The organism is Paenibacillus oryziterrae, from assembly GCF_042610485.1.
Classification (GTDB): domain Bacteria; phylum Bacillota; class Bacilli; order Paenibacillales; family Paenibacillaceae; genus Paenibacillus_AQ.
Window position 1 is genome coordinate 1 of the sequence record NZ_JBGJZO010000007.1, and the last position, 57,671, is coordinate 57,671.

Genomic DNA, 57,671 nt, shown 5'->3' on the forward strand with positions numbered 1-57,671 from the left:
TAAACAAGCTGACTCCTGTTGAGTACAGGAATCAGCTTGTATCCTAGGTTTTTTTTCAATGTCTACTAAATGGGGTCTTGACCACGTTTGGAGGACACCTTTTTCTATGTGGAACGGAGAAGCTTCACTTATGGGAATTAAAGTGTACAGGGTGCCTCAGAGAATGATGGTGTTTTGTGCTTTTTTCAGCTAAAATATAAGAAGAATCCTGTCACACTAAACGTTGAATTTGAAGGGATGGGTGAGAGATGTCTTCCAAAAACGATATGAAGCTCGGTTTATTCATCGCAGCCGCCGGTATCGTGATTTTATTCGGTAAGCTCGGTGTATTCGGCTTCCTGGGCCGCAACCTCTGGCCGCTAGTGCTTCTGCTTCCGGGCCTGTTCCTGCATGTACTCTTCTTCAGCCGCAGGATTTCTGCTGCTGCGCTCATCCCTGCCGGCATTTTGACGGTTTATGGCCTGTTATTTGGACTGTGCAATACTTGGGGCTGGGGTCTGATGAAATATATGTGGCCGGTATTGCTTCTGGGAGTGGCAGTAGGGCTGTTCGAATATTCGCTTTATGCTTCGCCTCGGACGTCGGGTTTCTCAGGTGCTGCGATCGTGTTAGGGCTGCTGAGTCTGGTTTTATTGTTCTTCAGTTTGCTGGGAACGGGCGCACTTTATGTGCTGGGAGCCGTTCTTGTTGCAGCAGGTATCTTGCTCATTACCGGAGTAGGGCGTTCAAAAAACCGGAATAAATGGAACAAGGGCTGGTAATTCCGTCAGCACGAAAATTGGAAACTGTTTTTTCATAAAAAGACTTGCTTTTCATAGTGCTTTCACTATAGTATTAAGGATATGTTGAAGCGTCGGCTTTCTGCCAGGCGCTTCTTTTGTGAGACTGCCGCTACATGCTATAAATTTTAACATTTTTAATTTGATAAATGAGAGGATTTGGATACAAATCATGCATTCAAGAAAAGATATTCGCAACATTGCGATCATTGCCCACGTTGACCACGGCAAAACGACACTAGTCGATCAGCTTCTGCAGCAATCGGGAATTTTCCGCGAGCACGAAACAATGCAGGAACGTGCAATGGACTCCAATGATCTGGAGCGGGAACGCGGAATTACCATCCTGGCTAAGAACACAGCCATTACCTATAAAGAATTCTTGATTAATATCGTGGATACCCCGGGACATGCCGACTTTGGCGGCGAGGTTGAGCGGATCATGAAAATGGTTGACGGCGTATTGCTCGTTGTTGACGCTTATGAAGGCTGTATGCCACAGACGAAATTCGTACTGCGTAAAGCGCTGGAACAGAACTTGACTCCAATCGTTGTCGTGAACAAAATTGACCGCCCTGCAGCCCGTCCGAAAGAAGTTATCGACGAGGTTCTGGATCTCTTTATCGAGCTTGAAGCGAATGACGAGCAATTGGAATTCCCTGTTGTCTATGCTTCTGCGATCAACGGTACATCAAGCTTGGATCCTGAGAAACAGGACGATACCATGCTTGCGCTTTATGAAACTATTATTGAGCAGATCCCGGCTCCGACGGAAGATGTTGAGCAACCTCTGCAGTTCCTCGTGACGCTAATGGATTACAATGAATATCTGGGCCGTATCGCCATCGGTCGTGTGAACCGCGGTATTATCCGTCAAGGTCAATCCGTAACGGTTATTATGCGTGACGGTAAGAGCAAGACAGCGCGGATCGAGAAACTGTTTGGTTTCCAAGGTCTGAAGCGTGTTGAAGTTGAAGAAGCTGGCGCAGGTGACATCGTAGCCATTGCCGGCATTAAAGATATCAACATCGGTGAGACGATTGCTGATCCGCAGTTCCCTGAGGCGCTGCCGGTTCTGAAGATCGATGAGCCAACCATGCAGATGACGTTCCTCGTGAACAACAGTCCATTTGCCGGTAAAGAAGGTAAATGGGTAACTTCCCGTAAACTGCGTGAGCGTCTGTTCAAAGAACTTGAGACAGATGTCAGCTTGCGTGTAGATGAAACCGAAAGCCCGGATGCTTTTATCGTTTCTGGACGCGGTGAGCTTCACCTTGGTATCCTGATTGAGAACATGCGCCGTGAAGGGTATGAGCTTCAGGTTTCTAAACCGGAAGTTATCGTTAAAGAAATCGACGGTGCCAAAATGGAGCCGCTTGAGCGTTTGATGATCGACGTTCCTGAAGAGAGCATGGGCTCTGTAATGGAAAGTCTCGGAACACGCAAAGCAGAAATGGTTAACATGATCAATCATGGTACTGGCCAAGTCCGTCTGGAGTTCCTGATTCCTGCACGCGGCCTGATCGGATATAACACACACTTCTTGACCCTTACACGTGGTTATGGCGTCATGAACCATGCGTTTGACAGCTATGCTCCACTGATCGGCGGTCAAGTTGGCGGACGTCACCAAGGCGTGCTTGTTTCCAGTGAAACAGGAACCTCAACGTTCTACGGCATGATGGGTGTCGAGGACCGCGGTATTCTTTTCCTGGAGCCGGGTGCTGATATTTATGAAGGCATGATCGTCGGTGAACATACACGTGAGAACGATATTATCGTTAACATCTGTAAGGAGAAAGCTCTGACTAACGTTCGTTCGGCAACCAAAGACGAAACCGTTAAGATGAAAACTCCGCGTCTATTCTCTCTGGAGCAAGCTCTGGAATATCTGAATGATGATGAGTACTGTGAAATCACTCCTAAATCCGTTCGTCTTCGCAAAAAGATCTTGAACAAGAGTGAGCGCGAACGTGCGGAGAAACACCGCAAAATGGCACAAGCTAACCTGTAATTAAACCATGTAAATCAATTATATTCAGCCGCCGGAAGATTCCGGTGGCTGTATTCTGTTATAATGTAAGTATTCAAGCAATACATAAAGGAGTGACTGAGCTATGCAGGTCTGGTTCGCCGAGCATCCCGTGATCGCCTATATCGTCATATTTGTTTTGCTTAGTTATGTATATAACAGGGTATTCCGCGTTAATCAAAAGCTGTCCACTCTCAAGGAAATCGTTCTCTATCTCATGATGGCTGTCGGCTCCGGTATGCTTCTTATTTTCCAGCACGACAAGTTGCCAATTATCCAATGCCTGCTTGTAGCCGTCGGGCTCATGCTCCTCGTGCGCGTACGTTATATCGTTGAAGCTAGGCAAAAGCGTAAAGAAGCTAAAGCTCACAAACCATCCTGAATAATCGGCGATTTTCTTTAATCAGTAATTAACTGTAATTGCTATGGCAGCGAAGGGTCGGAGGGATTCTGTAGAAACGAAGTGGTCGCCTTTAAAGTCCGATTTTCTCCTATTCTAACTATTCAATAAAAATCGGGCTTTAACAGCGATCGAAAGAACCCTCCGAACCGTAGCGCCAGATACGACAATGGATGATTAACTAAATTTTCAGCCGAATATTCACCCAATACATCAAACGAACAGTAAAGGACTTATTCCACAATGAGCATAAGTAACAACGGTTTGCCACCAAGATCGAGTGGACAACAGGCCAATAAAAGAAATCAGGTACAGAAATCAACCTCCAACCCGAAGAACAAGAAGAAAAAAGGCTTTTTCGCCAGACTGGTAAAAACGGTGTTAACCCTTCTGCTTATCGGTGTGCTTTTGACAGTAGGGTACCTGGCATATCTATATGTAAAGCTTGATCAAGGGGTGCTTGATACTGGAGTGGATAAACCGGTAGCACCTGAACAGTCGGCCAAGGTTAAGCCACTGACCATGCTGCTTCTCGGAACGGATAACAGACCGAAACATCCATCCAACCTTACCGATGTTATTATGGTTGTTTCTCTGAATCCTGACACCAAATCAGCGACCATTGTCTCTCTCCCTCGTGATACGTATGTGGAGCTGGACGGCTATAAGAAAGACAAGATCAATGCTTCTTACTCACGGTTTAAGAAAAAGGAAAAAACAACTGGCATATTAGCTGAAGATGAAATGAAGAGCATGATGGGAAAATACTTGGATGTCAAAGTGGATTATGTGACTATTCTTGATTTTCAAGCCTTTCGGGAGATTGTAGATGCACTGAAGGGAGTTAACGTCAATATCAGTAATGATATGTGTTATACCGACAGCGTTGACGGTACTAATATCGATCTGAAGGCGGGTCCTGCGAAGCTTCATGGCGATGAGGCGCTGGATTATGTCCGTTACCGCAAGTCCAACTGCAGTCCGAAGACTAAGGGTTCTGATGACTTTGACCGCAATAAGCGTCAAAGTGAGGTGCTGCATTCTATGATCGACAAGATGCATTCGCTTGGCGGAGTGACCAAAATCGGTGGCATTCTGGACGCAGTGGACAGCAATATGCAGACAGATATTGAGCGTGATCAGCTGAAGGCTATGATCGCCCAGTATTTCAAGATCTCCAAGGATGACGTGGAGTTCAAACCGGTCACAGGAACGTGGCGCAGTCCTTATGTGTATATAAATGAGGAAGAGCTCTCCGCTGCCAAACAAAGCCTCAAGGACCGACTTGCCGGAATCTCTCCCGTAGTCACGCCGAGTCCATAAGGTTCAGGCAGATATCTTAAAATTGAATGCAAGTTTGGACCTGTGTTATAATACATTATATAACGTAATCCAATTACAACTGAATGAATTCATGTCGCCTAGGGGGTCTGCACTATGTCCGAAGCCGTTGCTCAACTGAATGAATCCCTGCTAACGATGCTGCAATCGGAAACCTTTGTCCTGTTAAATACGGTTGATGCGGAGACCGGCGGACCAACCTCCACAGCCATTTCGTGGATTTATGCCGTAAGTCCTTCCGTAGTTAGACTTGCCGTTGATCACCGTTCAAGACTTGTGAAGAATATGAAGGTAAATCCCCTGGTTACTGTGACTGTTTTTGGTGAAGGATCGGTGCATGCCATCAATGGACGTGCCGAGGTCAGACAGGACCCGCTCCAGGATGTTCCATTTACCATGTGTTGTTTTGATGTTGAAATTGAAGCGGTTCGTAATGCGCTTTTTTATGGGGCGCAACTTGACTCTGCTCCACGATATGCCAAAGTGTACGACCAACGTGCTGCTGATAAGCTGGACGCCCAAGTGTTCGCTGCCATGAAAAAAGCCTAGTGAGAGATCACTGGGCTTTTTCTGTATTTATTGACCGTCTGCTGGTTTGGTATCCTTGGGAAGCTGAGGAATGATCCGGCCTATAATATCAGCTAGTTCTGCTGCAAAACCGGAAACAGGATGACCTTGACTGATGTGGCGGCTCATCTCATTCAGTCTGCTGGATAAGTCCATATCGGAAGTGACCAGTGCATTCACGCCCCTGGGATCCTTACGGAGTGCTTCAGCAACAGAGTATTTAATAGTTCCAACTCTCGAACGTGGCAAGTTTCCTTCAACATCGATGCCTACGATGGCTGTCTTTCCCATTACAACACAATGTGCACCGTTGACGCCGGGTACACGCTCAGCCAGCTTCTCTAAATGATCTTTCAGAGCTACTTCATTGTTATCATTTACTGCAAGTGGCTGGACCTCCCGTGAACCGGTATCAGTGTTTTCCGTTCTCACGGATTGTTGACTCTGAGGAGAGGGTGATGACTCTTTATTAACGATACCGCAGCTTGTCAGCAGCAGCACCAGCAATAAACACATGGCTTTTCTCATATGGGGTTTGCTCCTTTCTGCCATTACCAGATATAGATTTATCATTACCTGCGGCGGAAAGAGTTATGTATGATCCATCAAACCAGGCGCTGTGGAGGGGATACCATGACAAAGATATTTGTACTAGACACCAACGTGCTTTTGCACGACCCCAATTCGATATTTTCTTTCAAGGAGCATGAGGTCATTATTCCTGCGATTGTTCTGGAGGAAATCGACTCCAAGAAACGCAACGCCGATGAAATTGGCCGTAACGCCCGTACTGTCTCTCGTCTGCTTGACGGACTCCGTGAACTGGGCCACCTGCATAGTGGTGTGGAACTGGAGCATGGAGGGAAGCTGAAGGTTGAACTAAATCACCGCAGCTTTTTGAGGGTTCAGGAGATGTTTGGAGAGGTATCGAACGACAACCGCATTTTGGCAGTGGCTCTGAATTACCTGAATGAGGAGAAAGAAAAAGCGGATCCGCGGCCAGTGGTGCTGGTGAGTAAGGATGTGCTCGTCCGTATTAAAGCGGATGTACTGGGCATTACTCCTGAGGATTATCTCTCGGACCGGACCGGAGATCTGAACGAGCTATATGCCGGATATCAGTCGCTGATGGTGCATCCATCCTTAATTGATGAATACTACAGCAACCGGTATTTGTCCGTGAAGCAGCTGGGTCTTTCATATCCGCTCTATCCTCATGAATTTATAATACTGAAGGATGAGATAGGAAGCGGTAAATCCGCCCTGCTTAAGGTAAATAATGATGCCTCGCGTTTAGAACCGTTATACCTTGGAAATGACGCGGTTTGGGGAATCAGTGCCCGTAACGCACAGCAGCGGATGGCACTCGAGCTTTTGCTGAATGATGATATTCCTCTTGTGACCATTACAGGTAAAGCCGGAACAGGTAAGACATTGCTTGCGCTGGCGGCCGGTTTGTTCAAAGTAGAGGATGAGCATAAATATAAAAAACTGTTGATTGCCCGTCCAGTTGTTCCAATGGGCAAGGACATCGGTTATCTTCCAGGGGAGAAGGATGAGAAACTCCGGCCATGGATGCAACCGATCTACGACAATCTGGAATTCCTGTTTGACACCAAAAAAGCAGGCGATATCGATAAAATATTGATGGGTCTGGGCAGTATTCAGGTGGAGGCGCTGACTTATATCCGCGGACGATCCATCCCCGGACAGTTCATCATCATTGATGAGGCACAGAATCTTTCGCGGCATGAGGTCAAAACAATAGTATCGAGAGCCGGTGAAGGCAGTAAAGTGATACTGATGGGTGACCCGGAACAGATTGACCATCCTTATCTGGATGCCGCCAGCAATGGACTCAGCTATATTGTTGAAAAATTTAAACAACAAGGTATAAGTGGACATATTACCTTGGAGAAGGGTGAACGCTCCCGCCTGGCACAACTCGCCGCAGATCTGCTGTAAACATGCCAAGCCGCAAGTCTCACATAACTGAGGCTTGCGGCTTTTGATATGTACTACATATATAATAGAAAGAGAGCGTTTTCAGAGGGTGCAGACAAACGGGTAAAAGGTTGGTAAAATAGGGAGCGAAGTTCCAAATGAAGGGGAGAGAAGATGCTGAAACGTAAAAATTATTGGCTGCTGTTCGCGCTTTTACTGCTCTCGCTCACGAGCCTCTCACCCAGTCTTGATTTAAGCACCGGAAACGGCACTTCCTCGCAAAGTAACCCCGAAGATCCAATGCTTCCGCCTTTATCTGGTGATAAAGGAGAACGAGGCGTACTGCGAGTGGCCGTTTCACTAAATAATCTGGAATTTAAAGAGCTTAAGGAGATTAGCAGCCAATATTCCTTGTTTAATGGGATAACGGTAGATCTTGTAAATATGAGCAGTGATGATGCAAAGAATAATTTGACCAGGGATCTGACTATAGGCGATAGCCCGGATATTATTATGACAGATGGAAGGGATGTCCTGGGGTTGGCTCAACAGGGATATCTTTTGCCAGTAGATGTATACCAGAGTGAGCCGGGAAGCACACCGCTTACCGGATTAATTTCTCAACTGCAGTGGAATGGTTATGACTGGGGAGTTCCGCTGGACGTTGATCCCTATGTATTTGTGTATTCGCCTCAGAAGTTGACGGAACTGGGGTTCTCGAAGCTGCCGCGGACGGTAACGGAATGGAGTCTTCTTTTGCAGCATATCCGTGAAACCAAAGGAATATCTTTGCTGGCTATGGATACACGTGAACCTTATGGTTACTCCGCAGTGCTCGAGAGTATGGGCAGCAGCCTGAGTGCCAGTGATATGTCTCCGTTGCAATGGACGGAAATTGCCCGAAGTTATTTCTTTTTGACAAGCAGGTATAACAGGGAGTTGTGGGACATGCTTCAGGATGGAACCCTTGCCGTAGCGGTTCTGCCATTCTCGGAATGGCAGGCGCATGGAAACTCTACGCTGACTGCTGAAGCACCCATACTAACCAATAACGGTAAAGTTTTGGAGGCTATCTCCAGTCGCTGTTTTGCTCTTTCATCGCAATCGCTTATGCCTGAGGAAGCTGTAGACTGGTTATCCTTTGTCACGTCTAGCACTTCCCAGTTGTCTTGGCTGGAGAGTACCGGCAGACTGCCGGCACTGGATGAGGTATACCGCTCGGGGTTCACGAATCGTATTCAGCTTCCATTTGATCCTGATATATTGCTGACTGACGATACTATTCAGAATTCAGGAGCCGAAATGAATTGGAGCAAGGTCTCTGAGGCTGTAGCTTCATTTCTGACTGGGGGACTTGATGCTGCCGGATATACCAAGGCACTTCAGAATGGTGTGGATACCGGCTCTGAATCAGGTGCACAGAAGGAGCCTGATCCAGGACCGGCTAGTGAATCGGACTCACAGTGAAATCGAAAGTTTGACATAAAGTACACCGTCTGTACTCTGGACTTCGGTGGCGTGCAGAAAGGAGACGATTTTTTCCGGGTAAAAGCCAAGGTCGAACTCTTCTTCCAGCGCCTTGCATGTTGTATCCGGGAGCTCCAGACTGTTAAAAACAATGCTGTCGACATGGAACATGAGACCGCTGACCGGTTCTTTCTGAATGGTATAGTGACCCTTCAGCGTTAGTGATAGATTTCCGCTTTTGCCGCCGGCGATTACAGCATTATCATCAAACTGAAAGGCGAAATTCTGGAATAAATCATTTTGACTGCGGAGGAATTCATTTAAGATTTCCTCTTTGAGCTTCAACTGGTAGGTTAATCCATGACGCTCAAGTACACCGTCCTTGTTTTGAATAAAGTCCGGCAAATTTTTCATTGCTTTAGACAAAGCCCTGAAATAGGTTTTAACCTCGTGAAGCCCAACATTTTCCCAATATGCTGTAAATTCCTCAAGAAGCGCACTCATTTCGTCCGGGTTTGAGCTTGAGTTAATCCCGCTCTCGATATCCTGGTTTAATGCCGCAACACGTATTTTCTGTTCTTCCAGTCTCATCTTCAAATCAGCTAGCTCCTGGGTGCTGCGTTCAACAGATTGTATGGTAGCCTGCAGCTCCTTGTACTCTTCTTCATATTGGGACAATATTTCATGATCCCGTCCAACCGTGATCTCGTAATAATCGATAAGAGCAAATAGTTTACTCAGACTCTTGGCAGAGAGGAAAGCCGCCAGCAGTCCATCCCTTTCTCCCATATAATAAGCCCGTACGACGGCCCCTGCATGTTCTTGCTTCTCCGCAATTCCACTTTCTTTTTCCGCAGACTCTTGCTTAAGAAGCTCTATCTTTTTCTCCAAAATAGTCTGATTTGCACTAATCCGGCTGATTTCCTGATCGATTTCCACTACGGACAATGTTTTTTGCAGCAAGTCCTTTGTCTCCTGATCGTCAGGAAGCTCTAGGGTAGGAGAAAAAGCAGGGAACGGCTCAGCAGCAGGTTCGGCGGATAGTATCGGTAATTGCAGAGCGAGGAGCATTGTGCAGCATAAAGTAATGATCGCTGCTGCTGTTCTGTGCTTATTAAAACGGTGGAGAAACACCCAACCACCACCTTGTCTTTATTTAAATGTATGTACTAATAGTATGTTAGTCCCCGTTAAAATATCATACCTCCTTTTCTTCCGCTTACCTACAATAAAATGCACAAAAAAACGGAGGCCTCCCAACGCTGCGGGCAGACGACCGTTTAAGGTAATGGAACATATTATAGTGGAAGGCCCATCTGAAAGATCGTCCAGTAGCTGAACCCCGTGAAAGTGACGATCATATAGCCCCAGAACAACAGGATATAAATTCTTTCCGTAAACTTCAAATACCCCAGAATCACAAAGAATGCCGTCTGTAAAAAGAACAACAGTGCCATTTCGGTCAGACCTCCGGCAAATGCCATCAGGCCGATAGCCAGCGTGAAAAAACCCAATACCCGAAACATGCGGTCCACGTTGAGTCCCCCCTTCGGTATGTATCTTCCTAAGCTTAAGTATACGCGCTCGAGAAAAAACTGTAAACGAATTCAAGCAAAAAAGGCGGGAATAATCGAAAATATGTGATTTTTCACCTTGACGAACTGCTGTGCGAGAATTGCGAGGGGAATTATTACTTCTTGCGTATGATCAGTACATAAAATGGAAATACAATTTAGTATCAAATAGATTCTATGAACTCTATTAGAGGCATAGGAATGGAGTAAGCAGCTTTTATCCCTATTCACTATCCGGCAGTGCTACCGGTTATGAAGATGGTTATTTCAAGATGTTGTTAGGAGGTTAAGCTTAGATGACAGCCGTTAGACAGGATGCTTGGAGCGCGGAAGATGATCTGATATTGGCGGAAGTTACTCTGCGTCATATCCGGGATGGTAGTACACAGCTTGCCGCTTTTGAAGAGGTGGGCGAAAAGATCGGCAGAACTTCAGCCGCATGCGGATTCCGCTGGAACAGCTGTGTCCGCAAAAGTTATGAGGATGCGATTGGCATTGCGAAAGGACAGCGTCAAAAACGGAGTTATTTGAAAAAACAGCCAGGCTCCAGAGGAGCTCAAGTTGCTTCCTTGGTAATGGGGGATATTGAGGAGGGATATGGGCAGAGTGAAGGACTGGGTGAAAATGCTCTCTCCATTGACGCCGTGATCCGTTTCCTAAGGCAATGGAAAGGTACGTTTCATGAAGCCGGAAGACAGCTCAAAATGCTGGAAAGAGATTTACGTGATAAAGAAGAGGAGCTTGCAGAGTTGCGCTTGGAGAATGAACGTCTTTCCAAGGAGATTAATCTGGCTCAAACGGATTACCGGGTCGTCAATGATGATTACAAAGCATTAATTCAAATTATGGACCGTGCCCGTAGGTTGGCCTTCTTGAATGAAGAAGAAGAGGAACTCAAGACACGCTTCAAAATGGACGCTAACGGAAATTTGGAACGGATTGAGTAATTCGATAGTGCATACAAATCCCGTAAGTGGCAGAACCGCTGCTACAGCGGGATTTTTATTTTGCTTTTGACTCTGTGGAAGGGATATACTGTAAGCAAATTGTTCCTTCATGACAGGTGGTACTTATGATAATTGATATAATCGGCGCAGGTTCTATGGGCCTTTTACTTGGAGGAAAGCTTGCGCTGGCCGGGAATGAAATCAGGTTTTGGTGCCATGGGGCGGAGCAGTGCAGTGCATTGAACCAGAACGGTCTTACCATAATTTATGAGGATGAACGGGAACCTCTCGAGGTGCCAGCAGATATGCTGAAAGCTTCTATAATAGAAGATTTTCCGGGAGATGATTCCCTCAAATCTGCAGATTTCACAATCCTTACAGTAAAACAGAAAGTGCTGCACCGTGAGCTGCCGGAAGTGCTTAAGCGAATCGGCGGACAACATGCAAATGTGGTGTGCTATCAGAATGGAAGCGGCCACATGGAATTGCTGGCTAAGCTTCTGCCGGTTGCCCGGTTGTTTGCCGCTGTGACTACTGAAGCAGCCAAAATTAAGTCTTCGTGTGAAGTCGTTCACGCTGGAAGTGGACAAACCTGGATCGGCGCATGGGACAAGACAGGGATTACTGATAGAGGACCTGATGAAAGAAAGGTTAAGGAATTGATCGGTAATCTGGGGGCGGCAGGATTTACAGCCCATTTGTCGAATGAAGTGGAAACCATGATTTACCGGAAACTAATGATCAATTCTGTAATTAATCCGCTTACAGCCATATGGCGCGTCCCAAACGGTGAATTACTCCAGTCCTCGATACGGCAGGAGTCCATGAGAGAGCTTTTTGATGAGGCAGCAGCTGTCTACAGAGCTTGTGGAATTACTATAGATACAAGTCTATGGGAAGATATTATTGAAGTCTGCCGGGCGACATCCGGAAATATCTCTTCCATGCTCGCGGATGTTTTGGCTGTAAGAGAGACTGAAATCCGCTGGATCAATGGAAGCATTGTACAAATGGGAGAGCGCTCTGGTATTGAAGTGCCGACCCATCGCTTGGTTTGCAAGTTGGTTGAAGGCATGATCGCGGAGGAGAGGTGAGGCTTTTGGAATTTCTGCGCAATTCTTTTACCCTATTAAGTGTAATTCCTGTTATTCCCTTTTTTATTGTTTATATCATAAGTTTGGTGCTTGGTAAGGACAGGAAAGAATCATTATTGGTCGCCATGGATGTAACCACAATCTTTTTATTATTGTCAGTGTCGGCTCTCTTTAACCTTATGTTCGATTCAAATTTCGGTTTTTACATGTTTTTACTAATAGTACTGATTGCAGCAGGTTTGATTGGCGGCGCACAGAACCGTTTGAAAGGTAAAGTTGACGGTAAACGCTTATTCCGCGCGGTATGGCGCCTTAGTTTTATGTTCATGAGCATTGGTTATATCCTCTTTATTGTGGCTGGATTAATCAAGTACATATCACAGGCGATGTAATGTTCCATTGCTTCGGTGAAGCGTCAATGTCACAAAACTTTAAAGTTTTAAAAAAAATTCGTTTTCAGAAAACATTCCTCTAGATTTTTTTGACCACTGGTTGTATAATCATAAACCATATACCACATTCTATTTAGGGGGAACTGCTAGATGAAGAAGAGTAAAAGTCTATTGCTGGTGTTCGCACTAGTTCTCGTTATCGGCACAGTGCTTGCTGGCTGCGGCGGAAACAATGCTAACAACGGCAACACAGCTACGAATGGCAACACAACCAACACTGGCAACGCCACTAACACTGCTGGTGAAGAGAAATTGGCTTCCGATCAAACACTTAAGATCAATCTAAGTGCTGAGCCGCCAACATTCGACCCTGCTCAAGCGCAGGATAGCCAAACCAACACTGTTCTGAAAACAATGTATGAAGGCTTGACCCGCATGAATGACGAGACTGGTAAAGAAGAGCCAGGCATTGCTGAGACATGGGATGTTTCCGCTGACGGTCTGGTATATACTTTCCACTTGCGTGACGCTCAATGGAGCAACGGAGATGCTGTAACTTCCGAAGATTTCGTACGCGCTTGGAAAAAGGTTCTGGATCCTAACACTGATCCAACCGCTCCTTATGCTTACCAATTGTTCTACCTGAAAAATGCTGAAGAATATTACACTAAAAAAGTAACTGATTTCAGCCAAGTAGGCGTAAAAGCAGTTGATGAGAAAACACTTGAAGTTACACTGAAAGCACCAACTCCATATTTCCTTGGATTGCTTTCCTTCTATACTTATTACCCAGTTCATAAATCAACTGAAGGTAATGACAAATGGGCTACAAGCAAAGACACTATGATCGTTAACGGTCCTTTCACTCTGACAGAGTGGACTACAGGTCAATCCCTGCAAGTAACTAAGAACGATAAGTACTGGAACAAAGATGCCATCAAATTGGCTAAAATCGACTTCTCCCTTGTAAACAGCGGTGCAACTGAATTGCTGAGTTACAAAAATGGTGAGTTGGATCGCGCTGGCGGACCTTCTGGTGAAATCCCGCAAGAGCAAATTCCAATCGTAAGCAAAGAGCTTCCTAACGAGTTTAACCGTAAAGGTATTGCAGCAGTTTACTACTACGAATTTAACGTAACTGAAAAACCTTTCAGCAACGCTAAAATCCGTAAAGCCCTTGCAATGTCTATCAACCGTCAAGCTCTGATTGACAATGTAACTCTGGGTGGCCAATTGCCTGCATTCGGCTTCGTACCTCCGGGTATCGCTGGTGCAGACGGTGAATACCGTACTGCAGTGAAAGATAGCTACTTCACAGAAGATCTGGATGCAGCTAAAAAATTGCTTGCTGAAGGTCTGGCTGAAGAAGGTCTGACTGAACTGCCTGCATTTGAACTGTCCTATAATACAAGTGAAGGCCACAAGAAAATTGCTTTGGCTATCGCTGATATGTGGAAACAAAACCTTGGTGTTACTGTAAACACAGTTAACCAAGAGTGGGCTGTATTTATTGACAACCGTCAACACCTGAACTATCAAGTAGCTCGTGCAGGTTGGACAGCTGACTACAATGATCCAATGACATTCCTTGATATGTGGGTAACTAAAGGCGGTAACAATGATACCGGCTACGCTAACCCTGAGTATGACAAGTTGATCAATGATGCTAAAACAAATGCAGACCCTGTTAAACGCCAAGAGGCTTTTGCAGCGGCTGAGAAACTGATCATTGAGCAAGATATGATCCTTATGCCAATCTACTACTACACTAACAACTCCCTGACTAAAGAGTACCTCAAAGGTGTTACTCTGGACTTCAGTGGTGCAATTGACTTGACTCGCGGCTACCTGCTCGAGCACTAAGATTTACTTCAGAAGGACTAACTAAATAGCTAGGAATCTGAAGTTGTAATGTTTACTTCGGGATATATATGTGGAATTCCATATATATCCCTTTTTTTTGCATTTACGGGGTTTTGTCAGTGCTTGTTCGCGATTACAAATTAAGTAAATGGACAAAGTCCCGGATTTTTCATAAAATCAAAATATGCTGTAAAAAATTTGTCGAGGGAGGTGTTGACGGGCATGGTGCGTTATGTTGCCAATAAATTTTTCTACATGTTAGTTTCTTTGTTTGTGTTGATTTCCGCTACGTTCTTTCTGATGAAAGCCATTCCGGGGGATCCGTTTACGGCGGAGAAGAAAATTCCACCGGAAATTTTGCAACGTCTATATCAACAATACGGTTTGGACAAGCCCGTCTCCGTGCAGTATGTAAAATATTTAGGTGAGATTGTCCAAGGTGATCTTGGCGTATCGATGAAGCGCCTGAATCAGGATGTAACTCATTTGATCGGTCAAACGTTCTCAGCTTCACTTAAGCTGGGTATTGTTGCGATCATCGTATCTGTCATTGTGGGGGTATTGCTCGGAATGCTGGCTGCCCTTTATCACCGCAAATTTATTGATAGCGCTGCTATGGTTATTGCGGTACTGGGGATCGCGGTCCCAAGCTTCGTGGTCGCGTCTTTGCTACAGTACGTATTCTCGTATAAGCTGGGAATATTCCACGTAATGGGCTTTAAGGGTCCTTTGGACTATGTGCTGCCTGTGATGGCACTGTCAGCTCAGCCTATAGCCTTTATTGCGCGTTTGACCCGCTCCAGCATGCTAGAAGTGCTTCATGCGGATTACATCAAGACAGCTAAGGCTAAAGGCCTAAACTGGTTCGCTATTCTATTCCGTCACGTACTTCGCAACGGAATTCTGCCTGTCGTAACCTACATGGGTCCAATGACAGCAAATATCGTGACAGGTTCTGTAGTTATCGAGCAGATCTTTGGTATCGGCGGGATTGGCAAGCAGTTTGTCGAAGCGATCGGCGTACGGGATTACACAGTTATTATGGGTATCACGATTTTCTATGGTGTTCTCCTAATGGTTGCCCGTTTTGTTACCGATATCGCTTATGTATTCGTAGATCCGCGTATCAAACTATCCGGAAGAAAGGAGGGCTAAATTTTGGCTTCTGAACAAATGAATCCTTCAGGTTTAAACCTGAAACCAGAAGATTTCCGCAAAATTGGTGTGGATGAGAAAGAAGCGGAAGTAATCCAACGTGAAAGCCTCTCGGCATGGCGTGATTCCTGGCAGCGTCTGCGCAAGAACAAAATGGCGATGACTGCGCTCGGAATTCTTGGTCTTATCGTATTGGCCGCTATTGTTGGCCCGCATTTGTCGAAATTCAATTATTACTCCAATGATTTGCTTAATACCAATAAGCCCCCTTCATCCGAGCATTGGTTTGGTACTGATGATCTGGGTCGCGATATGTTTGTTCGTACCTGGTACGGAGCACGTATCTCGCTTATCGTTGGTTTTGCGGCAGCTTTAATCGACCTCTTAATCGGAGTGATCTATGGCGGTATCATGGGTTATTTTGGTGGACGCGTCGACAATATTATGAATAAATTTTCCGAAGTTCTATACTCCATTCCTTATCTTCTGGTTGTAATTTTGCTTCTCGTTGTTATGGAACCGAGTCTTGGAACTATTATCGTGGCACTGACGATTACCGGCTGGATTAACATGTCATGGATCGTCCGCGGCGAAATTATGCAGCTTAAGAACCGTGAATTTGTTTTGGCTTCCCGTTCCATGGGTGCCGGTTCCGGACGTCTTTTGTTCCGTCACCTGCTTCCAAATGCGGTTGGACCGATTATCGTAACGATTACCCTGTCGGTTCCGAATGCAATTTTTGCCGAAGCGTTCCTTAGCTTCCTTGGACTAGGCGTTCAAGCTCCTATAGCATCCTTGGGTTCAATGATTAATGATGCATTGACAGGCTGGCTGTACTATCCGTGGCGCTTCCTGTTCCCTGCGATCCTGATCAGTTTGACGATGCTTTCCTTTAATATTTTCGGCGACGGTCTTCGTGACGCGCTTGATCCTAAATTGAAGAAGTAGGAGGTGAGAAATTGATGGAGCCAATTTTACAGGTTAAAGATTTGCACGTTTCGTTCTTTGTAAAAGGCGGAGAGGTACAAGCTGTCCGCGGTATGAATTTTGAAATAGGCAAGGGTGAAACCGTAGCTATCGTCGGCGAGTCCGGCAGTGGTAAGAGTGTTACCGCACAATCGATTATGCGGCTTATTCCTTCTCCTCCTTCCAAGGTGAAGAAGGGAGAAATTATTTTTCAAGGTGAAGATCTGCTGAAGAAAAACATGAAGCAGATGGAAGCAATTCGCGGAAAAGATATTGGCATGATATTTCAGGACCCGATGACATCTCTCAATCCTACAATTAAAGTAGGCAAGCAAATTACAGAAGTGTTAATCAAACATCAGAAAATGTCAGCGGCCGAAGCGAAAAAGCAAGGTATCGAAATGCTGCAACTTGTAGGCATTAAAAATGCGGAGGCTCGCTTTAACCAATATCCCCACGAGTTTTCAGGCGGTATGAGACAGCGCGTTATGATCGCGATTGCTCTTGCCTGCCGTCCGTCGCTGCTTATTGCAGATGAGCCGACAACGGCACTGGATGTGACCATCCAGGCTCAGATTATGGAAGTAATGAAAGACATGCAGCAGCGTCTGGGTACATCCATTATCCTGATTACCCATGACCTCGGCGTCGTTGCCGGCATGTGTGACCGCGTTATTGTTATGTACGCTGGAGAAGTTGTTGAAACTGGTACAAAATGGGAGATTTTCAAAAACCCGCAGCATCCTTACACCAAAGGTCTCCTGCGTTCCATGCCGCGTCTGGATCAAAAGAAAGGCGAGCCGCTGATTCCGATTGTTGGTACTCCGCCGGATTTGATCAAGCCGCCGCTAGGCTGTCCGTTCACTGCCCGTTGCAGTGAGGCCATGAGTATCTGCGAGAGAATTGACCCGGGTGCTACGGAATTCAGCGACACACATATGGCGCGTTGCTGGAATCTCCATTCAATGGCTAAGGAGGTGCAATACTCTTGACACAGAACCTGATCGAAGTCGAAGGACTTAAGAAATATTTTAATGTAGGCAAAGGTAAGGTATTGAAGGCAGTCGATAACATCAGCTTCTCGATCCGCGAGGGTGAGACGCTTGGGATGGTAGGGGAGTCTGGCTGCGGTAAAACTACTGCTGGACGTACTGTGCTTCGTTTATATGAACCAACTGCCGGCAGTGTCAAGTACAACGGCACTGACATTTACAAGCTGTCTCCAGGCAAAATGAAAGGTATGCGCCGTGATATGCAGATGATCTTCCAGGATCCATATGCATCTCTGAATCCGCGCTTCACCGTTCAAGATATCATCGGAGAGGCACTGGATATTCACAACATGGCTGGAAGCCGTGCTGAACGCAAGAAACGGATTGAAGAGCTGCTGGATATGGTTGGACTTAACCATGACCATGCAACCAGATATCCGCATGAATTCTCCGGCGGACAACGCCAGCGTATTGGTATTGCCCGTGCGCTTGCTGTTAACCCTAAATTCATTGTCTGTGATGAGCCAATCTCTGCGCTTGACGTATCCATTCAAGCTCAAGTGGTTAACCTGCTTAAAGAATTGCAGGACCGTCTAGGACTAACTTACTTGTTCATCGCCCATGACTTGTCGATGGTTAAGCACATTAGTGACCGCGTAGCTGTTATGTACCTGGGTAAAATGGTTGAGCTTGCAGAGAGCGAAGAGCTTTATGCGAACCCGCTCCATCCATACACCAAATCGCTGCTGTCGGCTATTCCGATTCCCGATCCGGAAATCGAAGTCAACAAGAAGCGTATCCATCTGCATGATGAATTGGGTACTCCAATTTATGCAGAAGGTGAAAAGACGAATGAAGAGGAAACTCAGCTGGTTGAGGTTTCCAAAGGTCACTTTGTGGCTAAAGCATTCGCATAATAGCATGATGCACTCAGACCGCCGGATATTCTCCGGCGGTTTTTGCTGCAAATCGAGAGGTTATAAGCCTTTCTCTTTAAATAATGAGATTATTTTGACGAAGGGTTGTACATTGGATACAATCATAAAGGGTTAAAAGACTGGTACATAAGAGCTGGATGAAGAAGGGGAGGGCCAGAAACGATGAATATTGAACAGATGCCAATCCCGGGGGGACAAACACTCGCCCGTGACTATATAGAGGAATATGAATGTGTAGGCCACTTGTACGCTGGGGACTTCCGTAATGAAGAGAGCAGACACCGCCGGATGCAGTGGTTAGACAACACAGAGACATCCCGTGCTAGCCGCCATGAAGTTGCCGGAGTTCTGCGGTCATACAATGCCAAGCATAGTCCGCATGAAGCCACAGCTGCATCAATCGCGCTGCTGGAGCAACCGGGAACATTAGTTGTGGCAGGAGGGCAGCAAAGCGGGCTTTTTACAGGTCAACTGCTTGTAATCTATAAAGCCATGACCATTATCCTTGCCGCCAAGGAAGCCGGTGAGGAGCTGGGCAGGCCGGTAGTGCCGTTGTTCTGGATTGCCGGTGAGGATCATGACTGGGACGAAGTTAATCATACCTATGTACTCAGCCGTTCGGCAGAAATCGCCAAGATCAAGCTCGATGACCGGGAACGAACCCGCGATTCGGTTAGCAATATAAATGTAGATGAAGCAAGCTGGCAGCAGGCTGTTGATAAACTCGATGAACTGCTGCAAGATAGTGAATTCAAACCGCAGATGATGGAAATGATCCGGAATACCTCGTGTAATGCTGGAAGCATGACTCAGGCGTTTGCTGCACTGATGGGTTCATTGTTCGGCAGATTCGGTCTCATTCTACTGGATTCTGCAGACCCGGAGCTTCGTAGATTGGAGCAGCCTTTCTTTCGTACTTTAATTATAGAGAACGACGACCTGGAGAAGGCATACCATAGAGCCGCAGATGAAATCATTTCTTCAGGATATACACTGCAGGCTGACGTTACAGCAGGTTCCGCTAATCTGTTCTACATCCATGAGGGAATGCGGTTGTTGTTGCTTAAGCGGGAAGGTATGTTTACCGACCGTAAGGGTCATGTTGCCTTCACACAGGAGCAGTTGCTCGATATCCTCGAGGCTCATCCAGAAAGATTCAGCAATAATGTGCTTACCCGTCCGCTGATGCAGGATTACCTGCTGCCGGTTCTCACAACCGTACTCGGTCAAGGTGAAATGTCTTATTGGGCAATTACACACCGGGCCTTTGAGACGCTGGGAGGAGTAATGCCGCTTATTTTACCGCGAATGTCCTTTACCGTGGTTGAAGGCACCTTGCATAAGAACATGGACAAATACGGACTTTCTTTTGGAGATGTACATGCTGGGTTGGCGGAGAAGAAGCAACAATGGCTGCATGCACAGGACGAAATGGACCTGGAAGGGCGTTTCGACGCAGCAAAGGCTTCATTCCTGGCCATGTACGAACCGCTGATTGAACAGCTCGGAACGCTGCAGGCAGGACTGCTTAAACTAGGGAACAATAATAAAGAGAAGATTCTGGATCAAATTTCCTTCCTGCAAAACAAAGCACAAGATGCTATGGAGAAGCAGAATGAAGCAGCATTGCGCCAATGGGACCGGATTGAACAGTCGCTGATGCCGCTGGGCAAGCTGCAGGAAAGAGTATACAATATACTATATTATCTAAACCGCTACGGCCCCGCCTGGCTGGATGAATTGATGGAGCTTCCGCCGGATTATAGCGGAATTCATCGCGTGATATATATGTAACTGGAAATACGGTCATATGTAACTGGAAATACGGTCAGAACACATAAAAAACAGGAGGTTTCATTAATGAGTTCATTATCCAAGCAGAGCAGTATCGTGGCCGATATGGCCTTGGCTCCTCAGGGCCACTTAAAGATTGACTGGGTTCGGCAGCATATGCCTGTCCTGAACCGCATCCGTGAGCAGTTTGAAGCCGAGCAGCCTTTTAAAGGGCTAAAGGTCTCCATCACTCTTCATTTGGAAGCCAAAACAGCTTATCTTGCGAAGGTGGTACAAGCAGGGGGGGCTGAGGTTACGATCACAGGCTCTAACCCTCTATCCACACAAGATGATGTATGTGCAGCGCTTGTAGAAGATGGGATTACTGTATTTGCAAAGTACAATCCCTCACCGGAAGAGTTTAAGGCATTGAATATCAAGGCGCTGGAAAGCAAGCCAGATCTGATCATTGATGACGGCGGAGATTTCGCCACCTTACTGCACTCCGAACGTCCTGACCTGATGGAGAATATCCGTGGTGGTGCGGAAGAAACAACTACCGGTATTATCCGTTTGAAGGCTTTGCAGAAGCAGGGTATGTTGAAGTTTCCAATGGTTGCCGTGAATGATGCGTACTGCAAGCACCTATTCGACAACCGGTATGGTACTGGGCAATCCGCATGGGACGGTATCATTCGCACAACCAACCTTATGGTAGCCGGTAAAAATGTAGTCGTAGTTGGCTACGGCTGGTGTGGCAAAGGTGTGGCGATGCGAGCAAAAGGACTAGGCGCGAATGTCATTGTTACCGAAGTAGATGCCATTAAAGCTGTTGAAGCGCATATGGACGGGTTCCATGTCATGCCGATGCTGGAAGCGGCCAAGCTGGGGGATTTCTTTATTACGGTAACCGGCAACCGGTACGTAATCCGCGGCGAGCACTACGATGTGATGAAGGATGGGGCAATCCTGTCCAACGCCGGACACTTTGACGTAGAAGTGAACAAGCCGGAATTGGCGGAGCGTTCCGCATCCATAAGAACTGTACGTAAAAATATCGAAGAATATCAATTGCATGACGGACGTAAACTGTATTTGCTGGCTGAAGGAAGACTCGTGAATCTTGGAGCGGCAGACGGACATCCGGCTGAGATTATGGATATGACTTTTGCACTACAGGCACTTTCGCTCAAATATGTAAATGATAATTATAAGAGCATCGGTGTTAAGGTAGAGAATGTCCCTTATCTGTTAGATGAACAAGTTGCACGGTTTAAATTGGAAAGCATGGGACTTGGCATTGATAGTCTGACGTCTGCTCAAGTTGAATATCTGGATAGCTGGAATTTGAATGCGTAATGCACTTTAACCTGGTTAAATGAAAAAGAAGCCGTTCGCCGGTCTTTATTCCGGTAGAGCGGCTTCTTTTTTGCCGGAAAGACAAAGAAGGATAAAATTACCTTTGCTGTGAAAAAGGTTTTTGATTTTTAATGGCGAATCTATTATGCTTAGGTGGTGCAAAGTGGGGTAAAGTGGGGAATAAGGGGCAGGGAGTGGTAGCCGATGTTTATGGGGGAGTATCAGCATAGCATTGATGATAAAGGCCGAATTATTATTCCGGCTAAAATCCGTGACCTCCTGGGCAACTCCTTTGTAGCAACCCGCGGACTGGATTCCTGCATATTTGTGTATCCTATGGATGAATGGGGAATTATGGAGCAGAAGCTCAAAAGCCTATCACTGATGAAATCTGACGCCAGGGCATTCAGCCGCTTTTTTTTCTCGGGGGCGACCGAATGTGCTTGGGACAAGCAGGGCAGGGTAAATCTGCCGGTGAATTTGCGGCAGTATGCGAAGCTGGATAAAGACTGTGTCATTCTTGGCGTATCGAACCGGGTCGAGATCTGGAACAAGGAGCTATGGGAGCAGTACTTCAGTCAGTCAGAGGAATCTTTCAACGAAATTGCCGAGAAATTGGTTGATTTCAATTTTGATTTGTAACAATACATTTAGGAATAACGTTTGGAGGGCTGCGGCTTGTTTCATCACATCACGGTTTTAATGGAAGAAGCGACAGAAGGGCTGCACATCAAAGAAGATGGAATATATGTGGACTGTACACTCGGTGGAGCTGGACACAGCTCGTTAATAGCTTCAAAGCTTGGTCCAAAGGGTAAATTGATCTGTCTGGATCAGGACGACTGGGCACTAGATAATGCTAAGGAAAAGCTGGCTTCTTACGGAGACAAGGTTGTTTTAGTCCGGACAAACTTTCGTGATCTCGAATATGTCTTGAAAGACCTGGCCTTTGTTCCGCAAAAAGATGGTGTTCCACAGGTGGACGGTATACTATTCGATCTTGGCGTGTCATCGCCACAGTTTGATCAGGGTGACCGAGGATTCAGTTATAATCATGATGCTCCGCTTGATATGAGGATGGACCAGACGGCACTACTATCCGCTGACGAAATCGTCAACGAGTGGCCGGAAGAAGAGATTGCCAGAGTGCTTTTCCAGTATGGAGAAGAGAAATTCTCAAGGCGGATTGCCAGGCGCATTGTAGATAAAAGGGCCGAAAGTCCTGTTAAAACTACCGGAGAACTTGCCGAAATTATTAAAGAGGCCATTCCTGCCGCAACGCGGAGAACGGGAGGGCATCCTGCCAAACGCAGTTTTCAGGGTCTACGTATTGCAGTTAATGATGAGTTAGGAGCTTTTGAAGAAGGGTTACATGCAGCTGTACGCTGCCTGGCGCCTGGAGGAAGAGTATCTGTTATTACGTTTCACTCTCTGGAAGACAGGATCTGCAAGCAGATTATGAGTAGCTATCTTAAGAAATGTACTTGTCCGCCTGACTTTCCGTTCTGTGTATGCGGCGGTGAAGGCACTATGAAATTAATAAACCGTAAACCGCTTATGCCCGGGGAAGAAGAACTCGAGCTTAATCCACGCGCCCGTTCAGCCAAGCTTCGTATTGCAGAAAAATTGTAAATGACAACAAAAGGAGAGTCAGAAATGGCCTATACCCGCGGAAATTTGGCAGTACAGCCCAAAAGAAAAGAAGAAGTTAATCCGCTCTACCGCGAGAAGACGAAGGTAGTTACTCGACGTATGTCGTTGCCCCTTCAGGAAAAGTTGCTGTACATGATGACTCTGACTTTATTTATTCTGGTAGCGACAGCACTTATCTGGCGTTATCTTCACATTTACGATTTGAACAAACAGGCTCAGCAGCTGGATGTGGAAATTTCGAAAGCTAACAAGCAAATTGCCGTATTGCAGATGGAGAAACAGAAGCTTGAGCAAATGGTACCTGTTACTGCTATGACTAAGCTCGGTTTCTCCGCTCCCAAAGACGAAGATTCAATCTTTGTTCCAAAAGAAACATCTGCTGACGTAGAGTAAATATCAGCAATGAGGATCGTTGCCAAAAACAGAGGTTGTGAGGTTGCCTATGGTTAAGAGAATAAAACTTCGCACACTTTTTATAGGGGGTTGTATTACCCTTTTTTTTCTTGTGCTGATTGGCCGTGTGTTCTATATCCAAGTGCTGAAGGGTGATTTCTGGCAGGCGCAAGCCGCTGATCAAAGGGCGCACACTTCGATTATCAAGGCGGTTCGCGGTGTAATCTCTGACCGCAACGGTACGGTCTTGGCCAGTGACGTTCCGGCTTATACCGTTGTCATCTCTCCTAAAGTTATTCATGAGCGCGGAATCGGTGAAGAAGTCGTGACCAAGCTGCATGAGCTGCTGGGCAAGCCTGTAAACGAACTGCAGAAATTGGTCGAAGCAAAGGACAAGGACGGGAATTACCTAGAGAACCGAGAAGTCCGTAATGAAGGCTGGAAGATTGACCTGGAGCTTAGAGACAAAGTGCTCGCATTCAGAGATGAGCTTAAAAAAGAACATGATATTCAGGAGACTGGAATTGGGATTATTCAGGAGCAGAAGCGTTATTATCCGAATGATACGCTAGCTGCTCATATTCTCGGCTACACGGATCGTGACGGTGTTGCAGTCGCGGGCCTTGAGGCTCTTTTTGATGAGAAGCTGAAGGGTGTTAACGGAGAACTCGACTATCAAAGTGATGGTAAGGGCTATAAGCTGCCAGATGCGAATGAAACGTATAAACCGGTGGTCAACGGCGATAATCTCAAGCTTACGATAGACAGAACCATTCAATATTACATTGAAAAAGCTATGCAAAAGGCATACGCAGAGTACCAGCCTGTCAGTATGACAGTGATTGCTGCCGATCCCAACACCATGGAAATTCTGGGTCTGGCTAATATGCCAACCTTTAATCCTAATGAATATATGAATGAGGAACTATCCGGATTCTATAACCATGCTATTAAATCAACCTATGAGCCGGGCTCTACATTTAAAATAGTAACGCTGGCTGGTACCGTTCAGGAGAAGCTGTTTAATCCGGATGCCAAGTTTAAGTCAGGTTCTATCAAGATCAAGGGCGTTAAGAATCCGCTTCATGACATCAATCGGTCAGGCTGGGGTGAAATTACTTTCCTTGAGGGCGTGAAACGTTCCAGTAACGTGGCTTTTGTCAAACTCGGTTATGAGATGCTGGGTAAAGAGAAGCTGATGCAGTATATTACTGATTTCGGTTTTGGACAAAAGACGGGAATCGACATGCCAGGAGAAGCACAGGGTATGGTTGACCCAAAATACGAAGCGGAATTTGCAACATTGGCCTATGGACACGGTAAGGTACTAGTTACACCACTTCAGCAGCTGGTTGCTGTGTCCGCTATCGCTAATGGCGGCAAGCTGATGAAACCGTACGTGGTGAAAGAGATTACCAATCCGAATACCGGAGAGAAGACGGTGACAAAGCCAGTGGTTGTCCGGCAGGTGATTACCAAGGAGACTGCCAAGGAAACCGGCGGCTACCTAGAGCAGGTGGTTGCGGATCATACGATTGGTACAGGCCGCAATGCCTATATTGAAGGTTACCGTGTAGCCGGCAAGACGGGTACGGCAATCAAGGTTGAAGGTAAAGGGTATGTTAAAGACAAACAGCTGGTATCTTTTATCGGCTATGCCCCTGTCAATGATCCGAAGATCGCAGTTATTGTCATCATTGATGAACCGAATGTGGAGCTTGGCGGCGGTGCTTTGGCTGCTCCGGTCTTTAAAGAGATCGTGTCTCAATCCCTTCAATATATGGGAGTGCCGAAATTGTCTGAAGAGAATAATGAGGACGGCAATAAAGGTGAAGAAAGCTCAACAAAGAATACTGCACCTGCGCTGCGTACCACACCTGATCTTACGGACAAAACCATGAAGGAAGCGCGGGCACTGCTGCTTAATAAAGGCTTTGACTTTGAGGGTGTGGGTGACGGCCCTACGGTTACCAGCCAATATCCTAAAGCCGGGACGGTACTCAGTTCAGGCCAGAGGATATACCTGATCAGCCAGAATGGTGCCGGAACGTCAATCCCCGATTTACGTGGTGAGTCGCTCCGGGATGCACTCGAAATTCTAACGCTTCTTAAGGTGGGGATTGAGGTTGAAGGAGAAGGTTACGTAGCTGAACAGGTTCAAGGCAAGAAAGACGGCAAGACTATCATTTCTCTAAAGCTGAAGCCGCTTAATGAATACGGTGAGGATATCCCTGTAGAGCATTCAGAGGATGAAACAGAAACTGCAGAAGGCACATAGGCTTGTTCTAACCCCTGTTTGTCCTGAATAGTCATGAGTTAAGTGAGCATGTCTATTGTGGGGAAAGCGGGGGATACGGAATGAAAGTTTCAAAGGTCGTGACACGGCGGCGGATGCTTTGGACGCTGCTAACCCTAATGATGTTATTCGGGGCACTGGTGATTCGTCTTGCTTATGTCCAATTATCACAAGGTGAAGAACTATCGGCCAAGGCTGAGAATTCCTGGCGCCGGAATATACCTTTTACAGCGAAGCGGGGAGAAATTCTGGACCGGGAAGGCGTGGCGCTTGCCTATAATGTCAGTTCGCCGACGATTTATGCAGTTCCTGTGCAGGTGAAAGATAAGCAAAAGACAGCACAGCAATTGGCTCCGATGCTGGGTATGACTGAGGAAAAACTGCTTAAACAGTTATCTAAAAGGGAATTATCGGTGAAGCTGCAGCCCGGTGGCCGCAAAATTACGATGGAGCTTGCCGCGAGCATCCGTGATTTGCAGCTCCCGGGCATCGTTGTAGCTGAGGACAGCAAGCGGCATTATCCTTATGGAGATCTTGCTGCACATATTCTGGGATTTACCGGCATTGACAATCAGGGGCTCACAGGTGTCGAAAATATATATGATAAGCTTCTTAAGGGAATTGAGGGCAATATCTCCTATCTGTCTGATGCGGCTGGAAGACTGATGCCCGGCTCATCGGAGAAATATTCAGAGCCACAGGACGGTCTTAACCTCCAATTAACGATAGATAAGCAGATTCAATCGATTATGGAGCGTGAGCTGGATCAAGCAATGGTGAAATATCAGGCGCAGGGAGCTTGGTCGATTGCTATGGATCCGAGGAATGGCGAGATTCTGGCTATGGCCAGCAGGCCGGGGTATGAACCAGGGAATTACAAGGAATACGATCCCCAGACATATAACCGGAACCTTCCGATCTGGATGACTTATGAACCGGGGTCTACGTTCAAGATCATTACCTTGGCAGCGGCACTGCAGGAAGGGAAGGTCGATCTCCAGAAGGATCATTTCTATGATCCCGGATTTATCGAGGTGGGCGGTGCAAGACTCCGGTGTTGGAAGAAGGGCGGCCATGGCAGTGAAACCTTTATGCAGGTAGTCGAAAATTCCTGCAATCCCGGATTTGTTGTGCTGGGACAGCGGCTTGGTAAAGATTCATTGTTCAAATATATCCGCGATTTCGGGTTTGGAACGAAAACAGGTATCGACCTGAACGGTGAAGCGAATGGTATCTTGTTTAAACCGTCTCAGGTCGGACCTGTAGAGCTTGCAACTACCGCTTTTGGCCAAGGGGTATCGGTCACCCCGATTCAACAGATTGCAGCAGTGTCGGCGGCAATAAACGGAGGCAAGTTATATACACCGCATGTGACTAAGGCTTGGATTAATCCCGTCACCGGGGAGACGGTTTCGCAAATAAATCCGGAGCTGGTCCGTCAGGTCATTTCAGAGGAGACCTCCAAGAAAGTGCGCGAGGCTCTGGAAAGCGTGGTAGCAAAGGGAACCGGGCGGCCGGCCTTTATTGATGGATACCGGGTCGGCGGCAAGACGGGAACCGCACAGAAGGTAATCAACGGGCGGTATTCGCCAACAGAGCATATTGTTTCATTTATTGGGTTTGCCCCGGCGGATGATCCGCAGATTGTTGTCTATACCGCGGTTGATAATCCTAAGGGCATCCAATTTGGGGGCGTGGTGGCTGCTCCGATTGTTCAAAATATTCTGGAGGATTCCCTTCATTACCTGAAGGTGCCGGAGCGTAAAGATCAGCTCCCTAAAACCTATAAGCTTGGCGAACTTCCCATTGTTACTGTACCTGACCTTACCGGTGCTACCGTTCAAGATATTTACGAGGATATGAATATGAATTTTAACCTGGCGCGTTCGGGATCGGGGGATACCGTCATTAACCAGGCACCTAAACCCGGAGCAAGAGTTGAACAAGGATCGACAATCCGGATTTATATGGGCTCTTCGAGTAAATAATTATTATAATAGATGAAGGTAATCACCTATCTGAAATGTAGAGTGAGGGATCGATATGAAAGTTAATGAATTGTCATCTTGTTTGGCGGCGTCGCAGCTTCTTGGAGACGGGGATATCGAGATCAGTGATATTCAGACGGATTCGCGCCGGGTGAAACCCGGAGATCTGTTTATTTGTCTGCCGGGACATACTGTAGATGGACATGATTATGCTCCGCAGGCAGCTGCCAAAGGGGCGGTGGCCCTTGTATGCGAACGGAGGCTGGACACTGAACTGCCGCAAATTCTGGTTGATGACTGCCGCTTTGCAATGTCTGTGATGTCCAATGCGTTCTTCGGCTCGCCGAGCAGCAGAATGAGAATGATCGGCGTAACAGGAACCAACGGGAAAACGACGACGACATATCTAATTGAGCGAATCATGCAGGATCAGGACATCAAGACAGGATTGATCGGAACGATCCAAATGCGGTATGACGGGCAGAGCTATCCGATGTCCGGAACAACGCCGGAATCTCTTGAACTGCAGCGCTCGCTTCAAGATATGGCCTCTAGAGGGGTTCAGTGCTGTATCATGGAGGTTTCTTCCCACGCGCTGGAGCAAGGGCGAGTGAAAGGTACTGATTTCCGTACCGCAATATTTACGAATTTGACCCAGGACCATCTGGATTATCATCATACAATGGAGGAGTACCGTTCTGCTAAGGGATTGTTCTTCTCTCGTCTGGGCAATGTTATCTCTCCTTGGAAAGAAGATCGCAAGTACGCGGTACTCAATGCGGATGATGCGGCCAGCTCTTACTTCTCCGCACAGACTGCAGCCGAAGTTGTTACATACGGTATTGACCATGAGGCAAACGTCCGGGCTTCACAAATTGCTATTACCGCAAAAGGAACCACTTTTCATGTGAACACCTTCAAAGGTGAAGCTGATATTTCACTGCGTATGGTTGGCAAATTTAATGTCTACAATGCACTGGCTGCGATTACTGCAGCACTTCTGGAGGATATTCCACTAACACAGATAAAAGCCAGTCTTGAAGCTGTGGCGGGTGTAAGCGGACGTGTGGAGTCCGTGGACGAAGGTCAGGACTTTGCAGTTGTTGTAGATTATGCCCATACTCCGGATGGATTAGAGAATGTGCTTCGCACCGTATGCGAATTCGCAGAGGGCAGAGTCCTCACCGTGTTCGGATGCGGGGGCGACCGTGATCGTACCAAACGTCCTTTGATGGGTAAGATCGCCGCCAAGTATAGCGATTATGTGCTGGTAACCTCAGATAATCCGCGGACTGAAGATCCACAATTCATCCTGAATGATATTGAGGCAGGTCTTAAGGAAGACAGCGTAGCACCGGAAAAATACGAACTGATCGTCGACCGCCGGGAGGCGATCTCAAAAGCTGTTGAAATGGCAAGCCCCGGAGATGTAGTATTGATTGCGGGGAAAGGTCATGAGACCTACCAGTTAATTGGCGGGGTAGTCCATGATTTCGATGACCGGGTTGTCGCCAAAGAAGTGATAAGGGGTCGAAACTATTGATTAGACGAACACTGGGTACTATCGCAGCCATGTGTGGAGGCGAGCTGCTGGATCCTGCGGCGGCTGGCACAGAAATAGCGGGAGTGATCACAGACTCCCGTAAAATCATTCCCGCCTGCCTCTTTATTCCACTGGTAGGAGAGAATTTTGACGGCCACGAGTTTGGAGCCGGGGCGCTTGCTTCCGGTGCAGCTGGAATCCTGTGGCAGTATGACAAGGGGCCAGCACCCGCTGGGGCTGTAATTGTGGTTGAGGATACCCTCACCGCACTTCAGAAACTCGCTGCTTCCTACTTGGACCAAGTGGCTCCTAAAGTAATTTCTATTACTGGGAGCAACGGCAAAACCACAACTAAGGATATCGTGACAGCACTTTTGGAGACTCGTTATAAGGTTCATAAGACCAAGGGGAATTTCAATAATCATATCGGCCTTCCGCTCACGCTTTTGTCGATGGAAGAAGGTACGGAGATCGCTGTGCTTGAAATGGGTATGAGTGCACGCGGAGAGATCGCCCACCTGACTTCTCTTGCTTCATCCGACATTGCCATAATCACAAACGTCGGTGAGTCCCATCTGCTGCAGCTCGGCTCCCGCAAAGAAATTGCCCGCGCCAAGCTCGAGATTACCGGTGGACTGAAGCCGGGAGGACTATTAATCTATAACGGTGATGAAACGCTGCTGGCGGAAGTGCTAGCGGAGGAAATCCTGCCAGCATCGCCTGCCTTTGAGACCTTCAGGTTTGGGATGAATAATGATAATGACGACTATCCGACGGGAATCATGGCTCATCCGGGTGGGGTGACCTTCACGTCCGCAAGTTATGGGGATCGGGCATTTACGCTTCCGCTTCCAGGACGTCACAATGTTATCAACAGCCTGGCTGCTTTGGCGGCGGCCCGTACTTTCGGAATTAGTGGAGATGACGTGGATACGGCGCTGCGAGGTCTCAAGCTGACGGGTATGCGGATCGAACTGATTACAGCACCTTCAGGTCTTACCCTGCTTAATGATGCTTATAACGCCTCTCCCACTTCGATGAAAGCGGCGATAGATGTACTGCAATCGATGAAGGGCAGTGGCATTAAAATAGCAGTGCTTGGGGACATGCTGGAACTTGGGCCGGATGAAGCTGATTTCCATGCGGAAATCGGATCATATCTTGATCCTGCGAAGACGGATTTATTGTTTACGTATGGACGTTTATCAGAGCATATAGCGAAGGCTGCGGAGGTGAATTTCGGTACAGAGCGGATTTACTCTTTTACCGATAAGAAAGAACTTGCAGATACGCTGAAGACGAAATGTGGCCCTAAGGATATTGTATTGTTCAAGGCTTCACGGGGCATGCGTCTGGAGGAAGTGCTGAACAGCCTTGTGGCCAATGATTAAATTAACTCAACGATTGGAGGGAATGTACCCATGGATTATCAACTTCTGCTGCTGACTATCGCTGTATCCTTTATCCTTGCGGTCATTGCCGCTCCGCTGTTCATTCCGCTATTGCGGAGAATGAAGTTCGGCCAGCAAGTGCGCGATGACGGCCCGCAAAGCCATTTGAAGAAGGCGGGAACGCCAACGATGGGCGGTATCGTCATTATCGTAGCCTTTACTTTGTCGTATTTGAAATTTTCTGTTGTGAATACTGATTTTTACGTTCTTCTGGTAGCTACACTCGGATACGGATTAATCGGATTTCTGGATGATTATATTAAAATTGTGTTCAAGCGCTCGCTTGGCCTAACTGCACGTCAAAAGCTGTTTGGGCAGCTTCTGGTAGGAGCTGTGCTGTGCGGGCTGCTGATCTCAGCGGGGCACAGTACAGAAATCAGCATTCCCGGTACATCCTACAGCTTTGACTGGTCGGGCTGGTTCTATTATCCGTTCATCATCGTGATGATGATGGCCGTCACGAATGCGGTCAATTTCACCGACGGAGTGGATGGTCTTTTATCAGGTGTAAGTGCGATTGCCCTTGCGGCATATGCCGTTATTGCTATGCAAGCTACTTCGATTGCGGCGGGAGTGTGCGCTGCAGCGATGATCGGAGCCGTACTCGGCTTTCTGGTGTTCAATGCACATCCTGCGAAGGTCTTTATGGGAGACACTGGATCGTTCGGTATTGGAGGCGCGATTGGGGCAATTGCCATTGTAACTAAAAGTGAACTGCTATTCCTGGTGATCGGCGGCATTTTTGTTGTTGAAATGCTTTCGGTAGTGATTCAGGTAGCTTCCTTCAAGACGCGGGGCAAGCGCATTTTTAAAATGAGCCCGATCCACCACCATTTTGAACTCAGCGGTTGGTCGGAGTGGCGGGTCGTCATCTCATTTTGGGTAGTAGGTCTTGTACTCGCGGCTTTAGGACTATATATCAGCAAGGGGTTGTAGTGAATGAATCATCCAGATATGTATCGCGGCCTGGAGGTCGTCGTTTTGGGTCTTGCCAAAAGCGGCGTTCAGGTTGCGAAGGTACTGCATGAGCGCGGTGCGATCGTGACAGTCAATGATAAAAAAGAGAGAGATCAGAGTCCCGAAGCTTCCGAACTGGAATCTTTGGGAATTTCTGTTATATGCGGCGGGCATCCGGAAGGGCTCATTCATGAAGGCGTAGCCCTGATCGTCAAAAATCCGGGCATTCCTTATTCCGTTTCTCCCGTGCGAAAGGCACTGGAGCTGGGCATTGAGATTGTGACTGAGGTTGAGGTAGCCTACCGTCTCTGCGCTGCACCGATGATTGGCATCACGGGCTCCAATGGGAAGACGACTACAACCACCTGGGTGGGTCTGATGCTGGAAGCTGCGGGCATGAATCCCATTGTTGCCGGCAATATTGGAATCCCGCTTAGTCAGGCGGCACAGGAGGCTACCGAGAACAACTGGATGGTCGTGGAGCTGAGCAGCTTCCAACTCAAAGGTACGGAGTCGTTCCGTCCTAAGGTTGGCGCCCTGCTGAATCTGGCTGAAACCCATCTGGATTATCATGGAGATATGCAGGATTATGTCGATTCGAAGAAAAAGCTGTTCGCGAATCAGGACGAAAGCGATACTGCCGTGTTGAACCTGGATGATCCGGTATGCCGTGAGCTGGTTCCTTATATGAAAGGCAAGGTACTGCCATTCTCAATGACTGAAGAACTGCTACATGGCGTATATGTCAACCCGTCCTTCATCCCGGGAATAGATGATCTCGTGAATCGCCGGATCATATACCGTGATAATGGTGAACAGGAGATTGTTATTGCAGAAGTCGACAGTATCGGACTTCCCGGCAGATTCAATGTGGAGAATGCGCTGGCTGCATGTGCTATCGCGATAGCGGCAGGGGCTTCTCCGGATGTACTGGGCGGAGTCTTGGCCTCTTTCCGGGGAGTAGAGCATCGGCTGGAATATGTCGAGACTATTGCAGGAGCAGCCTATTACAACAACTCCAAAGCTACGAATTCCAAAGCTACTACTATGGCGTTAACCTCTTTCCGCCAGCCAGTAGTACTGATTGCCGGCGGACTCGACCGGGGTTCGGATTATATGGAGCTTGTACCTGTGCTAAGCGGACGTGTTAAGGCACTAGTCGCTTTAGGAGAGACCAGGGACAAGCTGGCGGCTGTTGCTGAGTTGGCGGGACTAAAGCATATCGTAACCGTCGATAATGGTGAGAGCGCCGCCGCCGTGCTGCAGGCAGCCGTGCGGGAGGCTTCTGCTTTTGCGGAAGAGGGGGATGTGGTTCTCCTGTCTCCCGCCTGTGCAAGCTGGGACATGTTCACATCCTATGAAGAGCGCGGGCGTATTTTTAAAGAGGCGGTGCATAACCTTTAAGTAGGGGGGCGGATAAGCCTCTACTACGGAAGCAAGAGGTGTGCTCCTGATGAACAAGACTCGTCCTGCGCCGGATATCTGGCTCCTGATTCCTATTCTGGCTCTGCTCGTGATCGGCATGGTCATGGTATACAGTGCCGGGTCCGTACTCGGATTCCGCAACTATGGTGATTCATTTTATTTTGTGAAAAGACAGCTGCTCTTCGCCGGATTCGGGCTTATAGCCATGTATGTCACCGCCAATACCGAATACCGTGTATGGAAAGGGTTCGCCAAGGCCGGATTGATTGTCTGCTTCATCCTGCTGGTGATGGTCCTAATTCCGGGTATTGGCGTTGTACGCGGTGGAGCACGCAGCTGGCTGGGTATCAGCTCCTTCGGCATACAGCCCTCCGAATTCATGAAGATGGGGATGATTCTCTTTCTGGCGAACTGGCTGGGACGTGAGGATTACGACATAACTTCATTCACGCGTGGGCTGCTGCCGCCACTTGGCCTGATTGGTTCAGCTTTTGGTTTGATTATGCTTCAGCCGGATTTGGGCACGGGAACAGTCATGATGGGGGCAACCCTCATGATGGTCTACACAGCTGGAGCAAGAATGAAGCATCTGCTGTCCCTGGGCGTGGCGGGACTTGCCGGCTTTGTGGCCCTGATTGCTGCTGCACCTTACCGCCTGCAGCGGATTACGGCATTTCTGGATCCCTGGTCCGACCCGCTCGGCGCGGGATACCAGATTATACAGTCACTGTATGCTATTGGCCCGGGTGGTCTTGGTGGCCTGGGGCTTGGAATGAGCCGCCAGAAGTACAGCTATGTTCCCGAGCCCCAGACTGATTTTATTTTCTCAATTCTGGCAGAGGAGCTTGGTTTCATTGGCGGTCTGACCGTTCTTCTGCTCTTTCTGATTCTAATCTGGCGCGGGATGAGGGTAGCCATGAGTCTGCCTGACCGGTTCGGGAGTTATCTGGCTGTCGGCATCGTTTGTATGGTTGCGGTTCAGGTTGTGATCAATATCGGTGTTGTCATCGGACTTATGCCGGTAACTGGAATCACGCTCCCCCTGATTAGTTATGGCGGATCATCACTTACACTGATGCTGACCGCGCTGGGCATTTTACTCAATTTATCCCGTTATGTGAGGTGAAAGACATGCGTATCGTATTAAGCGGCGGAGGTACGGGAGGACATATATATCCCGCAGTCGCGGTAGCAAGGCAATTGGAAGCCGAGGATGAGGATACGGAAATATTGTACATAGGCGGAACAAGAGGCCTTGAGAGCAAGCTCGTTCCTCAGGAGAATCTCCCGTTTAAGGCAATTGATATTACAGGTTTCCGGCGCAAGCTGTCTTTAGATAATGTGAAGACCGTAATGCGTTTTCTGAAGGGTGTTAAGTCTTCCAAGGCAATGCTCAAAGAGTTTAAGCCGGATGTAGTAATAGGAACTGGCGGTTATGTATGCGGTCCTGTGGTATATGCGGCTTCAAAGCTCGGAATTCCTGCCTTAATCCATGAGCAGAATGCCATTCCAGGCTTGACTAATAAGTTTCTCAGCAGATACGCCGATACAGTTGCGGTAAGCTTCGCGGGAACGGAATCTTCCTTTCCAAGCAGCAAAAATGTCATCTATACCGGCAATCCGCGGGCGACAACGGTTACGAAAGCGGATCCGCGCCGGGGGTATGCTTCCCTTGGGATTGCTGAAGGAACGACAGTGGTTCTGGTTGTTGGCGGCAGCCGGGGAGCGAAGGCCATTAACAACGCCATGATTGAAATGGCCCCGTTTGTGGGTAAGGGTAATGGAGTTCATTACGTTTATGTTACTGGTGAGCCTTATTTTGAAGAGACCCGCAAAGCGCTGCGCCAAAAGCTGGGTGGATTACCAAATGAGCTGCATATCCTTCCATACATTCATAATATGCCTGAAGTACTAGCTTGCACATCTCTGATTGTGAACCGGGCGGGAGCTTCATTTATTGCTGAGATTACCGCGCTTGGTATTCCCTCTGTACTTATTCCTTCTCCTAATGTAACGAACAACCATCAGGAAGCTAATGCAAGACAGCTGGAAGGCGACGGAGCAGCGGTGGTGATTCTGGAGAAGGATCTGACCGGGCAAGCGCTGTATGAAGCAATCAAGAGCATTATTGGCAATGAGAACAAGCGGCGGGAAATGTCACAGAATTCATTACGGCTCGGCAAAAGAGATTCAGCAGCCGTGATTACAAAGGAACTCCGGAGACTAATCGGCAGACCGGATTAATACACAAGGTCAACGGAGTAGCAGGCCTACTCCACTGCTAAATCTAACTATAACGCGTCTGTCACACACCCGAGGGATTTAACATAGGATATTCCTATAATCGTGACAATCACCCAGTGCACTTCAGGAACCCGTGAAACGGGAACATGGCAGCTGTCATGGCTTGCCGTAACCGTAAGTGCATGTGGTGGGTGAGCGGTAATCTCGGGGGTGATACATTGGACAAATTGGTGATTGAGGGTGGAAATCCCCTGTCAGGCACCATTCGTATCCATGGAGCAAAGAATGCGGCTTTGCCGATTCTGGCAGCAAGCTTACTAGCCGAAGGAGTTCACTCACTGCATAATGTGCCAAAGCTGCTGGACATTGAAACGATGCTGGAGATATTGAATCAGCTGGGTTGCAGAGCCGCACATGAAGCAGAGACGGTAACGATCGATACTTCATTCGTGAACACATCCCATGTTCCAGAGGATTTGATGCGGCAGATGAGATCATCCATCTTCTTAATGGGACCTTTGCTAGCCAGATTTGGTGAGGTGACGATTTATCAGCCGGGAGGCTGTGCAATCGGTGAACGCAAGTTCGATCTGCATCTGCAGGGGTTACAGGCCCTTGGGGCGGAGATTGAAGAGAGCAATGGGCGGGTCTCCTGCCGGGCGGATAAGCTCTCAGGGTGCGATATTCATCTGGACTATCCGAGCGTAGGTGCAACAGAGAACATCATGATGGCTGCCGTGAAAGCCGAGGGAACGACCACGATTTCAGGTGCTGCAAGAGAACCGGAGATTCACGATTTACAGAATTTTTTGAACAAAATGGGTGCTAATATTATCGGAGCAGGTACGGATACGATAACCATTCAAGGCGTAAAAGAACTGATTCCGTGCGATTATGAGGTGATTCCCGACCGGATTGTTGCTGGCACCGTAATGATTGCTGCGGCGGTTACACGGGGGAATGTTACCTTGACCCACACGAATGCCGGACATCTGTCAGCGCTAATTCACATCCTGAAGCGCGCTGGTGTTCAAATTACGGTATGCAATGATATAATTAACATCAGCTGTATGGGGCGACCCCGCGCCGTTGAGAGAATTATTACCTCTCCTTATCCTTCGTTTCCTACCGATTTACAATCTCAGATCATGGTTCTGCTGGCGCTTGCCGACGGTTTCAGTATCATAAAAGAGACGGTATTCGAAGGACGATTCAAGCATGTGGAGGAAATGGCCCGTATGGGGGCTGATATTTCCATAGATTTGAATCGTGCGTTTATTCGCGGCGTTCAAAGACTGTATGGCGCCACCGTAGAGGCTACGGATTTACGCGCCGGAGCAGCGCTTGTTATTGCCGGGCTTGCCGCTCAGGGCACTACGATCGTCGAGCAGGCTCATCATATCGACAGAGGTTATGACGGCATAGAGAAGCTGTTTCAGAAACTGGGTGCCACCATCAGCCGTAAGGCGCCCGAACCGGAATCCTTTGATTTAAAGTATTAGACATTCATTTATCTTGGCCAATTCAAGATCCTGTCTTCTTCTGCAGGAAAAAGGGAAGACAGGACCTTATTATGGAGATATGAGTATGCCCAAAACGAATTTACCTCTTCTTAAAGAGGACAAGCCCAGGAAAAAAAAGAGCCGCAAGCTTACGATTATTTTGCTGCTGCTCTTCACTGCACTGCTCGCCGTCATTTTTTTTCGTTCATCTGCTAGCCGGATTACGGAGATTACATTTGAAGGAAGCAAGTATTCGACAGAGCAGGAACTTTTGTCTCAAAGCGGATTGAAGATCGGGGGGCAATACTTTGCTGTCTCGAAACAATCGGTCCATGATTCGCTGATGAAGCTCAGCACCATCCAAACTGTAGCTGTTCAGAAGACTTTTCCCGGCATTATCAAAATCCGGATTCAGGAGTTTCCTGCGGTAGCCTACGAGTTGGATCAGCAGGGCAGTCTGAAAGCGATTTTATCCAGCGGGGCTACGGTACCTATCAACGAAACCGGCATTGCAGTCGAGAAGCCAATTCTAACGGGATGGACTAGCACGGATTCCTATAAGGCAAAGCTATGTCAGGCGCTCGGGAACATTCCTAATGAGCTGACAAGTGATATTTCTGAAATTGTTCCGTCTCCAACGCTTTCTTTTCCGGACCGGATCAAGATGTACACACGTTCCCATTTTGAAGTCATAACTGCGATCTCACTTCTAAAGGATAAAATTGAATATTTGAATCAAGTGACTGAAACGGAGCAACCCGGCTTAATTAAAATGCTCGAGGCTGATTCTTATGTCCCATTTTACACAGATAAGCCAGAAGATGAGGGAACAGAAGAGTAAAAAGTCCCTACTATTGCGTCCTGAAAAATGCTACAATCGGTTTTATGGGCAAGAAACTTGCATCCCTCTTTTTTCTCCGGATTTTTGAGATTTAAGTAGCCGGGCGATGGTCATTTTGCACCTGCGCTTAAGATTATCTGCAAGATACAGTTCTCCATACACACATGAAATTTAAGAATATTCTTCCAGCTAAAAAAATTGTAGAAAAAAGAGGGAAAGGATTGCGTATGTTGAATATGTACAAAGACGTTTCCCAAGAACGGGAAAAAAAATTACTACTTATTACGAAGGAAACAGGAGGTGCCATAGGGCTTGAGCAACAATGACATCATTGTTAGTTTAGACATCGGTACATCCAAAGTTCGGGCAATTATCGGGGAAGTTACCAATGGAACCTTTAATATTATTGGCGTTGGATCTGCCAGTTCCGAAGGGATTCGCAAAGGCGCGATAGTCGATATAGACCAGACCGTACAATCTATCAAAAGCGCTGTGGATCATGCAGAGCAAATGGTAGGTATTCAAATATCTGAGGTCTATGTCGGTATTTCCGGCAATCATATTGGGCTTCAATCCAGCCACGGCGTCGTTGCTGTGCAGAATGAAGACCGCGAGATCGGTCCTGAAGATATTGAACGCGTAATAAAGGCTGCGGAAGTAATTGCACTCCCCCCGGAGCGCGAGGTTATCGATGTTGTCGCCAAACAATATATTGTGGATGGACTAGAAGGTATTCAGGACCCGCGTGGGATGATCGGTGTTCGTCTGGAAGTTGAGGCGACGATTATTACGGGGGCGAAGACGCCAATACATAACCTGCTTCGCTGCGTAGAGAAATCAGGATTAAAAGTCAAGGATCTTGTGCTGATGTCTCTTGGAGCAGGGGGTTTGGCACTTTCCAAAGATGAGAAATCAATGGGTGCTGTTCTGGTAGATATCGGAGCGGGTTCAACAACGATAGCCGTGTATCAGGAAGGTTCGCTTTGCGCAACCTCAACGATACCAATCGGCGGAGAATTTGTAACCAATGATATTGCTTACGGACTTCGGACGCTTACAGACCAAGCGGAGAAGGTTAAATTGAAGTATGGCTGTGCCTGGATTGACGATGCTGCACCGGAGGTTACTTTCAAGGTGCTCCGTATCGGAAGTAACGTGGAAAAGGAATTTAACCAGGAGGACTTGGCGGCAATTATTGAACCAAGGGTCCAGGAGATTTTCCATCTGATCTCCCAGGAAGTAAAACGGCTTGGTTACACTGACCTTCCCGGAGGTTATATATTAACGGGTGGGACTGTATCGATGCCGGGAGTTCTCAAGGCTGCCCAGTCAGAATTGTCTGCCTCTGTACGTATAGCCGTTCCGGATTATATCGGTGTCCGTGATCCTGGATTTACAGGCGGCGTTGGCATTCTGCATCACGTAGTCCGCAGCTTGCGCGGACGGGGCAATACTTCAAGTGGGAACAGTACTAAAAAACCGGCTGCCCGCAGCAAACAAAATGCTGCACCTAGCCAAGGGACTGTCCGGAAGCCTGGAATGGTAGAGCGTCTAAAGGAATTTTTCAGCGACTTTATATAAGCGGAAGTCCAAATATACTTGGACCGGCCATCCATGCACTATTCTAGGGGGAGATGGAATACTATGTTAGAATTTGATTTTGAAATGGAGAGCTTGGCGCAAATAAAAGTCATCGGCGTCGGGGGCGGCGGAAGCAACGCTGTCAACCGGATGATAGAGAACGGCGTTCAGGGCGTAGAATTTATAACGGTAAATACAGATGCCCAAGCGCTGCATATGGCCAAATCGGAGCATAAATTGCAAATTGGGGATAAACTGACCCGCGGACTTGGTGCAGGAGCTAATCCTGAAGTAGGTAAGAAAGCGGCTGAAGAATCCCGTGATTTAATTTCTAATACCCTTAAGGGTGCAGATATGGTATTTGTAACCGCAGGCATGGGAGGCGGCACAGGAACGGGCGCAGCTCCGGTTATCGCAGAGATTGCCAGAGAATGCGGAGCATTGACCGTAGGCGTTGTAACCCGTCCTTTCACTTTTGAGGGTAGAAAACGCTCCAACCAGGCAGAGCTTGGTATTGAAGCCTTGAAGGAAAAAGTGGATACGCTGATTGTTATCCCGAATGACCGTTTGCTTGAAATTGTAGATAAGAAGACTCCAATGCTTGAAGCTTTCCGTGAAGCGGATAATGTACTTCGCCAGGCGGTACAAGGTATTTCGGATCTTATCGCTGTACCGGGTCTTATCAACCTTGACTTTGCCGATGTGAAGACTATTATGACCGAACGTGGTTCGGCTCTTATGGGTATCGGTATTGCTGCAGGGGAGAATCGTGCTTCAGAAGCAGCTCGCAAAGCTATTATGAGCCCGCTGCTCGAAACATCCATTGAAGGTGCACGTGGTGTAATCATGAACATTACCGGCGGCTCCAACCTCTCTTTGTATGAAGTGAATGAGGCAGCCGAAATTGTAACCTCTGCTTCAGACCCTGATGTGAATATGATTTTCGGTGCGATCATCGATGAGTCCATGAAGGATGAAATCAAGGTAACCGTGATTGCAACCGGATTTGATCATAAACCGGCTCCATCGGCATCCCAGGTTCGCCGTCCGGCAGCCACTCCGAATGAAGCTGCTACTGACAAGAATGCCAACCTGCGTCCTTTCGGTAATCAGACAAGTTCGGACCAGCTGGATATTCCGACTTTCCTTCGCAACCGCACACGCGGCGGCAACAACGAATAATACAAGCACCGCCGATTTAGGCGACTTGATCCAAAAGTGCCCCACAGCCTAACGGCTGCGGGGCGCTTTTTTGTTTAGTGCTGCTTAAGAGCGCTCTGGAGGCCGCTCCGTGAAAGGACTGTTGCTACATCGCTGTTGTGGACGGATTCTTTGAAATTATTAAGCGGTAAAAATCCGTCCAAGCCTATGCTTCCGATGCTAGCTTTCCTGCGGAAAGCTTTCGGGCGACCGCTGCCGCTTTTCCGCAATCAGTTCGTCCTCTCCGCTACATGAGCGGTAACGCAAAAATAAAAACACCCAAAAACAAAAAACAGTAATGTCCCTTGTTGCTCGGAGGCAGACTCTCATCATTCTATTATTACGTTTTCCATAGCAACTTATCTATGAAATAGCCTATTGTCTCCGGATTTCTTGATTCATAGTGTTATTGACGGTTCAAATCCAAGAAACCAAGGTGGTTCATACCTCTCTTACAGTATCAAAATCCCCTCGTTGCTCCTTTTCCTTTCCTGATGTTTTAAATTCAATCCGTATAGTAGTTCGCCGCATATTGGTCTCAACGTTCCTTCAAGTATGACATTTCTGCTTCTTTCGGGGCTCATTAATCGTGAGAATGCAATCACAATAATAATAGACTATGAACGTAAAACCACCAGTCTCCCTGTAATGGAGACTGGTGGTAGAACTTGTTAATTGCTCAAGAATCGGCGTTTCGAATGCGCCGAAATCCTAACAGGGTGCTTAAATATCTTTTAGCATGTTGTTGCATTCACTGTCGATCATGCCCTTCCTCTCGCAGGAGGGAGGATAGGCTTGCTAAGGTTTGTCAGCCGCATGCTGCTGCGGAGGGTCGGGGGGATTCTGGAGAAACGGAGTGGTCGCCTTTAAAGCCCGATTTCCACCGACTATTCAAATCAAATAGAAATCGGGCTTTAACAGCGATTGTAAGAAACCCCCGAACCGTAGCTCTCGAACGTAGCTCTCGAACGTAGCCCTCAACCGTAGCCTCTCAAACGTTGAAATAAAGAACCCTAGGAACAGTAGCTTCTCGAGTTGTTCCCGATCAAGAAAATGTGCAGCTGTTCTGAGGCGAATCTCGACAAAAAAACCCCTTGATTGCCCCGAGGTTTAGACAGACTTTGGATACCAGAGTTCCTATACTAATCATATCGTTCAAAAAGAAAGCCTATCGACTTGGCTTCATATCAACTCCGCTAGGCAGGTGAAGGTGCTGGTAGTATATATTGACTTGATATTTACCGCCAATCTGCTGATCGACGGGGTTCTTTTGTGGCTTACCGCCTGGTTGGTCAAGCTTAAGATCTCCTGGTGGCGAATGGCTCTCTCTTCTCTGGTTGGGGCGCTATATGTGGTGATGATGTTTGTTCCGGACTTGTCCTTTTTGTACACATTTGCTATAAAGTTTGGGCTGTCGGTACTCATGCTATGGATCGCTTTCGGCTTTGTCAGCCTGCAAAGCTATCTGAAGACTATGGGAGCTTTCTATATGATCAATTTTGCGGCAGCGGGCGGAATTCTCGGCATTCATTATTTACTGCAGAACTCAGGGGATTTGTGGAAGGGAATCATGTACACCACGGCGGGAGGGTATGCTTACCGGGTAAAAATCGGCTTTTGGTTTATTCTCGTTACACTCCCGCTCGTGTTGATTGTTTTCAAGGCGGTTCACTCTTCCCGTGCTCAAAGAGAGAGGCTGGAGACATATGTTGGTGAAGTGAAGGTTGAGATTGACGGGGCATGCGTCGTTTGTCCGGGACTTCTCGATACCGGTAACCGGCTTTATGATCCTTTAACGCATATTCCTGTAATGGTTATGGAGGCCGCGCTCTGGGAAGATCATCTGCCAGCTGCCTGGAAAGGCAGGCTGACCCAGAATGAAGCGGATAAACTTCTACTGGAGACGGACGGGCAGTCCTTTGCCTGGCAGGACCGGATGAGGCTTGTTCCCTATCGGGGCGTTAATCGCGGGTCTTCCTTTATGCTTGCCCTAAAGCCGGACCGGGTAACCGTGAAGCTGGGAGATGACGTGTACATCAGTAGACGGGTACTGATCGGCCTGGATGGTGGAACTTTATCACCGGAAGGTATTTATAAGGCGATTATCCATCCGGATTTAGCACAGAAGCAGGATGCGGCAATACCTTCCTAAAACCTGGGTTTTGCCAATTCGGATCTGCCGTGTCGGATACAGATAAGCTTGCCGGTGCAGGGTGCCGGTCATGTAAGCTTGAACCTCAGCCCTGCATACTTCTTGAAGGAGGAACAATGATGTTTAAATGGAAAATGGCGATGCAGCTCCAATATTACCGTGTACTCTTTCTACTGGGGCTGAAAAGCCAGGAAATTTATTATATCGGGGGCAGTGAGGCGCTCCCGCCACCGCTTACGCGTGAAGAAGAGGAATACCTGCTGCAACGTTTGTCCACCGGAGATGCAGCCGTGCGGGCGATGCTGATTGAACGTAATCTGCGGCTTGTTGTCTACATTGCCCGTAAATTTGAGAATACAGGCATTAACATTGAAGATCTGGTCTCCATTGGAGCTATTGGATTGATCAAGGCAGTAAACACCTTTGACCCGGAGAAAAAAATCAAACTCGCAACCTATGCCTCACGCTGTATCGAGAACGAAATCCTGATGTATTTGCGCCGCAATAGTAAGACCCGGAGTGAGGTTTCTTTTGATGAACCGCTGAATATTGACTGGGATGGGAATGAACTTCTGCTGTCGGATGTGCTTGGAACGGAGAACGATACGATATACCGGAACATTGAGGAACAGGTAGACCGGAAGCTGCTGCAAAAAGCACTGGAGAAGCTGAGTGAACGGGAAAGACTGATTATGGAACTGCGGTTTGGCCTTCGCGGCGGCGAGGAAAAAACACAAAAAGATGTAGCCGATCTGCTCGGAATATCCCAATCCTACATCTCAAGGCTGGAAAAAAGAATCATCAAGCGGCTGCGTAAGGAGTTCAACAAGATGGTCTAGTCAGATGCCGGCAAGGAATAAAATGGCCGACCGGGGAGATAATGTACAGTAATGTTTCTCCTTGGGAGGTAAATCATCATGACCCGAAATAAAGTCGAGATTTGCGGTGTGGACACTTCCAAACTACCCGTTCTGACGAACGTGGAAATGCGGCTTCTCTTCACATCGCTGCAGCAGCAGGGCGAACGATCTGCCCGAGAGAAATTGGTAAACGGCAATTTAAGACTGGTTCTAAGTGTGATTCAGCGGTTTAATAACCGGGGAGAGTTCGTTGATGACCTGTTTCAGGTAGGTTGTATCGGACTGATGAAAGCCATCGACAATTTTGACCTGGGTCAGAATGTGAAGTTCTCAACCTATGCTGTACCGATGATTATCGGTGAAATCCGCCGTTACCTGCGCGATAATAATCCAATACGGGTATCACGATCACTGCGCGACATTGCCTATAAGGCTCTTCAGGTGCGTGACAGTTTGACTAATCAGAATTCCCGGGAACCCACGCTGTTTGAAATATCGGAGGCTCTGGGTGTGCCAAAGGAAGATGTAGTGTTTGCACTGGATGCGATTCAGGACCCTGTGTCCCTCTTTGAGCCCATTTATCATGATGGCGGTGACCCGATTTATGTGATGGATCAGATCAGCGATGATAAAAATAAGGATGTATCCTGGATTGAGGAAATTGCTCTGCGTGAAGCGATGCGCAAGCTTGGACAACGTGAGAAGAGGATATTATCGATGCGGTTCTTTGAGGGTAAAACCCAGATGGAGGTTGCCGATGAGATCGGCATCTCCCAGGCGCAGGTGTCGCGGCTTGAGAAATCAGCAATCCAGCAGATGCAGAAACATGTGAAATCCTAACCTGCCGCACAACAGCAAGTCTTCGGGAATGTGGAAGACTTGCTGTTTTTGTCATGTGTCCAAGCCTTGCGCTCATATACTTAATAATACGTCTGAGGGTACAGAGGTGGCATATGAATCAGGAGTCGCTAGCGTCAGGTAAAAAAATGAAAATATCCGATTTTCAAGCTAAAGATGTCATCAATATTGTCGATGGCAGAAGACTGGGCCAGATCAGTGATCTGGAGCTGGATTTACGCAGGGGCGTGATTGAGGCCATCGTTGTTCCGGGGTATACCCGCTTTATGGGGCTGTTTGGCGGAGGAGCAGATCTTATTATACCTTGGCGCAATATCGTCAAGATCGGTTCGGATGTGGTGCTGGTCAAAATGGAAGAGCCGCGTGCACCCTTTCAGGAGGAGCCGCGGGAGACCATGTATCTGGAGCGCGGAGACCGCAGTGAGCGAAGTGAAAGGCGTACCCTTTAGCGGATACGCCTTTTTTTATAAAGAGCTGCTGATGGGGGGCCGAAGCAGTTCAGGTCTTCCTGGGGATACAGGGGAGGTTTCTCTTGTGGTACACTGAAGCGGAGGTGAGAAAGATGGAACCGTTTATGTTGAAGGGGGATAAGCCTCCTCTGTTTGTTTTGGAGCCGTGGTATTCACAGGGTACTCAGATAACCGCCGGTTTTACCAGCAGACAAGGTGGCATAGGGACAAAGCCCTACGAAAGTCTCAATTGCGCATTTCATGTGGGGGATGATCCGCAGGATGTACTGACCAACCGGCACATTGTAACGGACTACCTTGGATTTGAACTGGAGGACTGGACCTGCGGTGAGCAAACGCACGGCGTGAATATAGCGGAAGTAACGAGTGCAGACCGGGGACGTGGCAGTCAGGACAGAACTTCTGCATTTGCAGATACAGACGGGCTGCTGACCAATGTGCCCGGTGTGCTGCTGACTTCTTTTTATGCGGATTGTGTTCCGCTTTATTTCTATGATCCTGTCCGTTCAGTGGTAGGGCTTGCTCATGCAGGCTGGAAAGGTACTGTAGGGCAAATTGCAGAGGCTATGGTAAAAAAGATGGGTCAAATATACGGAAGCCTTCCACAGGACATCCTTGCAGCGATCGGTCCTTCTATCGGAGCATGCTGCTATGAGGTTAACGATCACGTGATGGATTATGTGCATCCGCTGGAGGATTCGCTGCGTAGAGAAGGTGCCGGTTCAGAAAGTCTATATACCCCGTCCGATAATAGTCCCGGCAAAAGCATGCTTAACTTGAAAGAATTGAATCGACGGATTATGATAAAAGCAGGAATATTGCCGACTCATATCGAATGTACAACTTGGTGTACAAGCTGTAACACGGATTTATTTTTTTCGCACCGTAAAGAAAACGGATCGACGGGAAGAATGACGAGCTGGATCGGAATAAAGGAGAGTTGAACATTGAACCAGGCACTGCAGCAGAGATTAGCCCGAGTAAATGAGCGCATTGAACAGGCCTGCGCAGTAAGCGGAAGGGATCCTGGTGAAGTGCACGTGATTGCGGTTACTAAATATGTATCACTGGATACGGTAGCCGGGGTGCTGGCAGTTCCCATGGAGCATATTGGCGAAAGCCGCTGGCAGGATGCCGAAAGCAAGTGGAAGCGACTTGGAGACCGTGGGACCTGGCATTTTATCGGGCATTTGCAGACCAACAAGGTGAAGGACGTTATCGGGAAATTTCACTATATACACTCTTTGGACCGGCTATCTTTAGCACAGGAATTACAACGAAAAGCCAAGGCAGCCGATATTAACGTCAAAGCGTTTCTTCAGGTTAATATCTCCGGGGAAGACAGCAAATACGGTCTGGCACCGGAAGAAGTTGCAGGATTTCTGCGGAGTATCGAAAGCCTTGACCGCTTGAAAGTTATTGGACTGATGACAATGGCCCCCTATGAGGAGGATCCGGAGCTTACCCGTCCAGTATTTCGTGGACTTCGCGAGCTCAGAGATGAGCTGAACCGGCTCGCGTTGACCCCTGAGCCGATAACTGAACTGTCGATGGGAATGTCGAACGATTACGAAGTGGCGATACAGGAAGGAGCCACCTGGGTGCGCCTGGGTACGGTATTAGTGGGTCATGAGGAGGGAATGTGATGGGTGTGATGAACCGATTTATGAACTTTTTGGGTTTGCAGGAGGAAGAAGAAATTGTAGAACGGGAGCAAATATCCCGCGATGAAGAAGAATACGAGCCAATTCCTGTAGAAACCCGTAAAAATCCGCGGGGAGGGAATGTTGTCAGTATTCATTCGCAAAAAAATGTGAAGGTTGTATTGTATGAGCCCCGTTCCTATGATGAAGCCCAGGAAATAGCGGATCATCTCCGCTCACATCGGACAGTTGTCATCAATCTGCAGCGCGTGCGAAACGAACAGGCTATGCGGATTATCGATTTTATCAGTGGTACCGTATATGCCCTTGGCGGAGGAATCTCTAAAATTGGGGGCAATATATTTATGTGTACACCGGATACGGTTGAAATCCAAGGCTCCATTACAGAAATACTGGGCGATGAACCAGACTACAACAGAATGAGGTGAACGGGCTTTGTCCCAAATTACATCAATTATCGGTATACTGTTTCAAATTTATTTCTACATGATTATCATTTACGTGCTTATGTCTTGGCTTCCCAATGTCCGTGAGAATTTCATTGGAGAGCTGCTCAGCAAGCTGGTAGAGCCTTACCTTTCACCATTCCGTCGGATAATTCCGCCGATTTTCGGTACGCTTGATATTTCTCCGATTATCGCTCTTATTGTTCTGCAATATGCGGAATATGGTCTGCTGGCGGTAGTGGATTACCTCCTCTAATCCTATGAAGAATGAAATTTATGGTCACTTTCACCCGGATGAACGGCCGTTTGTGGACAGAGCCTGGGAATGGGTCAGCAATGCCGGCGATTATCATGAAGTGAAATTGACGGATTTTCTGGATCCCCGTCAAGGATATATCCTCCAAAGTCTTGCGAACCGCCATCCGGATGTAGTCATCCGTATGGAAGGCGGGTATGCTGAAGCGGAAAGACGGCGGGCACTTATTGCTCCGGATTACCGGGAGCTGGATAATGAGGACATGAAGATGAAGGTGTTATCCATTACTCCCATTGAACAAAAGATTCAGGCACTGGAGCACAGTGATTATATGGGCTCTATCCTGGGACTTGGTATTAAGAGAGACAAGATCGGTGATATCCGGGTGCTCGAGGACGGCTGTCATGCCGTAGTGACTTCGGATATCGCCGATTATTTGGATATACATTTGAATGCGGTTCACCGTGTATCAGCAAGCACCGAAATTCTGCCGATATCTGCGCTGCGCGGCAGTGAATCGAGATTGGAGCTCATGGAGATCAGTGTCGCATCACTTCGGCTGGATGGCATTGCCTCCGACGTATGCCGCCTCAGCCGGAGTAAGATTCTTGCTCCAATCAAGGCAGGCCGTGTCCGGGTGAACTGGAAAGTCGAGGAGGATCCGTCCTTTGCTCTTAAGGCGGGAGACATGGTATCCATACAAGGATTCGGCAGATTCAAGGTAACGGAGATTGGCGGTTTGAGCAAAAAAGGCCGTTATCGTGTCCAAGTTGGGAAATTTGTATAAATTCTTTGCAGGAATCACCGTGTAATTGTCGAAATTCAATATTTCAGGCAGCAAACATTTCAGCACCATGACGCCGATAATTGTAGATGAAGCAGTAGGGAATGAATTAGACTGCAGCACATTTGTCCATTAGCCAACTCATGACGGCGGGGCACAAGAGGTCCGAAATTTCTAGGAGGTGCACAGCATGCCATTAACACCGCTCGATATACATAACAAGGAATTTGCCCATCGATTCCGTGGTTATGATGAAGATGAAGTCAACGAATTTTTGGATCAAGTCATTAAGGATTATGAAATCGTGATCCGTGAGAATAAGGAGCTGCACAATCAGCTTCTGACAATTCAAGAGCGTTTGGACCATTTCGTCAACATTGAAGACACCCTTTCCAAAACCATCATCGTTGCTCAAGAAGCAGCTGATGAGGTGAGAAGCAACGCGAAGAAGGAATCCCAGCTCATTCTCAAGGAAGCTGAGAAAAATGCGGACCGGATTATTAACGAAGCGTTGTCTAAATCGCGGAAGGTTGCCATAGAAACGGAAGAACTGCGCAAGCAAGCCTCCATTTACCGTACCCGGTTCCGGACGCTCCTGGAAGCGCAGCTCGAATTGCTCTCTAAAGATGATTGGGATGCACTTGAGAACCGTGAAGAACGCGAAGTTCGCGAAGGGATAATTTAATCCCTCAAGCATCCGTTATTTGCAAGTCCCGAAATGTCCCGGATGTTGACAATTACAGTCAAAGAAGCTATAAATAGAACATATCTGAACCAGTTATATGTTATTCGATGAAGGGACCAGTACTTCAAGGTCGTGTTCCCCAGAGAGTCGGCGCTTGCTGAAAGCCGATGTCCAGACCCTGACAGGAAATCTTCCCCTAGAAGCAAGGCCGAAGCGTTAATTCGTGCGTAAGCTAAGCCGTCTGCCGGACGTTACACCGGATTCGAGATGAAGTTTATCCCGGAACTGAGATTGTGCCCATACATTCAGAAATGTGAATGTCACTGTGCATGAATTAGGGTGGTATCGCGAGCATCTGCTCGCCCCTTTGGGGCGGGGGATGCTCTTTTTTGCGTACAGCGTTGGCCATCCCCCTAAATCCCCCTTCTTAAGGGGGACCCCGAGGGCCAGCCCTCTGGACACCCTGAATTTTGTCGTATGCCCGGCAGCGCGTAAATCAGCTATGGCGAGGTAACCCTCGCCCTGCCGCGAGCGGCAAGCTCAACTTCGAGCTACGAACCCTTCTGTAATCGCGACCCGCGATCCCCGAAGGGGCAGCAATAGCGAGGGTCCTTGGGCTGACGGGGCGAAGCCGTCAGCCACACACGATGAATGTAAGGTCCCGCAGGCGTACCCGATAGGGCAGCCTAAGAAGGACCGCTCTACGCGCCGAACAAATTTTTAACCGTCCGCCATCGTCCCTCACCCCGTCGGGTTTTAAGTTGCGGGTGTCCAGAGGGCGGCCAGCCCTTGGGGTCCCCCTTGGCGAAGGGGGATTTAGGGGGATCGAAAAAGGTTTAAAGATGAAACCCAGAAAGGATTGACCAGCATGCAAAAAGTAGATATCAAAGAAAAAGCGCGCGACAGAGATGTCCGCATCTTGAAGAAATGGAGCGACGAGGATACGTTCCGCAAATCCATGGAGAACCGGGAGGGACGTCCGAACTATGTGTTCTATGAAGGTCCTCCGACAGCCAATGGAGCGCCGCATATCGGCCACGTGCTTGGGCGCGTAATCAAAGACTTCATCGGACGGTACCAGACGATGAAGGGCTATCGTGTAATCCGTAAAGCCGGCTGGGATACTCATGGACTTCCGGTTGAGCTTGGTGTGGAGAAGCAGCTTGGCATTTCCGGCAAACAGGAGATCGAAGCTTACGGTGTAGAAAAGTTCATTCAGAAATGTAAAGCAAGCGTCTTTGGTTACGAGAAGCAATGGCGTGAATTCACGGAAGCAATCGGATACTGGACGGATCTGGATAATCCGTACATCACGCTGAACAATACCTACATCGAGAGCGTATGGAACATTTTGGCCACCGTTCATGAGAAAGGGCTGCTGTACCGCGGTCACCGCGTTAGTCCGTACTGTCCGAGCTGTCAGACCACACTCAGCTCGCACGAAGTGGCGCAGGGCTACAAAACGGTTAAGGATCTCAGCGCGACTGCGAAATTCAAGCTGGATGGAAGCGGAGATTACGTATTGGCGTGGACGACCACACCTTGGACCCTTCCGGCTCATATGGCCTTGGCAATGAATCCGGAGATGGATTATGTACGCGTGCAACAGGAAGACGGCGTGTATATACTTGCTAAGAATCTGGTGGAAGAGGTTATGAAGGGCGAATATACGATTCTCTCTACACACAAAGGTGCTGAATTTGTTGGTCAGACCTATACACCTCCATTCACTTATATCCAAGCGGAGAAAAGCAACATCATCGTGGGTGCGTCCTTTGTTACGGATGCCAGCGGTACAGGGATTGTGCATATGGCTCCGGCACATGGTGAAGATGACTACAAAGCCTGCCGCGAGAATGGAATCAGCTTCGTGAACGTGGTGGATGCTTCGGGTAAATATACGGAGACTGTCAAAGATTTTGCCGGACGTTTCGTGAAGGATTGCGATCTGGATATCATCAAAACCCTTTCGGAGCAAGGGCTCCTGTACAGTAAAGAAAAATACGAGCACAGCTATCCGTTCTGCTGGCGCTGCGATACACCGCTTCTGTATTATGCAACAGACAGCTGGTTCATCAGCACGACATCAATCAAAGATCAGCTTATCGCTAACAACAACAGTGTGAACTGGTACCCGGGCCATGTTCGTGAAGGCCGCTTCGGTAAGTTCCTGGATGAACTGGTAGACTGGAATATCAGCCGGAACCGTTACTGGGGAACCCCGCTTAACGTGTGGGTGTGCCAGGAGACAGGTAAAGAATATGCTCCGCACAGCATTGCTGAACTAAGAGAAATGGCTACCACTGAGGTGCCGGAGGATATCGAGCTGCATAAACCGTATGTAGACGAAATCAAGCTGCGCAGCCCGTTCAAGGAAGGCGCGGAAATGGTGCGTACCTCTGAAGTGATCGACGTGTGGTTCGACAGCGGATCGATGCCTTTTGCGCAAAGCCATTATCCGTTCGAGAATGCTGATAAGCTGGAGGATCAATTCCCTGCTGACATGATCTGTGAGGGCATTGACCAGACGCGCGGCTGGTTCTACAGTCTGCTGGCAGTATCTACATTGTTTAAAGGAGTTGCCCCTTATAAAGCGGTTATCGCAACCGGGCATATCCTGGATGAAAATGGACAGAAGATGTCCAAATCCAAAGGCAATGTCATTAACCCTTGGGACATCATGAATGAATATGGTACAGATGCGTTCCGCTGGGCAATCCTGTCTGACAGTGCTCCGTGGAACAACAAACGTTTCTCCCGCAGTCTGGTGGGTGAGACCAAATCGAAGCTTGTCGATACGCTGGTGAATACACACGCATTCCTGACGTTGTATGCTGGCATCGACGGTTACGATCCGGCAGCACATCCGTTCAAGTTGTCTGATCATAAGCTGGACCGCTGGATTCTCTCCCGCATGAACAGTTTGATCCTTCTTGTGGAAAAAGGTCTTGCTGTTAATGATTTTGTCAACACATCCAAGGCGATTGAGAACTTCGTGGATGAGCTGAGCAACTGGTATATCCGCCGTTCCCGTGATCGTTTCTGGGGCAGTGGTCTCGGCGAGGATAAACTTGATGCTTACCGTACGCTGACCCGTGTTCTGTTGACTACAGCGACGCTGATGGCTCCGTTCACACCGATGCTGTCGGAGGATATTTTCACAAATCTTGGCGGCGGAGAAAGTGTGCATTTGGCTGATTATCCGGTAGCAGACGAGAACCTCATTGATATGCAGTTGGAGCAGGAAATGGAGAGCGCAAGAGCGATTGTCGAGTTGGCGCGAAATGTGCGGAATGAAACGGGCATCAAGAACCGCCAGCCGCTGTCCGAGCTGATTGTGTCTATAGACCACAGCTTTGATACCGAAGGCTACGGCGATATCGTCAAGGATGAGATCAACATTAAGAACCTGAAGCTGGAGACCAGTGATAGTGGGTTTGTAGACTTCACACTGAAGCTGAACCTCAAAGTGGCAGGTAAAAAATACGGCAAAAACGTCGGCTTCCTGCAAGGTTTCCTGAAATCGATGGACAGCGACGCGACCCGTAAAGTTGTAACGGATGGGGAAGTTCATGTCTTGACTCCGGAAGGGGAAGAGCTGCACATCTCTGCCGAGGAACTGCTGGTAGAGAAACAGGCCAAACCGGGCTTTGCTTCAGCTTCCGGCTACGGTATTACCGTTGCGCTGAATACTGAAATCACGCCTGAACTTGAGCAAGAAGGCTGGGTGCGTGAGATCGTCCGCGCCATTCAGGATTACCGCAAACGCTTGGATCTGCCGATTGATAAACGTATCGCACTTACGCTGGAGGTTGATGATGAGCTGAAGGCAGCGGTTACGGCATTTGAAGACGTGATGCGTGACAATGTGCTTGTGACTACCATCGAATTTGGTGGAGACCATACCTTTGAATCCGTGGACGCTGGCGGCAAATCGATTGGTATTCATATCGGAGCCTAAGCTCTGATATTTATAGAGGCCCCTCCTAAAGCCAAGTGTGGCACGAGGGGCCTCTTGTATTGGATAACAGCTATCGGATCACGATGAAGCAGTGCATCAATGACCTGCAAAAAGCATATACTAGGCTCACAAGTATAACCGGAAGACTTCCGTTTATGCGGGAAATATAATCCCTTTTATATTTCGGCGCAAAATGACGAGCCCCGTGCTTCAAGAGAGAGGACTTTCATCCCTCTCTAAGCCGGGCTCGTTTACTTTGTGGCGGCGAGGGGAGAGGAGCGAAGTCGTGGAAGAAGATCAAAGGAGTTCGAACAAGAACAGGATATCTGTCAGAACATCACCAGAGAAGAACAGCCCGGTTGACAACAAACTTCCGGAGACCCGTGCTGATAAAGAACCTCAGATCTCAACTCAAGCAGATGAAATGACTTCTGAGGAGAAACTGAATGCCCTGTACCGGATTACAAACGGACTAGCCCAGCAAATGGAGAAATCAAGAATTGCCCAATATACAGAGCTTCTGCATTCACCATGGCGCTTGATCTGGCTGAATATATTGTCGGGTATTGCGAGAGGGCTTGGGATCGCGCTGGGATTTACTTTTTTTGCGGCTACCATTATTTATGTCCTACAGGTGCTTGGGGCACTTAATCTGCCGATCATTGGGGATTATATCGCTGACATCGTGCGGATCGTCCAGCATCAACTGGAGCTTAAAACTTTTTAGAATAGAAAAAAAGAGCAGCACGTGTGCTACTCCTGATCTTTCGTATCATCAGAGGCTAACAGGGCCTCACCTTCACCACGATCTATATAATGCTGATAGCTGGTCCCATGGACTACGGTAATATGGTTCCCGGTAATATCTGTAGCGATGAAATTCTCCCAAGGCTCGACAAATCCTTCGGTCTCATCGGCTTCAATCTCCATGTCATTATAGGAATCAATATTGTTACCCTCTGCCATTGCGGGTGAATTCGAGCTGCCCCAGCTTTCAACAATCTGCCAGGAATCCTCTCCGTCAAATCCGTTCTGATCGTCCTCATCATCCAGACTGGTTCGTCCAAAGGGTGGAGAGAGAAACTCTTCTTCCACAGGCCGGTTAAACGGTTTGACCCGCTGCGGAGTATACTCCAAGGAGTACCTGGTTGAAGGGATGGAAGACAAGCGTTCGAAGGGGATTTCCTGACCGCTTACCGCACAGATGCCATAGGTACCGTTATCCATTGCAGCAAGTGCCATAGCGATATCATCAAGCTCAAGTTCATCGCGCTCTACCAGAGAAATGTCCATGGAACGGTTAAAGAGGTCCGTAGCAACATCGCCCGGATGGTTGTCAATTTCAGAAAGCTCTCCTGTAGAGTCGCGCATGGAATTCTCGAGATCGTTATGTTCATTCTGCTTGAGTCTTGTTCTGATCTCGGATTGTTGCTCTTCGAGACGCTTTCTTAGTTCGGCAAGCTGCTGCGGTGTCAAATGGTTCATAAGGAGTTGCTCCTTCCTTCGTTCTAATGTGCCTTGAGTTAGCTTGACCCGTGAAGGGATATTTTAGCGCTGGAAAATAGTCTCCGGATTACCCATTGATGGAGCACCCGGCAATAGACGGGTTCTTGCGCGCTGTGCTACAATATACAAGTCTTTAAACAGTATTTGACCGCGAAAAAGCGGGAAAAATAAGAACGGAGTGACAACTTCTGTGGTGTACTATCTGCTAGCTCTTATCGTATTTTTGATTGACCAGGGAACAAAATATTTAATCGCTACCCGGCTGGAAATTACAGAACAGATTCCGGTGATCGGCAACTTCTTTTTGATTACATCTCATCGCAACCGCGGTGCAGCCTTCGGGATCTTGCAGGGGCAACAGTGGTTTTTCTTCCTGGTTACCCTTGTGGTAGTTAGCGGTATCGTCTGGTACCTGAATAAGGCAAGAGCAACACGGAAGCTGCTGCCTACTGCGCTGGGTCTGGTGCTCGGCGGTGCCATTGGCAACTTCCTTGACCGGATGCTGAATGGAGAAGTCGTGGACTTCCTGCAGTTTAACTTTGGCAGCTATACCTTCCCAATTTTTAATGTGGCGGATTCTTGTATTGTGATTGGGGTTGCACTTATTATTCTGGATTCGCTGCGTGATTTGAAGGGCGGAGAAGAAGTGGTGGAAGTGAAAGAGATCGAGGAAGCACAAGAGGGGAATGACTAAGTTGAACAAGGACGTCAATCAGCCCGCAGATTCCGGCTTCGAAGAAGAGAAAGACGTCACGGAGTGGACCGTTGCAGCAGAACATGCACGGGAGCGGATCGATAAGTATATTACGGAAGCCTGGGAAGAGGGAATATCCCGTTCTCAGGTACAATTATGGATTAGCGGCGGAAATGTTAAGGTAAATGGTGCACAGGTCAAAGCTAATTACAAGCTGTCCGAAGGCGAAGTGGTGAGCGTTACCGTACCTGAAACCGAGGCCACTGACCTGGTGGCAGAGAATATTCCGCTAGACATAGTATATGAAGATAGTGATGTTATCGTAGTGAATAAAAAGCGCGGTATGGTGGTGCATCCGGCAGTAGGACATCCTTCAGGGACACTTGTGAATGCGCTGATGTATCACTGCAAGGATCTTTCCGGGATTAACGGTGAGGTACGGCCCGGTATTGTCCATAGAATTGATAAGGATACGTCAGGACTGATTATGGCTGCCAAAAATGACGCCGCTCACGCCTCGCTCTCCGCTCAGCTCAAGGAGCATAGTGTGACCCGCCGTTATTTTGCCATTGTCCACGGGAATTTGTCTCATGACAAGGGTACGGTTGACGCACCCATCGGGAGAGATCCGCATGACCGCAAGTTGTATGTGGTGACGCAGAAGAACAGCAAGAAAGCCGTAACCCATTTTACTGTACTGGAACGCTTCGGCGATAACACTTTGGTTGAGCTTCAATTGGAAACGGGACGCACTCACCAAATTCGTGTACATATGAAGTTTATCGGACACCCGCTCGTCGGGGATCCCGTATACGGACGCAGTAAGGGAACAAGCATGGAAGGACAAGCCCTTCATGCTGCTGTACTTGGTTTTGTGCATCCTGCTTCAGGGGAATACATGGAATTCAGCAGACCGATGCCTGAGGATATGGAAGAGGTTCTGTTCGCCCTGCGCAGCAGATAAGTACAAATCAATCGGTATTTAGTCCATGGTTTTGAAGAAAGCTTTACGTCATATTTGAGAATATAAAGAACCGGGAGATGAGACGAAGATTATGAGTATTGAACATTATCAAGGCACATTTATTCAAAATAATTTTGCGGACCGCATCGGCGGTGCGAACTATGGCAAAGACACCAACATCTACAAATTCGAGAAAATCAAACGCGCCAAAGCTTCGGCGAAAAAAGATTTTCCAGATATCGAATTGATCGACCTCGGTGTCGGCGAGCCGGACGACATGGCGGACGAAGGCATCGTTGCCAAGCTGGCTGAAGAAGCAGCAAAAGAAGAGAACCGCGGTTATGCGGACAACGGGATTCCTGAGTTCAAGGCGGCTGCCGCTAAATATTTGAGCGACGTCTTCCGCGTGGATGGTATCGATCCGGATACGGAGGTTGTGCATTCCATCGGTTCCAAGCCGGCGCTCGCGATGCTCCCTTCCTGCTTCATTAACCCGGGTGATATTACAATCATGACGGTTCCGGGGTATCCGGTTCTGGGTACACATACGAAATATCTGGGTGGACAAGTATACACCGTTGAGTTGAAGAAGGAGAATAAATTCCTTCCTGACCTGAATTCCATTCCTGAAGATATTGCTACCAAGGCTAAACTGCTCTACCTGAACTATCCGAACAACCCGACTGGTGCAAGCGCAACTCCGGAATTTTTTGCAGAAGTGGTTGCCTGGGCGAAGAAATACAATGTGGTTGTCATTCATGATGCTCCTTACTCTGCTTTGACTTATGACGGTTTGAAGCCGCTCAGCTTCCTGTCCGTTCCGGGTGCGAAGGATGTCGGCGTGGAGCTGCATTCCCTTTCGAAGTCCTACAACATGACTGGCTGGAGAATCGGGTTTGTTGCTGGTAATCCGCTTGTTGTGAAAGCATTCAGCGATATCAAAGATAATAATGATTCCGGTCAGTTTATCGCCATCCAAAAAGCAGCTGCTTACGGTCTGGCGCATCCTGAGATCACTGAAGCGATTGCCCTCAAATATTCCCGCCGCCACAATATGCTGGTGGAAATGTTGAACAGCCTTGGCTTCACTGCTGAGAAACCAAAGGGTTCCTTCTTCCTGTACGTGGAAGCGCCAAAAGGCGTTAAGGGCGGACGCCGCTTTGAATCCGGCGAAGACTTCTCGCAATTCCTGATCCGCGAGAAACTGATCTCCAGTGTACCTTGGGATGATGCAGGTGCGTTCGTACGCTTCTCCGTAACCTTCATCGCTAAAGGCGAAGAAGAAGAGAAACGCGTTATCGCTGAAATCAAACGCCGTCTGAGTGACGTGGAATTTGAATTTTAATTTGGTTACTGCCTTCGGCCAGTAGTTAAAGTTCATCTTATATTTTGGGAGCTGCCCTGGGAACCGGGGCAGCTCTTTTTTGTAACTGATAGATTGGCTGAGTATTTAACTGGATTTTATAACGGTAAATTATTGAATATAGACTTAAGAACTGAATTACATGGAAAATCTACTGTTAAATTGGAGAGAAAGTGATGCTTGGAGCAAATATTGCTGAATTAACGCCGGTTATTACATGTAACTCCTCAAAAGCACTTCTCTGCGCCAAATTACCGCCACTAATTCCAGTTAGTTCAGACATACAGGGTAAACTATTTTCAGGCAAGCGGGGCTTTATCGTGGCAAGTAGTGAGTGCAAGTACCAAGTAG

Annotated in this window: 53 protein-coding genes; 49 read left to right on the forward strand and 4 right to left on the reverse strand. The window is 47.9% G+C overall.

Translation table 11 applies throughout. From position 1 onward, the window contains the following. The first annotated feature begins 248 nt into the window (after window positions 1-248). From ACAN55_RS09860 to ACAN55_RS09880, 5 genes are all read left to right on the forward strand, one after another. Complete coding sequence (locus tag ACAN55_RS09860) at window positions 249-761, forward strand: hypothetical protein (protein ID WP_379131468.1); 513 nt, start codon at window positions 249-251, stop codon at window positions 759-761. Between the two features lie 190 nt (window positions 762-951). After that, the gene (typA, locus tag ACAN55_RS09865) at window positions 952-2,793 is read left to right on the forward strand and encodes a translational GTPase TypA (protein ID WP_379131470.1); all 1,842 of its coding nucleotides are present in this window, start codon (window positions 952-954) and stop codon (window positions 2,791-2,793) included. 103 nt (window positions 2,794-2,896) lie between these two features. Then, window positions 2,897-3,193: a YlaH-like family protein gene (locus ACAN55_RS09870; protein WP_379131472.1), complete on the forward strand. Its 297-nt coding sequence runs from the start codon at window positions 2,897-2,899 to the stop codon at window positions 3,191-3,193. Window positions 3,194-3,454: 261 nt separating this feature from the next. Beyond that, window positions 3,455-4,534, forward strand: coding sequence for an LCP family protein (locus ACAN55_RS09875; RefSeq protein ID WP_379131475.1), 1,080 nt, complete (start codon window positions 3,455-3,457; stop codon window positions 4,532-4,534). A 114-nt stretch (window positions 4,535-4,648) separates the two neighbouring features. Continuing rightward, complete coding sequence (locus ACAN55_RS09880) at window positions 4,649-5,101, forward strand: PNPOx family protein (protein WP_379131478.1); 453 nt, start codon at window positions 4,649-4,651, stop codon at window positions 5,099-5,101. A gap of 27 nt (window positions 5,102-5,128) precedes the next feature. Here the strand turns inward: ACAN55_RS09880 and ACAN55_RS09885 are convergent, their stop codons facing one another. Beyond that, on the reverse strand, window positions 5,129-5,647 hold the full coding sequence (locus ACAN55_RS09885) for a YhcN/YlaJ family sporulation lipoprotein (RefSeq protein ID WP_379131482.1): 519 nt from the start codon (window positions 5,645-5,647) through the stop codon (window positions 5,129-5,131). A gap of 105 nt (window positions 5,648-5,752) precedes the next feature. On the opposite strand from ACAN55_RS09885, the gene ACAN55_RS09890 reads away from it, so the two are divergent. Continuing rightward, entirely contained in the window at window positions 5,753-7,084 is a 1,332-nt protein-coding gene (locus ACAN55_RS09890; RefSeq protein ID WP_379131484.1) for a PhoH family protein, read from the forward strand. Window positions 7,085-7,237: 153 nt separating this feature from the next. After that, window positions 7,238-8,530 carry an ABC transporter substrate-binding protein gene (locus tag ACAN55_RS09895; RefSeq protein ID WP_379131487.1) on the forward strand — a complete coding sequence of 431 codons (1,293 nt, stop codon included), beginning with the start codon at window positions 7,238-7,240 and terminating at the stop codon, window positions 8,528-8,530. Here ACAN55_RS09895 and ACAN55_RS09900 read toward each other — a convergent pair. Further along, window positions 8,522-9,664 carry a coiled-coil domain-containing protein gene (locus ACAN55_RS09900; RefSeq protein ID WP_379131491.1) on the reverse strand — a complete coding sequence of 381 codons (1,143 nt, stop codon included), beginning with the start codon at window positions 9,662-9,664 and terminating at the stop codon, window positions 8,522-8,524. The two genes, ACAN55_RS09895 and ACAN55_RS09900, sit on opposite strands and share 9 nt — an antisense overlap. 164 nt (window positions 9,665-9,828) lie before the next feature. Beyond that, window positions 9,829-10,065, reverse strand: a complete 237-nt coding sequence (locus ACAN55_RS09905; protein WP_379131494.1) for a DUF2626 domain-containing protein — start codon at window positions 10,063-10,065, stop codon at window positions 9,829-9,831. Between the two features lie 335 nt (window positions 10,066-10,400). Here ACAN55_RS09905 and ACAN55_RS09910 point away from each other — a divergent pair, with 335 nt between their 5' ends. From ACAN55_RS09910 to ACAN55_RS10100, 39 genes are all read left to right on the forward strand, one after another. Then, window positions 10,401-11,051, forward strand: coding sequence for an RsfA family transcriptional regulator (locus ACAN55_RS09910; protein WP_379131496.1), 651 nt, complete (start codon window positions 10,401-10,403; stop codon window positions 11,049-11,051). Between the two features lie 125 nt (window positions 11,052-11,176). Continuing rightward, window positions 11,177-12,145, forward strand: coding sequence for a ketopantoate reductase family protein (locus ACAN55_RS09915; RefSeq protein WP_379131498.1), 969 nt, complete (start codon window positions 11,177-11,179; stop codon window positions 12,143-12,145). A 5-nt stretch (window positions 12,146-12,150) separates the two neighbouring features. Then, the gene (locus ACAN55_RS09920) at window positions 12,151-12,537 is read left to right on the forward strand and encodes a DUF3397 domain-containing protein (protein WP_379131501.1); all 387 of its coding nucleotides are present in this window, start codon (window positions 12,151-12,153) and stop codon (window positions 12,535-12,537) included. 150 nt (window positions 12,538-12,687) lie between these two features. Next, window positions 12,688-14,400: a peptide ABC transporter substrate-binding protein gene (locus ACAN55_RS09925; RefSeq protein WP_379131503.1), complete on the forward strand. Its 1,713-nt coding sequence runs from the start codon at window positions 12,688-12,690 to the stop codon at window positions 14,398-14,400. A 222-nt stretch (window positions 14,401-14,622) separates the two neighbouring features. Beyond that, the gene (locus ACAN55_RS09930) at window positions 14,623-15,555 is read left to right on the forward strand and encodes an ABC transporter permease (RefSeq protein ID WP_379131506.1); all 933 of its coding nucleotides are present in this window, start codon (window positions 14,623-14,625) and stop codon (window positions 15,553-15,555) included. Window positions 15,556-15,573: 18 nt separating this feature from the next. After that, entirely contained in the window at window positions 15,574-16,503 is a 930-nt protein-coding gene (locus ACAN55_RS09935; RefSeq protein WP_379131939.1) for an ABC transporter permease, read from the forward strand. Window positions 16,504-16,517: 14 nt separating this feature from the next. Continuing rightward, window positions 16,518-17,513: an ABC transporter ATP-binding protein gene (locus ACAN55_RS09940; RefSeq protein WP_379131509.1), complete on the forward strand. Its 996-nt coding sequence runs from the start codon at window positions 16,518-16,520 to the stop codon at window positions 17,511-17,513. Beyond that, window positions 17,510-18,430: an ABC transporter ATP-binding protein gene (locus tag ACAN55_RS09945; protein ID WP_379131511.1), complete on the forward strand. Its 921-nt coding sequence runs from the start codon at window positions 17,510-17,512 to the stop codon at window positions 18,428-18,430. Before ACAN55_RS09940 ends, ACAN55_RS09945 begins: the two co-directional genes overlap by 4 nt. Window positions 18,431-18,613: 183 nt before the next feature. Continuing rightward, window positions 18,614-20,245, forward strand: coding sequence for a bacillithiol biosynthesis cysteine-adding enzyme BshC (gene bshC, locus ACAN55_RS09950; RefSeq protein WP_379131514.1), 1,632 nt, complete (start codon window positions 18,614-18,616; stop codon window positions 20,243-20,245). A gap of 66 nt (window positions 20,246-20,311) precedes the next feature. Further along, complete coding sequence (locus ACAN55_RS09955; protein WP_379131518.1) at window positions 20,312-21,583, forward strand: adenosylhomocysteinase; 1,272 nt, start codon at window positions 20,312-20,314, stop codon at window positions 21,581-21,583. Window positions 21,584-21,787: 204 nt separating this feature from the next. Next, window positions 21,788-22,225 (forward strand): division/cell wall cluster transcriptional repressor MraZ, encoded by a 438-nt coding sequence (gene mraZ / locus ACAN55_RS09960; RefSeq protein WP_379131521.1) that lies wholly within the window; start codon window positions 21,788-21,790, stop codon window positions 22,223-22,225. Between the two features lie 36 nt (window positions 22,226-22,261). After that, window positions 22,262-23,215 carry a 16S rRNA (cytosine(1402)-N(4))-methyltransferase RsmH gene (rsmH, locus tag ACAN55_RS09965; RefSeq protein WP_379131524.1) on the forward strand — a complete coding sequence of 318 codons (954 nt, stop codon included), beginning with the start codon at window positions 22,262-22,264 and terminating at the stop codon, window positions 23,213-23,215. 24 nt (window positions 23,216-23,239) lie between these two features. Continuing rightward, window positions 23,240-23,629: a hypothetical protein gene (locus tag ACAN55_RS09970; protein ID WP_379131526.1), complete on the forward strand. Its 390-nt coding sequence runs from the start codon at window positions 23,240-23,242 to the stop codon at window positions 23,627-23,629. Between the two features lie 112 nt (window positions 23,630-23,741). Beyond that, the gene (locus tag ACAN55_RS09975) at window positions 23,742-25,907 is read left to right on the forward strand and encodes a penicillin-binding transpeptidase domain-containing protein (RefSeq protein WP_379131529.1); all 2,166 of its coding nucleotides are present in this window, start codon (window positions 23,742-23,744) and stop codon (window positions 25,905-25,907) included. An 80-nt stretch (window positions 25,908-25,987) separates the two neighbouring features. After that, entirely contained in the window at window positions 25,988-27,913 is a 1,926-nt protein-coding gene (locus ACAN55_RS09980; protein ID WP_379131532.1) for a stage V sporulation protein D, read from the forward strand. A gap of 55 nt (window positions 27,914-27,968) precedes the next feature. Beyond that, window positions 27,969-29,456, forward strand: a complete 1,488-nt coding sequence (locus tag ACAN55_RS09985; RefSeq protein WP_379131535.1) for a UDP-N-acetylmuramoyl-L-alanyl-D-glutamate--2,6-diaminopimelate ligase — start codon at window positions 27,969-27,971, stop codon at window positions 29,454-29,456. After that, window positions 29,453-30,847, forward strand: coding sequence for a UDP-N-acetylmuramoyl-tripeptide--D-alanyl-D-alanine ligase (locus ACAN55_RS09990; protein WP_379131538.1), 1,395 nt, complete (start codon window positions 29,453-29,455; stop codon window positions 30,845-30,847). Before ACAN55_RS09985 ends, ACAN55_RS09990 begins: the two co-directional genes overlap by 4 nt. A 30-nt stretch (window positions 30,848-30,877) precedes the next feature. Next, window positions 30,878-31,843 carry a phospho-N-acetylmuramoyl-pentapeptide-transferase gene (gene mraY, locus ACAN55_RS09995; protein WP_379131542.1) on the forward strand — a complete coding sequence of 322 codons (966 nt, stop codon included), beginning with the start codon at window positions 30,878-30,880 and terminating at the stop codon, window positions 31,841-31,843. 3 nt (window positions 31,844-31,846) lie between these two features. Then, on the forward strand, window positions 31,847-33,268 hold the full coding sequence (gene murD, locus ACAN55_RS10000; protein WP_379131545.1) for a UDP-N-acetylmuramoyl-L-alanine--D-glutamate ligase: 1,422 nt from the start codon (window positions 31,847-31,849) through the stop codon (window positions 33,266-33,268). 49 nt (window positions 33,269-33,317) lie between these two features. Next, window positions 33,318-34,415, forward strand: coding sequence for a stage V sporulation protein E (gene spoVE, locus ACAN55_RS10005; RefSeq protein ID WP_379131548.1), 1,098 nt, complete (start codon window positions 33,318-33,320; stop codon window positions 34,413-34,415). A gap of 5 nt (window positions 34,416-34,420) precedes the next feature. Then, window positions 34,421-35,533, forward strand: a complete 1,113-nt coding sequence (gene murG, locus ACAN55_RS10010) for an undecaprenyldiphospho-muramoylpentapeptide beta-N-acetylglucosaminyltransferase (RefSeq protein ID WP_379131550.1) — start codon at window positions 34,421-34,423, stop codon at window positions 35,531-35,533. A gap of 218 nt (window positions 35,534-35,751) precedes the next feature. Further along, window positions 35,752-37,035, forward strand: a complete 1,284-nt coding sequence (gene murA / locus ACAN55_RS10015; protein ID WP_379131552.1) for a UDP-N-acetylglucosamine 1-carboxyvinyltransferase — start codon at window positions 35,752-35,754, stop codon at window positions 37,033-37,035. Window positions 37,036-37,120: 85 nt separating this feature from the next. Then, complete coding sequence (locus tag ACAN55_RS10020) at window positions 37,121-37,876, forward strand: cell division protein FtsQ/DivIB (protein ID WP_379131555.1); 756 nt, start codon at window positions 37,121-37,123, stop codon at window positions 37,874-37,876. 164 nt (window positions 37,877-38,040) lie between these two features. After that, window positions 38,041-38,202, forward strand: coding sequence for a hypothetical protein (locus tag ACAN55_RS10025; protein WP_379131559.1), 162 nt, complete (start codon window positions 38,041-38,043; stop codon window positions 38,200-38,202). Next, a complete protein-coding gene (gene ftsA / locus ACAN55_RS10030; protein ID WP_379131561.1) occupies window positions 38,189-39,457 on the forward strand; it encodes a cell division protein FtsA in 1,269 nt (422 codons plus the stop codon). The genes ACAN55_RS10025 and ftsA overlap by 14 nt, the downstream gene beginning before the upstream one ends. 63 nt (window positions 39,458-39,520) lie before the next feature. Next, on the forward strand, window positions 39,521-40,639 hold the full coding sequence (gene ftsZ, locus ACAN55_RS10035; RefSeq protein ID WP_379131566.1) for a cell division protein FtsZ: 1,119 nt from the start codon (window positions 39,521-39,523) through the stop codon (window positions 40,637-40,639). A 150-nt stretch (window positions 40,640-40,789) separates the two neighbouring features. Continuing rightward, window positions 40,790-40,912 (forward strand): hypothetical protein, encoded by a 123-nt coding sequence (locus ACAN55_RS10040; RefSeq protein WP_379131569.1) that lies wholly within the window; start codon window positions 40,790-40,792, stop codon window positions 40,910-40,912. Between the two features lie 958 nt (window positions 40,913-41,870). Next, the gene (gene spoIIGA / locus ACAN55_RS10045; RefSeq protein WP_379131942.1) at window positions 41,871-42,809 is read left to right on the forward strand and encodes a sigma-E processing peptidase SpoIIGA; all 939 of its coding nucleotides are present in this window, start codon (window positions 41,871-41,873) and stop codon (window positions 42,807-42,809) included. Window positions 42,810-42,925: 116 nt separating this feature from the next. Beyond that, window positions 42,926-43,648 (forward strand): RNA polymerase sporulation sigma factor SigE, encoded by a 723-nt coding sequence (gene sigE, locus ACAN55_RS10050; RefSeq protein WP_379131571.1) that lies wholly within the window; start codon window positions 42,926-42,928, stop codon window positions 43,646-43,648. A 78-nt stretch (window positions 43,649-43,726) separates the two neighbouring features. Continuing rightward, a complete protein-coding gene (gene sigG, locus ACAN55_RS10055) occupies window positions 43,727-44,509 on the forward strand; it encodes an RNA polymerase sporulation sigma factor SigG (RefSeq protein ID WP_379131573.1) in 783 nt (260 codons plus the stop codon). 113 nt (window positions 44,510-44,622) lie between these two features. After that, entirely contained in the window at window positions 44,623-44,976 is a 354-nt protein-coding gene (locus ACAN55_RS10060) for a YlmC/YmxH family sporulation protein (protein ID WP_379131575.1), read from the forward strand. Between the two features lie 113 nt (window positions 44,977-45,089). After that, on the forward strand, window positions 45,090-45,941 hold the full coding sequence (pgeF, locus tag ACAN55_RS10065) for a peptidoglycan editing factor PgeF (RefSeq protein WP_379131578.1): 852 nt from the start codon (window positions 45,090-45,092) through the stop codon (window positions 45,939-45,941). Between the two features lie 3 nt (window positions 45,942-45,944). Continuing rightward, the gene (locus ACAN55_RS10070; protein WP_379131581.1) at window positions 45,945-46,643 is read left to right on the forward strand and encodes a YggS family pyridoxal phosphate-dependent enzyme; all 699 of its coding nucleotides are present in this window, start codon (window positions 45,945-45,947) and stop codon (window positions 46,641-46,643) included. After that, window positions 46,643-47,089: a cell division protein SepF gene (locus ACAN55_RS10075; protein WP_379131584.1), complete on the forward strand. Its 447-nt coding sequence runs from the start codon at window positions 46,643-46,645 to the stop codon at window positions 47,087-47,089. Before ACAN55_RS10070 ends, ACAN55_RS10075 begins: the two co-directional genes overlap by 1 nt. Before the next feature lie 7 nt (window positions 47,090-47,096). Continuing rightward, window positions 47,097-47,363 carry a YggT family protein gene (locus tag ACAN55_RS10080; RefSeq protein ID WP_379131587.1) on the forward strand — a complete coding sequence of 89 codons (267 nt, stop codon included), beginning with the start codon at window positions 47,097-47,099 and terminating at the stop codon, window positions 47,361-47,363. 4 nt (window positions 47,364-47,367) lie between these two features. Continuing rightward, window positions 47,368-48,150, forward strand: a complete 783-nt coding sequence (locus ACAN55_RS10085) for a YlmH family RNA-binding protein (RefSeq protein ID WP_379131590.1) — start codon at window positions 47,368-47,370, stop codon at window positions 48,148-48,150. 187 nt (window positions 48,151-48,337) lie between these two features. Continuing rightward, on the forward strand, window positions 48,338-48,832 hold the full coding sequence (locus tag ACAN55_RS10090; RefSeq protein ID WP_379131593.1) for a DivIVA domain-containing protein: 495 nt from the start codon (window positions 48,338-48,340) through the stop codon (window positions 48,830-48,832). 868 nt (window positions 48,833-49,700) lie between these two features. After that, the gene (gene ileS / locus ACAN55_RS10095; RefSeq protein WP_379131596.1) at window positions 49,701-52,793 is read left to right on the forward strand and encodes an isoleucine--tRNA ligase; all 3,093 of its coding nucleotides are present in this window, start codon (window positions 49,701-49,703) and stop codon (window positions 52,791-52,793) included. A gap of 424 nt (window positions 52,794-53,217) precedes the next feature. Further along, a complete protein-coding gene (locus ACAN55_RS10100) occupies window positions 53,218-53,520 on the forward strand; it encodes a DUF5665 domain-containing protein (protein WP_379131944.1) in 303 nt (100 codons plus the stop codon). Between the two features lie 26 nt (window positions 53,521-53,546). On the opposite strand, the gene ACAN55_RS10105 is transcribed toward ACAN55_RS10100, so the two are convergent. Continuing rightward, entirely contained in the window at window positions 53,547-54,278 is a 732-nt protein-coding gene (locus tag ACAN55_RS10105; protein ID WP_379131598.1) for a TraR/DksA C4-type zinc finger protein, read from the reverse strand. 211 nt (window positions 54,279-54,489) lie between these two features. On the opposite strand from ACAN55_RS10105, the gene lspA reads away from it, so the two are divergent. The 3 genes from lspA to ACAN55_RS10120 all read left to right on the forward strand — a co-directional run bounded on the left by lspA (window position 54,490) and on the right by ACAN55_RS10120 (window position 57,302). Beyond that, the gene (lspA, locus tag ACAN55_RS10110) at window positions 54,490-54,993 is read left to right on the forward strand and encodes a signal peptidase II (RefSeq protein WP_379131947.1); all 504 of its coding nucleotides are present in this window, start codon (window positions 54,490-54,492) and stop codon (window positions 54,991-54,993) included. Continuing rightward, the gene (locus tag ACAN55_RS10115) at window positions 54,986-55,957 is read left to right on the forward strand and encodes an RluA family pseudouridine synthase (RefSeq protein ID WP_379131601.1); all 972 of its coding nucleotides are present in this window, start codon (window positions 54,986-54,988) and stop codon (window positions 55,955-55,957) included. The genes lspA and ACAN55_RS10115 overlap by 8 nt, the downstream gene beginning before the upstream one ends. A gap of 91 nt (window positions 55,958-56,048) precedes the next feature. Next, window positions 56,049-57,302, forward strand: a complete 1,254-nt coding sequence (locus ACAN55_RS10120) for an LL-diaminopimelate aminotransferase (RefSeq protein ID WP_379131603.1) — start codon at window positions 56,049-56,051, stop codon at window positions 57,300-57,302. The last annotated feature ends 369 nt before the right edge of the window (window positions 57,303-57,671 follow it).

Bases quoted from the DNA above. Each gene is read 5' to 3' on its own strand.
- ACAN55_RS09925 (WP_379131503.1), top strand. From the start codon at position 12,688: ATGAAGAAGAGTAAAAGTCTATTGCTGGTGTTCGCACTAGTTCTCGTT.
- murD (WP_379131545.1), top strand. From the start codon at position 31,847: ATGAATCATCCAGATATGTATCGCGGCCTGGAGGTCGTCGTTTTGGGT.
- ACAN55_RS09885 (WP_379131482.1), bottom strand. From the start codon at position 5,647: ATGAGAAAAGCCATGTGTTTATTGCTGGTGCTGCTGCTGACAAGCTGC.
- sigE (WP_379131571.1), top strand. From the start codon at position 42,926: ATGATGTTTAAATGGAAAATGGCGATGCAGCTCCAATATTACCGTGTA.
- ACAN55_RS10100 (WP_379131944.1), top strand. From the start codon at position 53,218: ATGACTTCTGAGGAGAAACTGAATGCCCTGTACCGGATTACAAACGGA.
- ACAN55_RS09930 (WP_379131506.1), top strand. From the start codon at position 14,623: ATGGTGCGTTATGTTGCCAATAAATTTTTCTACATGTTAGTTTCTTTG.
- ACAN55_RS09985 (WP_379131535.1), top strand. From the start codon at position 27,969: ATGAAAGTTAATGAATTGTCATCTTGTTTGGCGGCGTCGCAGCTTCTT.
- ACAN55_RS09875 (WP_379131475.1), top strand. From the start codon at position 3,455: ATGAGCATAAGTAACAACGGTTTGCCACCAAGATCGAGTGGACAACAG.
- ACAN55_RS09935 (WP_379131939.1), top strand. From the start codon at position 15,574: ATGAATCCTTCAGGTTTAAACCTGAAACCAGAAGATTTCCGCAAAATT.
- ACAN55_RS09910 (WP_379131496.1), top strand. From the start codon at position 10,401: ATGACAGCCGTTAGACAGGATGCTTGGAGCGCGGAAGATGATCTGATA.
- ACAN55_RS09890 (WP_379131484.1), top strand. From the start codon at position 5,753: ATGACAAAGATATTTGTACTAGACACCAACGTGCTTTTGCACGACCCC.
- spoVE (WP_379131548.1), top strand. From the start codon at position 33,318: ATGAACAAGACTCGTCCTGCGCCGGATATCTGGCTCCTGATTCCTATT.
- ACAN55_RS09880 (WP_379131478.1), top strand. From the start codon at position 4,649: ATGTCCGAAGCCGTTGCTCAACTGAATGAATCCCTGCTAACGATGCTG.
- mraZ (WP_379131521.1), top strand. From the start codon at position 21,788: ATGTTTATGGGGGAGTATCAGCATAGCATTGATGATAAAGGCCGAATT.
- ACAN55_RS09940 (WP_379131509.1), top strand. From the start codon at position 16,518: ATGGAGCCAATTTTACAGGTTAAAGATTTGCACGTTTCGTTCTTTGTA.
- ACAN55_RS10115 (WP_379131601.1), top strand. From the start codon at position 54,986: ATGACTAAGTTGAACAAGGACGTCAATCAGCCCGCAGATTCCGGCTTC.
- ACAN55_RS09955 (WP_379131518.1), top strand. From the start codon at position 20,312: ATGAGTTCATTATCCAAGCAGAGCAGTATCGTGGCCGATATGGCCTTG.
- murG (WP_379131550.1), top strand. From the start codon at position 34,421: ATGCGTATCGTATTAAGCGGCGGAGGTACGGGAGGACATATATATCCC.
- ACAN55_RS09895 (WP_379131487.1), top strand. From the start codon at position 7,238: ATGCTGAAACGTAAAAATTATTGGCTGCTGTTCGCGCTTTTACTGCTC.
- ACAN55_RS09870 (WP_379131472.1), top strand. From the start codon at position 2,897: ATGCAGGTCTGGTTCGCCGAGCATCCCGTGATCGCCTATATCGTCATA.
- ACAN55_RS10025 (WP_379131559.1), top strand. From the start codon at position 38,041: ATGAAATTTAAGAATATTCTTCCAGCTAAAAAAATTGTAGAAAAAAGA.
- ACAN55_RS09980 (WP_379131532.1), top strand. From the start codon at position 25,988: ATGAAAGTTTCAAAGGTCGTGACACGGCGGCGGATGCTTTGGACGCTG.
- ACAN55_RS10090 (WP_379131593.1), top strand. From the start codon at position 48,338: ATGCCATTAACACCGCTCGATATACATAACAAGGAATTTGCCCATCGA.
- ftsZ (WP_379131566.1), top strand. From the start codon at position 39,521: ATGTTAGAATTTGATTTTGAAATGGAGAGCTTGGCGCAAATAAAAGTC.
- mraY (WP_379131542.1), top strand. From the start codon at position 30,878: ATGGATTATCAACTTCTGCTGCTGACTATCGCTGTATCCTTTATCCTT.
- ACAN55_RS09970 (WP_379131526.1), top strand. From the start codon at position 23,240: ATGGCCTATACCCGCGGAAATTTGGCAGTACAGCCCAAAAGAAAAGAA.
- pgeF (WP_379131578.1), top strand. From the start codon at position 45,090: ATGGAACCGTTTATGTTGAAGGGGGATAAGCCTCCTCTGTTTGTTTTG.
- ACAN55_RS10060 (WP_379131575.1), top strand. From the start codon at position 44,623: ATGAATCAGGAGTCGCTAGCGTCAGGTAAAAAAATGAAAATATCCGAT.
- ACAN55_RS10075 (WP_379131584.1), top strand. From the start codon at position 46,643: ATGGGTGTGATGAACCGATTTATGAACTTTTTGGGTTTGCAGGAGGAA.
- typA (WP_379131470.1), top strand. From the start codon at position 952: ATGCATTCAAGAAAAGATATTCGCAACATTGCGATCATTGCCCACGTT.
- ACAN55_RS10120 (WP_379131603.1), top strand. From the start codon at position 56,049: ATGAGTATTGAACATTATCAAGGCACATTTATTCAAAATAATTTTGCG.
- ACAN55_RS10020 (WP_379131555.1), top strand. From the start codon at position 37,121: ATGCCCAAAACGAATTTACCTCTTCTTAAAGAGGACAAGCCCAGGAAA.
- ileS (WP_379131596.1), top strand. From the start codon at position 49,701: ATGCAAAAAGTAGATATCAAAGAAAAAGCGCGCGACAGAGATGTCCGC.
- sigG (WP_379131573.1), top strand. From the start codon at position 43,727: ATGACCCGAAATAAAGTCGAGATTTGCGGTGTGGACACTTCCAAACTA.
- ACAN55_RS10085 (WP_379131590.1), top strand. From the start codon at position 47,368: ATGAAGAATGAAATTTATGGTCACTTTCACCCGGATGAACGGCCGTTT.
- ACAN55_RS10105 (WP_379131598.1), bottom strand. From the start codon at position 54,278: ATGAACCATTTGACACCGCAGCAGCTTGCCGAACTAAGAAAGCGTCTC.
- ACAN55_RS09860 (WP_379131468.1), top strand. From the start codon at position 249: ATGTCTTCCAAAAACGATATGAAGCTCGGTTTATTCATCGCAGCCGCC.
- bshC (WP_379131514.1), top strand. From the start codon at position 18,614: ATGAATATTGAACAGATGCCAATCCCGGGGGGACAAACACTCGCCCGT.
- ACAN55_RS09915 (WP_379131498.1), top strand. From the start codon at position 11,177: ATGATAATTGATATAATCGGCGCAGGTTCTATGGGCCTTTTACTTGGA.